Genomic DNA, 56999 nt, shown 5'->3' with positions numbered 1-56999 from the left:
CCCCCGTTGCTACGGGGGCGAAAACGATTAGCGGGGAACGCGCAGACCGTGTTCAACACCGCGGGAAAATACCACCTGCCATAGCTGAATATCTCGAGCACGAAACGCCCCGGCGCAGGCGTTCAGATAATAGCTGAACATCCGTTTGAAACGTTCGGTATAGTTATCGGCGATTTCAGGCCAGGAGCTCATGAAACGCTCGTGCCATGCCATCAGCGTCGTGTCGTAATCCGCGCCAAAATTATGCCAGTCCTCCATCACAAAATGCGGTTCGCTGGCGTTGGCAATCTGGCGAACTGACGGCAAACACCCGTTTGGGAAGATATACTTATTGATCCACGGATCAACGTTATTGTCGGTTTTTTTGGAGCCGATGCTGTGCAGTAAAAAGAGACCATCCGGTTTTAAATTACGATCGACCACCTCAAAATAGGTGGCGTAGTTCTTCGGTCCAACATGTTCAAACATGCCGACGGAGACAATGCGGTCGAATTTGTCGTTCAGGTCGCGATAATCCTGCAGCAAAATGGTGACATCCAGCCCAGCGCAACGTTCCTGTGCCATTTTCTGCTGTTCTGCCGAAATGGTCACACCCACCACGCTCACGCCATATTGCGATGCCATAAACTGGGATAAACCACCCCAGCCACAGCCAATATCAAGCACCCGCATTCCTGGCTTCAGTTGCAATTTTTCAGCAATCATTTTGAGCTTCGCCTGCTGGGCAGATTCCAGAGTGTTGGCATCTTTCCAGTAGGCGCAGGAATACTGCATATAAGGGTCAAGCATGCGGGTAAAGAGATCGTTGCCCAAATCGTAATGTTCTTTGCCGACCATCCACGCACGTTTTTTGGTCTGTAAATTGAACAGGCGAGCCGTGGCGATACGTAGCGTATCTTTAAAGTGGCGGGGGAGTTGGTTTTCAAGACCGGCGCGCAAGACTTTACTAAAAAACATGTCCAGCCGGTCGCATTCCCACCAGCCATCCATATAACTTTCACCCAACCCTAACGATCCTTCCTGCAATACGCGTTTGAAAAAATCGGGGTTCTTTACTCGAATATCAGCCGGTGCATTGCCATTAATGGCAATGCCTGCACGGCTCAATAATTCATTGGTAATGCGGTACCAGTCATCATCCGGTACGCTGACGTCTTCTATACATGATGAACTCATAGCTTCTCCATCACTGGTCGGTGATCAGAACCTTAAAACAGCGTAGACGCTTTTTTGGGCTTTGTGAGAAATCTCACGGAATTAATCCGCGAATCTATAATCCGACGTAGAACAGAGGAAGGGAGAAACCCTTGCCGAAAAGGCCATCCGTGGTAAAACGGGAACGTTCTTGTCCCCGTTAACGCATTAAAATTATCGTTTTTTTAACAACTGAAAATCAGTATATGCCTGAATTTTTGACGATTCAACTAATAATTGTTAGCGGGCTAACTAAATGCCCGCAACCATTATTAGTGCGACTCTCCGTGGGCAACTTGCGCACGATCATCTGTTTGCGGGGCGTCAGTTTTCTGCGACTGCATTTTGTAACCCACAGCAGCCAGCAATACTGTTGTCAGCATAACGCTGGTGGTGGTGAGCAGTGGGGTGGCAATCAACCAGGAAACGACAAGGCTTGCCAGGAAGCATAAACCCAGTTGCAGCGTATTCTGCAATGCGGCTGCGCGTCCCGTGGCCTGTGGGAAAGGGCGTAATGCCTGCGCGACAACGATAGGGTAGATTGCGCCGTTCGCAATCGCCATAACGCAGAATGGGATCAGGATTTCAGCCAATGCAACATGATGAATAAAGCCGGTCGCCCAGGTGCCTACAACGCTGAAGGCATACAGAATGAGTAACCAGGGCAGCAGCTGACGACCCTGCCATTTTTGCAGCGCTGCACGACAGCCGTAACCACCAATTAAGAAGGCGATAGTTTGCGGAACATAGCTCAGACCAATTACCGCTGGGCTATAACCCATTTCGCTGAGGATGAACGGGGAACCTGTCAGCCATGCGAAAAAGCTCGCGGAACAGGCGGCATAAATCAGCACGTTTCCACGGTAAGTTTTCGAGCGCAGCAAGGTAGCGAAAGTCAGTTTATCCTGGCTGTCATCGCGCGCTTTAGCCGTTGGCTTGAGACGCAGAGCCGGAAGCATCAGAATCAGAGTAATGGCAAACAGAGTGGCAAAAATGGCCTGCCAGGAAAAATGTACCAGGATCCAACTGCCTAATAGCGGGGCGAGTGCAGGAGATAACCCGACCAGCGGCATAATAGTGGCAAAGATGCGGTTTACTTTTTGTGAAGGATAATAATCGGTAACCAGCGCTTGCCAGATAACCGATGCCGCACAGACGCCAACGGCCTGAACAAATCGCAGTACCAGCAGACCAGTGGCGTTTTCAACCCATAGCATGCCCAGACTACCCAGTGCGAAGATAGATAAACCCAGCAGCAAAATAGGCTTGCGACCATAGTGGTCAGAAAGCGGCCCCCACAGCAGTTGCGCGACGGCAAACCCCGCTAAGAACAAGCTCAGGCTGGCGCTGACGGCAGATGCAGGTGTTTGCAGATCGGACTGAATAGCAGCAAAGGCAGGTAGATACATATCCGTTGCCAGAAAACCGAGCACGCTAAGACCTGCCAGCCAGACTAAAAACCCTTTCCCAGGTTGCATCATCATTTCTCTTTTTTAGCAGTAGAACAATGCCGCTGAGTGTAGTGAGTGTAATTCTCGCTGTGAAACGCTAATATTTGCTTACTGATTTCAAATTTTTTGCAGGCAGAATATGTGGTCGGAATATTCACTTGAAGTGGTTGATGCGGTTGCGCGTAACGGCAGTTTTAGTTCGGCCGCGCAGGAGCTGCACCGTGTACCTTCGGCGATAAGCTACACCGTACGCCAGCTGGAAGAATGGCTAGCGGTGCCACTTTTTGAGCGACGCCATCGGGATGTGGAATTAACGCCTGCCGGGGCATGGTTTTTAAAAGAAGGCCGCTCTGTTATCAAAAAAATGCAGATCACGCGCCAGCAATGTCAGCAAATTGCCAACGGCTGGCGCGGACAGCTGGCGATCGCCGTCGATAACATTGTCCGCCCGGATCGTACCCGACAGATGATCGTGGATTTCTACCGTCACTTTGATGATGTGGAGTTGTTAGTTTTTCAGGAAGTGTTTAACGGCGTGTGGGACGCACTGTCTGATGGGCGTGTGGAGCTGGCCATCGGGGCCACACAGGCCATTCCGGTCGGGGGGCGCTATACCTTCCGCGATATGGGAATGCTGAGCTGGAGCTGCGTGGTAGCCAGTCATCACCCACTGGCGTCAATGCCCGGACCGTTAAGTGATGACACGTTGCGCAACTGGCCGTCACTGGTGCGCGAAGATACCTCCCGAACATTGCCGAAGCGTATTACCTGGCTGCTGGACAACCAAAAGCGCGTCGTCGTGCCGGATTGGGAATCCTCTGCGACCTGTTTGTCCGCGGGATTGTGTGTGGGCATGGTACCGACGCATTTTGCCAAGCCGTGGATCGATAGTGGTAAATGGGTTGCACTGCAACTGGAGAACCCCTTTCCTGATGCCGCATGTTGTCTGACATGGCAGCAGAACGATACGTCACCAGCATTGAGTTGGCTGCTGGACTATTTAGGGGATAGTGAAACGTTGAACAAGGAATGGCTGCGGGAGCCAGATGAGACTCCCGCACAACAGGCTTAACGGCGGTAATCGCGGAACGGACCGTCGGCAACGGAGCGACGCTCAACCAGGCGCGGATGCACCTCGATAGACTGTGACTCTTCACGTTTATTCACGATACGGTCTAACAGCATGTTGAAGGCCGTTTCACCCAGTGAATCCTTCGGCTGGTGAATGGTCGTCAAGGCCGGCGTGAAGAAGCGGGCGTTGCGCACGTTGTCGTAGCCGATGAGTGAGACATCCTGCGGTACGCGCAGCCCCATTTCGTCAGCGGCGCACAGCGCACCCATTGCCATAATATCGCCACCGCAGAAGACAGCGGTCGGACGATGTGACTGCGACAGAATTTGCTGCATGGCACGATAGCCGGATTCAGGCTCAAAATCGCCCTGGACAATCCAGTTTTCAGGCACTTTAATCAGCGCTTCTTCCATCGCTTTCATAAAGCCAGCCAGACGCCCAGCCCCGGTGTTACGTTCCATTGGGCCAGGGATCACGCCAATCTCACGATGACCGCGCTCTACCAGATACCGGCCCGCCATGTAACCGCCCTCGAAGGCGTTATCAATGACCGTATCAGTAAAGTCGGCTTTTGCTTCGCCCCAGTCCATGACGACCATCGGGATATGGCGATACTCTTCGAGCATAGAAAGCAGCGACTCCGGATACTCAGAACACATCACCAGCAGACCATCAACGCGCTTTTGCGCCATCATCGACAGATAAGCCTGCTGTTTTTCGAGACTGTTCCATGCGTTACCCAGGATCAGGGTATAGCCTTTCTGGAAACAGTTTTTCTCAACGGCTTCGATAATTTCGGCGAAATAGGCCGCTTCGCTGCTGGTCGCCAGCAAGCCGATAGACTTGGTGTGATTTACCTTCAGGCTACGGGCAACTGCGCTCGGAGAATAGTGCAGTTCTTTGATTGCTGCCCAGACAGCATTACGTGTTTCTTCCGCGACAAAGCGCGTCTTGTTAATTACGTGTGATACGGTTGTAGTGGAAACGTTTGCTCGCTTCGCTACATCTTTAATTGTTGCCATTACATCTCACTCCAGACCATATCCTAAGCTCCTGAGAATACTCCAGGTAAACGTTTGCCTTTACACACCCTTATCGCAACGTAAGGGTTGCGGCACGCCGGGAAAACGACACGGAACGTCAGGAAGGGGTCAATGGCCGGTACGCTAATCAAGTAAGCGTGGAATTTTGTCTGATCTTAACGAAAAGGGGAAGAGTTAAAAGCAGTTATCAATATAAATCGTGAGAGATTTTTGCTTTCAAGTGTGTAAAAATGCGCAATATCACTTTTTGTGTGGGAATAAAAAGGAGAAAACTTGATGAGCACCGATCTGAAATTTTCGTTAGTGACTACCATTATTGTTCTGGGATTGATCGTCGCGGGTGGTCTGACCGCAGCGCTGCATTGATTTCCCCGAGGGAGTTAGCTCTCCCTCATCCCTTCGACTCGTTTTTCCCCTCTATTGTTTGCGAATAAGCAAAAGTCTTTTGCAGTTTTGTTAACTTTATTAATTTTGCGATCAATGTCATGCTTTTGACTCTTATTTATGTCGTGCCGCGGCTCGACGATACGGAGTCGAAATATGAAAATCAATTACCCTTTACTGGCGCTGGCAATCGGGGCGTTTGGTATTGGCACCACCGAGTTTTCGCCAATGGGGTTATTGCCCGTCATTGCCAAAGGTGTGGACGTCTCGATTCCGGCGGCTGGCATGCTGATCAGCGCTTATGCGGTAGGTGTGATGGTAGGTGCACCGCTGATGACATTGCTGCTGTCTCATCGTGCGCGACGTAATGCTTTGATATTCCTGATGGCGATTTTCACGCTGGGTAATGTGCTTTCGGCTATCTCGCCGGATTACACCACGCTGATGCTATCGCGTATTTTGACCAGTCTTAACCATGGAGCCTTTTTTGGTCTCGGTTCTGTGGTTGCAGCCAGTGTGGTACCCAAACATAAGCAGGCTAGCGCCGTGGCAACGATGTTTATGGGGTTAACCATCGCCAATATTGGCGGCGTTCCGGCGGCGACCTGGCTTGGTGAAACCATCGGCTGGCGCATGTCGTTTATGGCCACTGCAGGGCTGGGTGTCATTGCGATGGTCAGCCTGTTCTTCTCATTACCCAAGGGTGGAGCAGGAGAGCGCCCGGATGTCCGCAGCGAACTGGCGGTGTTGATGCGCCCACAGGTGCTGTCGGCGTTACTGACTACCGTACTGGGTGCTGGGGCGATGTTCACGCTGTATACCTACATCTCGCCGGTTCTGCATACTATCACTCATGCTACACCGGCATTTGTTACCGGGATGCTGGTGTTGATAGGCGTTGGCTTCTCGATCGGTAACTATTTTGGCGGCAAACTGGCTGACCGTTCAGTCAACGGTACGCTGAAAGGCTTTTTACTGCTGCTGATGGTTATTATGCTGGCCATTCCTTTCCTTGCGCGTAATGAGCTGGGAGCGGCGGCCAGTATGGTGGTCTGGGGCGCGGCGACGTTTGCGGTCGTTCCACCGTTGCAGATGCGTGTGATGCGCGTTGCCAGCGAAGCGCCTGGATTGTCATCGTCAGTCAATATTGGCGCGTTTAACCTGGGGAATGCGTTAGGTGCGGCAGCCGGTGGGGCGGTGATATCTGGCGGCCTGGGCTACAGTTTTGTACCGGTGATGGGGGCGATTGTGGCGGGTCTTGCGCTGCTACTGGTGTTCATTTCCGCAAGAAGACAGCCTGAAGAGGCTTTCACTACCGCGAATTAATGCAAAAACGCAGAAGGAAGTCCTTCTGCGTTATCTTTTTTATGCTGCGAAGTTCTTCGCAACAAATTCCCAGTTCACCAGCGCCCAGAAATGTTCCAGGTAGCCAGGACGGGCATTGCGATAATCGATGTAGTAGGCGTGTTCCCATACGTCAACGGTCATCAGCGGCGTCGCGTCGGTAGTCAGCGGAGTACCTGCGTTGGAGGTGGAGACGATAGCCAGTTTGCCATCCGTTCCTTTTACCAGCCAGGTCCAGCCAGAACCGAAGTTTTTGATAGCGGCATCGGTGAACTGCGCTTTGAAATCTGCAAAGCTGCCAAAGGAGGCGGCAATTGCATCAGCCAGTTTACCGGTCGGTTCACCACCTGCGTTTGGTGCCAGGCAGTTCCAGTAGAACGTGTGGTTCCATACTTGTGCTGCGTTATTGAATACACCGCCTTCAGAGCTACGAACGATCTCTTCCAGTGATTTGCCTTCAAACGCCGTGCCTTTAATCAGATTGTTCAGATTGGTCACGTAGGTTTGATGGTGTTTGCCATAGTGATATTCCAGCGTTTCGGCAGAAATGTGCGGTGCCAGAGCATCTTTGGCATACGGTAATGCAGGTAATTCAAACGACATTGCTTCTCTCCTTATTATTTATATTGAGTACACACAATAGCCTCATTGTGAGTAAGGATAGGGTAGCAAATTGAAAGGTTATGCAAAAGAAGAACTTACCCTACAGCATGTTCTGTAGGGTAAGTTTTTAGCGAATTGTTTTTGGCGTCATTACCCGACGAGCGCCCACATAGTGGCGCTGCCAGTAATCTTCGCTCAGAGAGGTGATTTGAATTTCCTGCCCGCTGCGCGGTGACTGAATAAACTTACCGTTGCCGACGTAGACGCCGACGTGATCGGCTGTTCCGCGACCCTGGGTACGAAAGAATACCAGATCACCATTTTTCAGCTCGCCACGTTCAATTGGTGCGGCATCACGCAGATGGTACATTTCATTCGCGGTACGCGGAATGCGGAACTTCACCAGATCTTTATAGGCGTAATAAACCAGACCGCTGCAGTCAAACCCGGTTCTTGGCGAGGAGCCGCCCCAACGATAAGGTTTACCGATTTGGTTCATCAAGGTGGACATAGCGGTTTTAGTCGCTTTCTGCACTTTCACTTTATGTGCGTCAGCAAGCGTAGTCGGTGCAGTGGTTTTCACCTTCACGCAGCGTGGTTTATGACCTTTGCGGGGTGTGCATTTTTCCGTCCAGGTAACGGCTGCGGTTTGTGCTGCGGCAGTTTTACCACGGCGATTTGCAGTTTTAGTCGACTTTGCCGGAGTGGCAGTGCGTTTTTTAGAAGAGGAAGCGGTTTTGGTGCTGGTTTTGCTGGTGGTTTTTGTCGCCGTTTTCTTACTGGTCTTTGTTGTTTTTTGGCTGGTTGTTGCGCTTTTCTTTTTATCTACCGTTTTGATGGTGTGAGAATTGGTAGGTGTCGTCCTGGCCTGCTTGGAAGCATGAGCCATAGGCGTAAAGGGCAGTGTAGTAAAAAGTAAAGCACAGAGCGTGATCGAGATTCGGTTTATCCGCGCCACTGAGCACTCCTCTGGTAAGGCAGGTCTATCGTGCCTGCGAGTGATTTTCAAAACTTGACGATTCTAATCTATAGAAAGAGGGAAAGTTAATAGCTTTTTTAGTTTAAAACTGCGTTTCGTAACCGACCGCAAAAAAAAACAGCAAATAGAGATAGAATTGGTGAACAGATAATCAAATCCACATGTTTGAAGGGGATAAGTGAGATTGTGAATGCAACTTTTAGCGTCAGGGGATAAAATAATAACGCGTAATGAAAATGTTATTTTCCGTTGCCTGTCTGACCCGTTACAATGTCAGACTACTGCCGTAAAAGAAGTTTAAGGAAGCAAGATAATGAGCACCACTATCGAAAAAATCCAGCGCCAGATCGCTGAAAACCCGATTCTCCTGTACATGAAAGGTTCCCCTAAACTGCCAAGCTGCGGTTTCTCCGCACAGGCTGTGCAGGCGCTGTCAGCCTGTGGTGAACGCTTTGCTTATGTTGATATTCTGCAGAACCCGGATATTCGCGCCGAACTGCCGAAATACGCAAACTGGCCAACTTTCCCACAGCTGTGGGTTGATGGTGAGCTGGTTGGCGGTTGTGACATTCTGATCGAAATGTACCAGCGCGGTGAGTTGCAGCAGCTGATTAAAGAAACAGCAGCGAAATACAAAACCGAAGAGCCGGACGCTGAGTAATACCAGCAGAAGTAAAAAAGCGACCTGAAATGGTCGCTTTTTTTATGTTGCCGTTACGCTTCTTCAGGCACGGGAAGAGGCCAACCGCCGAGACGTTTCCAGCGGTTAACGATTTCGCAAAACAGCACGGCCGTGCGTTCGGTGTCATACAGCGCCGAGTGCGCCTGATTCCCGTCAAACTCCATTCCCGCCGCCAGGCACGCTTTTGACAACACCGTCTGCCCCAGAGACAGACCGCTTAATGCCGCCGTATCAAAGGTTACAAATGGGTGGAACGGATTACGTTTGAGCGAGGCGCGTTCTGCTGCAGCCATCATGAAACTGTGGTCGAACGTAGCGTTATGCGCCACCATGATTGCCCGATTGCAGCCGCTGTCTTTAATGCCTTTACGCACCATTTTGAAGATGGCATGCAGAGCATCATATTCGCTGACCGCACCGCGTAGCGGATTGTTAGGGTCAATACCGTTAAAGGCGAGCGCTTCCGGTTGCAAATTGGCACCTTCAAACGGCTCTACGTGGAAATGTAACGTTGTGTCCGGCATCAGCCAGCCTTGTTCATCCATTTTCAGTGTGATGGCGGCAATCTCAAGCAGCGCATCGGTTTTGGCATTGAACCCTGCGGTTTCGACATCAATGACGACAGGATAAAAACCACGAAAACGGTCACACAGACCGGAAAGTTGAGCGTTATCGGACATCTGGGTCTCTTAATACGGGAAAATTGCAGCGCGTATTATGGCAAAATGATGAGTATAAAACTATGGGCACAGACGATCTGCGCCCGAGGGGGAGATTAATCGCCCAGGCCGCGCCCGGCGTCTTTCTCTTCGATCAGCTCAATTTTGTAGCCGTCCGGATCTTCAACGAACGCAATCACTGTGGTGCCGCCTTTTACTGGACCTGCTTCACGCGTTACGTTACCGCCATTCTGGCGAATACGTTCACAGGCTTCAGCCGCGTTGTCTACGCTCAGGGCGATATGGCCATAGGCAGTACCCAGATCATACTTGTCGACACCCCAGTTATAGGTCAGTTCGATTACTGCTTCACTGGTTTCAGGACCGTAGCCGACAAAAGCCAGAGAGTACTTGTATTCAGGGTTTTCGCTGGTACGCAACAGCTTCATGCCCAGCACGTTGGTATAAAACTCGATGGAACGCTGCAGGTCACCCACGCGCAGCATGGTATGGAGTAAACGCATCTTTTTCCCCTTCGAAAATGGCTAATACATTCAAAATGTTGTTTTAGTATAGCGGCGTTGTTACGCCGCTATCAATGGCAGAACGGAGATTGTGACGTTAGAGGGTAGGATAGTCGGTGTAACCTTCCGCGCCGCCGCCGTAGAAACTCTCGGCACGTTGCGGATTCAGTTCTGCTTTGCGTTGCAGACGCGCCACCAGATCCGGGTTAGCAATATAGGCGCGACCAAAAGCAACGGCGTCGATCAGACCTTTCTCGATCAGCGCTTCTGCTTTTTCTGGGGTGTAAGCACCAGCACCAATGATAGGGCCGTGGAAGCGCGCGCGAACTTTTTCGCGGAACGCATCGGAATACGGCTCGCCACCGGCCCAGTCCGGCTCAGACATGTGCAGGTAAGCGATTCCGCGCTTGCCCAATTGTTCAATCAGATACAGCGCATCGGCTTCTTCGTTTGGACCATTGTCTACGTTCTGGAAAGTGCCAATCGGGGAGACGCGAATACCAATGCGATCGGCACCCCATTCTTTAATACCGGCGTCAACCACTTCCAGCACCAGACGCGCACGATTTTCGACGCTGCCACCGTATTGATCGGTACGCTGGTTAGACGTTGGCGACAGGAACTGGTGCAGCAGGTAGCCGTGGGCAGAGTGCAGTTCAACCATATCGAAACCCGCTTCGCGCGCATTGGCTATCGCCTGACGGAAGTCATTAACGATGCCCGGAATCTCTTCAGTTTCCAGCGCACGTGGCATTGAGGTATCGGCACGCGTTGCCAGGCCGTTTTCATCGCGCAGCGAGGTGCGGGTTCCAGCGCTAATCGCGGAAGGTGCAACTGGAGCTTGACCGTTTGGCTGCAGACTGGCGTGAGAGATGCGTCCGGTGTGCCACAACTGGACAGCAATATGACCTTGCTCAGCGTGTACGGCAGCAGTGATTTTCTTCCATGCGGCAATTTGCGCTTCGCTATGTAAGCCGGGTGCTCCGGCATAGCCTTTCGCCTGGGCGGAAATCTGCGTCGCTTCGCTGATGATAAGACCCGCGCTGGCGCGTTGACGGTAATACTCGGCCATCAACGGAGTAGGGATGTCGCCAGGCTCAATACTGCGCAGACGCGTCAGTGGCGCCATAAATACGCGGTTTGCTGCCGTAATGGCACCCACTTTCAGTGGGGAAAACAGTTTTTCAGATGACATGTGGCACTCCTGAATAGACCGGTCGTCTAGTAATAAAGAAAATAAAAACGCCTGTTAAACGACAGGCGTTGTGATGATGTTTTTAACGTGCGTCAGCGCATTTTCCAGCGGAGTGGCGCTACGAGAAATCTTGGCCTGCAGATTTGCGCCAAGCCACAGCGCATACAGTACCTGCGCCTGCTGTAACGGCTCGCCAACAAAAGACAGACAATGGCTGGTCTGACCTTTCTCCAGCGCCTGCGCTAACAGCACAATAATGTGCCGCGCGCCTTTATCCATCGCTGTGCGCATATCTTCTGACAGATCGCACACTTCGGCAGACAGTTTTACAGTTAAACAGCCGCTAATAATGCCGTGCTGGCTAAACTGGTTCAGGGTTTCCTGATAGTAGGCCAGAATGCGATCGCGGTAGTTTCCCGCTCCCGTATCAAAGTGCGTAGCCAGTCGCCGATGATAGGCCGCATAGTGGCGTTCCAGCATCGCGACACCGAACGCTTCTTTAGAGCGAAAGTAATGATAAAACGAACCTTTGGGTACTTCAGCGGTTTTCAGTAGTTCGCTTAACCCCATGCCGGTGAAGCCGCGCTGCATACACAGCAGTTCGCCAGTCGCCAGCAGATGTTCGCGTGTATCGTGTTCAGTGATTTTGTTCATGGGAAGGAGTGTAATAGACCAGTCGGTCTAATGCAATAGCGCTTGCGAGAAATTCAGTTAACGTCTTCAATAGGTATATCAATCTTATTAAAGGAGGGGATGTGGCCGAACAGCTGGAGTTTTTCCCCGTCCAGAGCCCATGCCGTGGAATATGTCAGTCTGACGAACGCGGCTTTTGCCGTGGCTGTTTTCGCAGTCGGGATGAGCGTTTTAACTGGCAAAAGATGAGCGATACCCAAAAGCAGGAAGTGCTGCGGCTTTGTCGTCAGCGCCTGATGCGTAAATTACGTGCAAACAAAGCCAACCCTTCGGAAGAACCGCAACAACCTTCACTCTTTTAAAAGCGTAATTGCGTATACTCGAGGCACATTCACTTATAAGGAAGCTGCTATGGTTCAGCGTATTACTATTGCGCCGCAAGGCCCGGAATTTTCTCGCTTTGTGATGGGGTACTGGCGCCTGATGGACTGGAATATGTCCGCGCGCCAGCTAGTCAGCTTTATTGAAGAGCATCTGGATCTTGGCGTGACCACCGTCGATCACGCCGATATTTACGGTGGATACCAGTGTGAAGCGGCGTTTGGTGAGGCAATGAAACTGGCCCCGCATTTGCGTGAAAAAATGCAGATTGTGACCAAATGCGGGATCGCGACGACGGCGCGCACGGAAAATGCGCTGGGGCACTACATCACCGACAGTGCACATATTATTGCCAGTGCGGAAGAGTCGCTGAAGCTGCTGGCGACCGATCATATTGATCTGCTGCTGATCCACCGTCCCGATCCGCTTATGGATGCTGACGATGTCGCCGATGCTTTTAAAAAATTGCACCATAGTGGCAAAGTGCGTCACTTTGGCGTCTCCAACTTCACCCCGGCACAGTTCTCATTGCTGCAATCGCGTCTGCCGTTTACTCTGGCGACCAACCAGGTAGAAATTTCACCAGTACATCAGCCGCTCCTGTTGGATGGTACTTTAGATCAACTGCAACAGCTGCGCATTCGCCCGATGGCCTGGTCCTGTCTCGGCGGTGGTCGCCTGTTTAATGATGATGCTTTCCAGCCTTTACGTAATGAGCTTGCCGTGATCGCAGAAGAGTTGAATGCGCAATCTATTGAGCAGGTGGTATACGCCTGGATTTTACGTCTGCCGTCTCAGCCGCTGCCGATTATTGGCTCAGGAAAAATAGAGCGTGTACGTGCTGCCATTGAGTCTGAGTCGCTGAACATGTCTCGCCAGCAATGGTTCCGCATTCGTAAAGCGGCGCTGGGTTACGACGTACCCTAATCGCGTTTTTGGCGCATCTCCGTTCAAAATTGTGTCACTGGTTTACACTTAACAATCAGACACCTTTTGGACGGAGGTCTTATGAAGCGTTTGAGTTTGGCCATCATCACTCTACTCGCCTGTGCAGGTGCGCAGGCTGCCAGTGAAGAAAAAGTGACGATGAATCTGGTCACGTCGCAAGGCGTCGGCCAGGCGATTGGTACGGTCACTATTGCTGAAACCGCAAAGGGGCTGAAGTTTACGCCCGATTTGAAAGCGTTGCCGCCAGGTGAACATGGCTTCCATGTGCATATGAACGGCAGTTGCCAACCCGCGATTAAAGAAGGGAAAGCCTCAGCCGCAGAATCGGCTGGTGGCCATTACGATCCGCATCAAACCGGTAAACATGAAGGCCCGGAAGGTGCAGGTCATATGGGCGACCTGCCGCTATTGGTGGTGAATAACGACGGTAACGCCACAACGTCGGTCGTTGCACCGCGGCTGAAAACGATCGATGAGGTCAAAGGCAAAGCGCTGATGATCCATGTGGGCGGCGATAATATGTCCGATCAACCGAAACCGCTTGGCGGTGGCGGAGCGCGCTACGCCTGTGGTGTTATCAAATAATCAACGACTGAGAGTGCCCGGCGGCGGCGCCTGTTCGAGTTGTGAAAGCGAGCAGTGTAGCCGCCAGACCAGTGCCGACAGTTCCTGCGCAGCGGGTTGATGATGGTGGGCAAGCGTATCGCAGATGCGCTGTAGCTCATTCAGCGTGGCATTAAGTGGTCGTTGCTGGACGCCACGTTCGCTCATTACATCGCGTAGCAGCGAGATACACACGTCCCTGACGCGAGCCAGCGGATCGGAACGCGCCTCCCAGGTGCGCAGTTGCCACACCACATGCGAGCAGTTCAGTAAAACGACCCCCCAACGTAATAACCAGCGTCGCGCCAGCGCATCCTGACTGTTGCTGAGCTGGCTGACGTGATGATAGGTCAGCGATTCAAATTCGTTTTCACTCAGTGATGGATGTCGGCTGAGCTGATCGACAAAATCCCGGCGCAGGGCGCGAATATGGCGGCGACTTTTCCGTGCATCCGATCCGGGGCGCAGAATGGCGAAGGCCAGCCATGACAGCGCCACGCCGGTGATTTTCGCCATATTGTCATTCAGGAAATCAGCAAAATCATATACCGGCGGATTGGTCACCGCGATAAACGAACCCATAAATACAATCAGTTGCCCCCAAAGACCTGCCAGGGCAGGCATTTGTAGCTTCAACAGTTGCATGGTGGCGAGTAGTGGGAAGAGAAAGAGAATAAACTGCCAGAGGTCGGAAATTTGCACCATCAGGCCAAACTTAACCACAAAGCTAAATAGCGACAGTAGAACCAGCGTACGCATCAGCAAAGAAAGCGACTTGAACGGTGTGGCAACGGCGGAATACAGCACACTGCTGATCGCGGCGAGCGTGAGTGCGCCAGAGCCTGATTCCCATTGTGCACCAATGCTCCATGCGCCGATAAGCATCAAAGTGCAGAACGTACGCAACCCGCTCCAGATAGCTTCCGCATTATCGGTATGACGGGCAAGTCCCGGCGTGCGGGCGATATTAATACGCTCGGCGGTAACACCATTTTCCAGTAAATGCAGATAATGACTGCTGCGCAGGTAGAGCCGACAAAAATAACGCAGTCGTTGCCAGAAGGCGACGTGTCGATAGTCGCGGGCATCGACGGGCCGCAGTGGGGCAATTATACGTGCGACGGTGTAGCTATTCGCATTGGATTTTATTAGTTCGCTGAGCAACTGCTCGATGATTTCCCGTGTGTTGGACGGCGGATTAGGCCAGTTCAGCAGCATCCTGCGCAGACTGGAAATCACGCTGGTCATCCGTAACTGCTGGTGCAACAGCGAATTGAGCAAAGCATTCTGGCGACGAAAGCGGTAATGACTCCAGAAAGCCTGAATACGCAGCAGGTTCATGGTCAGAATCTGCCCGATAACACCTTCATGGGCTGTGCGAATGGCATCCGTGGTTTCTGGTTGCCAGAGTAGGCTGGCATGTTCCAGTAAACGTGAATGCATGTTTTTCAATGCAGCCAGTAACGTGGTGCCATCGGAGGTGCTGGGCAGGATCATCATCATCACGCCGCCACACAGGATACCGACGATGACTTCACACACGCGTGCCTGCGCGATATCCCATAACTGCGTAATTTCCACGGTATTGACCATGGGAAAAGCAATGATCGCCGCCGTATAACCCGCCAGTTGAAAGGCGTAGGCAACGTTATTGGTGAAGTGCGCGCATGCCCAGGTACAAAAACCGATCCACACTGACATGCTCAGCAAAAACAGCCACGGCTCATTGAGAGTATGACCGGCAATAATCAGTGCGGCGGTGGCTCCCAGTAGGCTACCCGCCACGCGACCCAGACTTTTGCTGATAACCCCTCCAACGGTGGGAAAACTAACCACCGCCGCAGAGGTCATCGCCCAGTAGGGCTCATCCAGATTCAGATAATAAGCAAAAGTTAACGCCAGGCACATCGCAATGGTGTTACGCAGCGCATAACGCCACTGTGCCGCCGTGGCTTTAAACCACGGCAAATTGCCTGGTGTCAGGCGGGGCAGTTTCATTTACGCTGGCCGATGGATACGCTGCAGGTTGTACCTGACACCAGCGTGACATCCCGCGGCAGGGCGTCGAATTCGATGCGTACCGGGACACGCTGCGCCAGACGCACCCACGGCACGTTGGGTTTGATGTCGGGAATCAGGCCGGAATCACTTTCCACACTTTGATCGTAGATGGCACGGCCAATACTGGAAACGTGACCCTGTAACTTTACATTGCCGCTGTAGAGTGTAATCGTCGCAGGTGCGCCTTCTCGAATATGGCGCAATTTGGTTTCTTCAAAATATCCCATCACATAAAAAGAGTGACTGTCGACAAGGGCAAACAGGGGCTTACCGGTTGAGGCGTAATCACCGGTACGGGTAGACAGGTTTGTGACCCAACCCGCCACGGGGGCTTTGACCACCGTTTGCGTCAGTTGCCACTGGGCCTGGCGCAAACTGGCCTCAGCCGCTTCAACGCTTGCCTGCATGGCTTTCACGTTGAGATTTGCGGTATCCAGATCCTCGGCTGAGATGTAATTTTGCGATAAATGACGGCGGCGGTTGGCTTCGTTATTGGCTTTCGCCAGGTCAGACTGCGCTTTTGCCAGTTGCGCTTGCGCATTCAGTTCAGCAATGTGAAATGGCGTCTTGTCGATAATAAAAAGGACATCGCCTTTATTCACAAACTGGTTATCTTTTATATAGAGTTCGCTAATGCTACCTGACACCTGCGGCGTGATGCTGACCTGCTCAGCACGTACTTTGCCATCACGTGTCCAGGGCGATTGCATATAGTAATTCCACATCCACCATCCGGCGAAAACTGCGATTGCAGCGACTATAATAGTTGAGAAGTATTTAATGGTTTTAAGCGACATAATCACCACGCTATCAGCATAACAAAGGCCAGACATACGCAAAGCGTAAAGAGTGACAGATCCATTAGCAGGGGATGCCAGATTTCGCCGGAGTAAATCCAGTCGCGCAGCAGGCGATGAACAACCAGCCAGAGAATAAATCCTGCTACAATCGCCTTGAAAACAGGAGGGAAGTAGACAGATGCGCCGATCATTAAATCTTGTAGGGGCAATCCTGTTGCATTAAACATAAACTTCACGGGCAAAATCCTTGACGGAAGAGAGCATTGCTATAGGTTTAGCAAAAAAGAGACAATGAGTCTCCGTAACGCATAATGTCTGAAAAAATGTCAGCCGGTAAGCAAATTTGGCAATACATTTGTTTTGGGAATACAAATGCTGCACACTATTCTAAAATCAGCACAATAACTTAGCAAGCTAATTATAAGGAGATGAAATTGGAATCGCCATTAGGTTCTGATCTGGCACGGTTGGTGCGCATTTGGCGTGCTCTGATTGACCATCGCCTGAAACCTCTGGAGTTGACGCAGACGCATTGGGTTACGCTGCACAACATTCATCAGTTGCCGCCGGATCAATCGCAGATTCAGTTGGCTAAAGCGATTGGCATCGAGCAGCCTTCGTTGGTACGTACGCTTGACCAGTTGGAAGAAAAGGGACTCATTTCACGACAGACTTGCGCCAGCGATCGTCGAGCTAAGAGAATTAAACTGACAGAGAAGGCTGAGCCGCTGATCGCTGATATGGAAGCGGTGATCAACAAAACACGTGGAGAAATTCTGGAAGGGATTTCAGCTGAGGAAATTGATCTGCTGATTAAGCTGGTTGCCAAACTCGAACACAATATTATTGAACTGCAGTCACAAGGTTGAAACGATAAGTTACGTGTGGCCAGAGCCTGACCACACGTGAATTCGATTAGCGTGGAGACACGGTAACCTGGCTGCCGTTGTTAGCCATAACAACGCGCTGGCCGGCTGAAAACTTGGTCGCACCCTGTTTCTGAACCACCATGATGGTATTACCATCATCCTTACGGATTTCCAGTTCCACACCCTGGGTTTTATTCATCGCACCTTGTACGCCTTGACCCGCTACGCCACCGGCAACTGCACCTGCCGCTGTGGCTAATGAACGACCCGTACCGCCGCCGACGGTGTTACCAAGGAACCCGCCGAGTACCGCACCACCAATAGCACCAATCACGTTTGCGTCATCGCCACCCTGGATTTGCACCGGACGAACATGAACAATCGTACCGTAGGTAACGTTCTGAACTTGTTTCGCTTCGGATGCGGTATATACGTCGCCTGAAAGGCTGTCATTGTTAACGCAACCCGCTAAAGATACGCCCATTAATGAAACAATCAGCACACGTTTAATCATTTACAAATCTCCTTTGTCACCACGAAACGCTAATAAAGCACCCTTCATGGCTAAATTATATGGCATTTGTGAGCCTAAGGTCACATGTTCTACTGGAACAATATGAAAATCTTAACCGAAATCGGATCAACCGAGTATAAACGAATCATTCATGTAATTGATGTAATTAAACGATCATTGTAATGATTAGCCACCAAAAATCATTAAGGAAGCATGGCATTAGTCGACACTTTATGGTTGAGTGTCAAGGCTAATTTGCTTAAAAGGATGACCTATGAAATCGGGCCGTTTTATCGGTGTAATGTCTGGAACCAGCCTTGATGGCGTCGATGTTGTGCTGGCGACAATAGATGAAACGATGGTTGCGCAGCAGGCGAGTCTGACCTGGCCCATCCCCATCCATGTTAAACAAGCGATTCTGGATATCTGCCAGGGGCAGCAGCTTACACTTTCTCAGTTTGGTCAGTTAGATGCACAGCTCGGTTATCTATTTGCTGAGGCGGTGAATGCGCTGTTGGCGCAAGAAAAATTGAAACCGCAGGATATCATTGCGATTGGTTGCCACGGGCAAACCGTGTGGCATGAACCGAACGGTGCTGCGCCGCACACGCTGCAAATTGGTGATAACAACCAGATTGTCGCGCGTACCGAGATAACCGTAGTCGGCGATTTTCGTCGACGTGATATCGCCCTCGGCGGGCAGGGTGCACCGCTCGTTCCCGCGTTTCACCAGGCACTTCTGGCACATCCAACGGAACGGCGAATGGTGTTAAACATCGGCGGGATTGCCAATCTGTCTCTGCTTATTCCGCAACAACCCGTTCGCGGATACGACACCGGGCCGGGCAATATGCTGATGGATGCATGGATCTGGCGGCAATGTGGCCAGCCCTACGACAAAGATGCGCAGTGGGCCATTTCAGGAACGGTGATCCTGCCGTTGCTGCAGAATATGCTTAACGACCCTTATTTTTCCGCGCCTGCGCCGAAAAGCACCGGTCGTGAGTATTTTAATTACGGCTGGATAGAGCGTCATCTGGCGCAGTTTCCGGGGATTAGCCCACGAGATGTGCAGGCGACGCTTGCCGAACTGACGGCAGTAACCATTTCAGAGCAGGTCTTATTAAGCGGCGGCTGTGATCGACTCATGGTATGTGGTGGTGGCAGTCGTAATCCACTGCTGATGATGCGTCTGGCGGCATTATTACCGGGTACAGAGGTTACCTCTACCGATGAAGCCGGGATCAGCGGTGATGATATGGAAGCGTTAGCCTTTGCCTGGCTGGCGTGGCGAACGCTGGCCGGATTACCGGGAAATTTACCTTCTGTGACGGGGGCGTCAGAGCCGAGTGTTTTAGGGGCAATTTATCCTGCCAATCCGCGAACTCAGAGTTAACTGAAATTATTCAGCGCGGTGTGCCGGTAAACTAAGGATATTAGGGAGGGTGCCATTACCCTCCAGGACCAGGAAAGTCTTCAGGATATGGCTATGAAAAAACTGTTGTTAGTGTGTCTGCCCGTACTGCTTAGCGGTTGTAGTGTGTACAACCAATTTGTCGAGCGTATGCAAACGGATACGCTTGAATACCGCTGCGACGAAAAACCGCTGACCGTGAAGCTGAACAATACCCGCCAGACGGCAAGCTTTGTTTATGATAATCAGCTATTGAACCTCAAACAGGGCGTGTCGGCATCAGGTGCACGTTATACCGATGGTATCTACGTATTTTGGTCTAAAGGCGACGAGGCAACGGTCTATAAACGAGACAGAATTGTGCTAAATAACTGTCAGTTACAGAACCCGAAGCGTTGAGATTTTCACCTGGGCGGCGCACAATAGCGTCACCCACTGACAATCCGTAGCCCAACATCATGTCTGATAACGACGAATTGCAGCAAATCGCGCATCTGCGCCGTGAATACACGAAAGGCGGTCTTCGCCGCCGCGATCTTCCCGCCGAACCCCTTGCGCTGTTTGAGCGCTGGCTGGGGCAAGCCTGTGATGCCAAACTGGCCGATCCCACCGCAATGGTCGTTGCGACCGTCGATGAAAATGGTCAGCCGTATCAGCGCATCGTGTTACTCAAGCATTATGATGACAAAGGGCTGGTGTTCTATACCAACCTTGGTAGCCGTAAGGCGCATCAGATCGAGAAAAATCCACGCATCAGCCTTTTATTTCCCTGGCATACGCTGGAACGGCAGGTGATGGTGATCGGCAAGGCAGAGCGTCTTTCCACACTCGAAGTGGTGAAATACTTCCACAGTCGCCCGCGCGACAGTCAGATTGGCGCCTGGGTCTCAAAACAATCCAGTCGAATCTCCGCGCGCGGTATTCTCGAAAGCAAATTCCTCGAACTGAAGCAGAAGTTTCAGCAAGGGGAAGTTCCTCTGCCCAGTTTCTGGGGCGGCTTTCGCGTGAGTATTGAACAAATGGAGTTCTGGCAGGGCGGTGAAAACCGTCTGCACGATCGTTTTTTATACCAACGCGAAGATAACGCGTGGAAAATTGATCGTCTGGCCCCCTAAAGATGCAAATTTCTTGTTTTAAGCGCTGGTGCTGAACAATCCGGCGCTTTATTCTATGTTTCTTTCGCATCAGGCGAAAAGTCGTGTACCGGCAAAGGTGCAGTCGTTTTATACATGGAGATTTTGATGGCAAGCAGTAACTTGATTAAACAATTGCAAGAGCGGGGGCTGGTGGCCCAGGTGACGGACGAGGAAGCGTTAGCAGAGCGACTGGCGCAAGGCCCGATCGCGCTCTATTGCGGCTTCGATCCTACCGCTGACAGCTTGCATTTGGGGCATCTGGTTCCATTGTTATGCCTGAAACGCTTCCAGCAGGCAGGCCATAAGCCTGTTGCACTGGTAGGTGGCGCAACCGGTCTGATTGGTGACCCGAGCTTTAAAGCCGCCGAGCGTAAACTGAATACCGAAGACACCGTGCAGGAGTGGGTGGATAAAATCCGCAAACAGGTTGCACCGTTCCTCGATTTCGACTGTGGCGACAACTCGGCGATTGCTGCGAACAACTACGACTGGTTTGGCGGTATGAACGTACTGACTTTCCTGCGTGATATCGGCAAACACTTCTCCGTTAACCAGATGATCAACAAAGAAGCGGTTAAGCAGCGTCTGAACCGTGACGATCAGGGGATCTCCTTTACCGAGTTTTCTTACAACCTGCTGCAGGGTTATGACTTTGCCTGCCTGAACAAACTGCACGGCGTGGCACTGCAGATTGGTGGTTCTGACCAGTGGGGTAACATTACTTCTGGTATCGATTTAACCCGTCGTTTGCACCAGAATCAGGTGTTTGGTCTGACCGTTCCGCTGATCACTAAAGCTGATGGCACCAAATTCGGTAAGACGGAAGGCGGCGCAGTGTGGCTGGATCCGAAGAAAACCAGTCCGTACAAATTCTACCAGTTCTGGATCAACACCGCCGATGCGGACGTTTATCGCTTCCTGAAATTCTTCACTTTCATGGACATTGAAGAAATCAATGCGCTGGAAGAAGAAGATAAAAACAGCGGTAAAGCGCCGCGTGCCCAGTATGTTCTGGCCGAACAGGTTACGCGTCTGGTTCACGGTGAAGAAGGTCTGGTCGCGGCAAAACGCATTACCGAAAGCTTGTTCAACGGCAATCTCAGCGATTTGAGTGAAGCAGATTTCGAACAGCTGGCGCAGGATGGTGTGCCGATGATCGAGATGGACAAAGGTGCCGATTTGATGCAGGCGCTGGTGGACTCCGAGCTGCAACCTTCTCGCGGTCAGGCACGTAAGACCATTGCGTCAAACGCGGTAACCATCAACGGTGAGAAGCAGTCCGATCCGGAATATTTCTTCCAGGATAGTGATATCCTGTTCGGGCGCTATACCTTACTGCGCCGTGGCAAGAAGAACTATTGTCTGATTTGCTGGAAGTAAGATTGAGTTAGCAGGGGCGTGGGAAACTACGCCCCTTTATTTTTTCAGGGTTGTGGTAAGTAAAATGAAGAATATCCTCGCCATCCAGTCCCACGTTGTTTTTGGTCATGCGGGCAACAGTGCAGCAGAATTTCCGATGCGTCGTCTTGGCGCAAATGTCTGGCCGCTGAATACCGTTCAGTTTTCAAACCACACGCAGTATGGCAAATGGACCGGTTGCGTTATGCCGCCGAGCCACCTGACTGAAATTGTTCAGGGCATTGCTGATATTGATAAACTCCAGACCTGTGACGCAGTACTGAGCGGCTATCTTGGTTCAGCAGAACAGGGCGAGCATATTCTGGGTATTGTTCGCAAGGTAAAAGCGGCAAACCCGCAGGCAAAATACTTTTGCGATCCGGTGATGGGACACCCTGAAAAGGGGTGTATTGTTGCACCCGGAGTGGCGGAATTTCATGTACGCCATGCGCTTCCGGCCAGTGACATTATTGCCCCAAATCTGGTTGAGCTCGAAATTCTGTGCGAGCATGCGGTGAACAATGTCGACGAGGCCGTTGCAGCAGCGCGAGAACTGATCGCTCAGGGACCTGAAATTGTACTGGTGAAGCATCTGGCACGCGCAGGTATCAGCACCGACCGTTTCGAAATGCTGCTGGTCACCGCTGAACAGGCGTGGCATATCAGTCGCCCATTAGTCGATTTTGGCGCACGTCAACCGGTTGGTGTGGGTGATGTGACGAGTGGCTTGTTGCTGGTGAAACTGCTGCAGGGCGCGTCTTTACAGCAGGCGCTTGAGCATGTGACTGCGGCGGTGTACGAAGTGATGATCACTACCAAAGAGATGCACGAGTATGAGCTACAGGTCGTGGCCGCGCAGGACCGTATCGCCATGCCTGAACACTACTTTAGCGCAACGCAGCTGTAATCGATGCCCGATGGCGCTCACGCTTATCGGGCATATTTTTAGCTGTAGGCCGGGTATGTGCAAGTGCCACCCGGCAACAACAATTAATTTAACCCTTCTGCTTTCAGCGCAGCGGCAACCGCCGGGCGTTCAGCCATTCGCGCCATATAGGCATCAATATTACTTAATCCTGCCATATTCAGCTTAACCGCATAGGCCCAACGCAGTACGGTAAACAGATAGGCATCGGCGATGCTGAAGCGCGGGCCGCAGATCCATTGGTTATCTTTCAGCGAGTCGTTCACATACTGCATTTTTTTCTCCAGCAGCGCACGAACGGTTGGCTTAAAGTCTTCCGGCGTATCGGGACGGAACAGTGGCGTAAAGCCTTTATGCAGTTCAGTCGCAATGTAGTTAAGCCATTCGATGGTTTTGTAACGGGAGAGGCTGCTGGTAGGGGCAAGGAGCTGGCGGTCTGGCACGCTGTCCGCCAGGTATTGCATGATGGCGACACCTTCGGTAAGTAGCGTACCGTCATCCAGCAGCAGTGCAGGAACTTGCCCTTTTGGGTTTACCGCGAAAAAATCATCGCCATTTTCCAGACGTTTCTTCATCAGATCAACACCATCCAGCGTGAAATCTTTACCGCTCTCACGAAGTGTGATGTGGGAAGCGAGAGAACAAGCGCCCGGTTTGTAGAACAGTTTCATCGGTAACTCCTTTTGGCTGAGGTATATCGTATGGTAGTGCTACCTCAGGCAAAAAAAAAGCCGCTAACAACAGTTAGCGGCCTGAAAATGAGTTTCCCTGAGAATTACGCTGTCGCGGCCTTAGAGGCTTTCTCATTGACGTCATCGTCCTGAGTCATACGGTTCAGTTTCGGAGCCGTCAGCAGCATCAGAACAGCGATAACAGCCGTTGCGACACCAATCTGCAGGAACACACGACCGTAGACTTCAAGGGACATCAGCGGGTCAGTCACGTTCTCTGGTACAGCCATCATGTTAGCGACGTAGCCACCGATGATGTTTGCACCGGCAGTGGTCAGGAACCAGCTACCCATGATGAAGCCCATCAGGCGTTGTGGAACTAACTGTGCCACCATTGCCAGACCCAGACCGGAGATCATCAGCTCACCGATACTTTGCAGACCGTAGCAGATAATCAGCCAGTTAACGGAAACGATGCCCGCATCGGTAGCGAATTTCGCGCCCAGTGGCAGGATCAGGAACGCACCGGAACACAGCACCATACCAATCGCAAACTTGGTCGGCATTGGCAGGGTATCGCCCATCTTGTTATAGATAGCAGCGAGGATTGGGCTACCAATGATGATCCAGAACGGGTTCAGTGCCTGGTACTGTTCAGGTTCGAAAGCAATGCCAAGAATAGAGTGCTCAACGTTACGAATCGCAAAGAAGTTCAGTGAGGTCGGCATCTGGCTGTACAGCACGAAGAAGATAATCGCTTCCAGCATCAGGATGAAGGCGACGATCATTTTGCGACGCGCAGCACCGTGCATGGTGAAGGCTTCTTTACCGAAGATGAAGACGATACCCAGCGCAATGACACCCAGAACCATACGTGCGATCTGCTGGTTGTGCAGCAACCAGGTTGCAATCGCGATCAGTACCACAACGCCAGCAATGGTCAGCAGCAGGTTACGGAAGTTGATCGGTTCAAAGTCAGGTTTAGAACCGTACTGTTTAACCCAGCGCTGACAGAATGCGAAGTTAACAACGGTAATCAGCATACCCACGACGCTCAGAGCGAACGCGGTGCTCCAGCCGTAGCGCGCAGCCAACCACGGTGTTGCCAGCATAGAGAAGAATGAACCGATGTTGACGGACATGTAGTACATGGTAAATGCACCATCAAGACGCGGGTCATCTTTGGCATAGCAGGTAGAGAGCAGGGAGGATGGGTTTGCTTTAAACAGGCCGTTACCGACCGCGATGGCCGCCATGCCCATATAAACGATACCCGCATCGTGACCGGACCATGCTACCAACGCATAACCGATGGCCAGCACAACGGCACCCAGCATAATGACACGTTTTGTTCCCAGAACTTTGTCACCTAACCAGCCGCCAATGGCAACCAGACCGTACACCAGGGCGCTAAAGGACGAGAAAAGGGTGATGGAATCCGCTTCTGACATACCCAGCTGTTTAACCAGGTAGACGGCCATAATCCCTTGCAGGCCGTAATAACCAAAACGTTCCCACAGCTCAATAGAGAAAATGAGATAGAACGCTTTTGGTTGTTTGAAGGCGTTTAAACTTACGCTTTCTGTTGGTTTATTGTTTGCAGTAGACACTTTTACCTCTTTTTTTACATCCCATATCAACGGGGGTGTTCAGGTACGTGATGAGTCAAGTTCATCCGTCCGATTGTTATAGTGGGAGGGGAAACGGCAAGTAATGTTCACTATCTTGACCATTCAGACAAGTGGTTTGTAATAATCTGTTACATATATCATGACTGGTGAAATCGTCGGGGCTGTGAAATGTTATCTAGCGTTAAATTTCTTCATTTCTAAAATGGCAGATTTTTACACTGTTTAATCACCGCCATAACCGCAATGTGGCGATATGTTCTGCTATTTAAGGTTGAATCCAGTGATATAGGCCATTATCTGAAAAATAGGCAGTGTAATGTTTTGTTTAGAAACTGTGCAGTTAGGTCATCTAATTGTCACCTTAACTAAAAAATAAAAATTTATTAACATTGTGTTAGCTGGATGATCTGGATCACGTATAGATAGAAATTTCTTTTGCTAAAAAAACGATTAACCTGCTCAGGTGTTAATTAACAAGAATATTGCATTAGATATGAGCAATTGAATGGCATCATTGTCGGGAAAATAAACGCAGGGGAGTGCATAACTAATCGTTATGTATGTAAGGGGCTAGGAGGATGCCCCGGCAGCATTAGATATCGACTTTCTCTTTGAATTCGCAGAGATCTTCAATAATACAGGAACCACAGCGCGGCTTTCTGGCGATGCAGGTGTAGCGGCCATGAAGAATTAACCAGTGATGGCAATCGACTTTAAATTCACTGGGTACGACTTTCAGCAGCTTCTCTTCAACCTGCTCGACGTTTTTACCCGGGGCGAATTGCGTGCGATTACAGACACGAAAAATGTGGGTATCTACAGCGATAGTGGGCCAACCAAAGGCGGTATTTAACACCACATTAGCCGTCTTCCGCCCAACTCCGGGGAGAGCTTCTAACGCAGCACGGTCTTCTGGCACTTCACCATTATGTTGTTCCAGCAGAATGCGGCAGGTTTTAATTACGTTTTCCGCTTTGCTGTTAAACAAACCGATTGTCTTGATGTAGGACTTAACACCTTCAACGCCGAGCTCCAGCATCGCAGCAGGCGTATTGGCGACGGGGTATAGCTTAGCCGTCGCTTTATTGACGCTGACATCGGTCGCTTGTGCGGAGAGCAAGACCGAAATCAACAGTTCAAACGGCGATGTAAAATTGAGCTCGGTTGTCGGATGCGGGTTGTTATCCCGCAGACGCGTCAGGATTTCCAGACGTTTTGCTTTGTTCATTACGCATTCCCTGTTTCACCCGCGGGACTGTCCACGACAGCCGCCTCGGCACGACGTTTCTTCATTTTCTCATCAATCAGATACTTCACTGCCAGCATCAGACCCAGGCCAATAAACGCGCCCGGTGGCAGCATGGCCAGCAGAAACGGCGTATCAGTATGGAAGATCTCAACGCGCAAGACTTTGGCCCAGCTACCCAATAAACCGTCTGCACCATCAAACAGTGTACCGTTACCAATTATTTCACGCAGCGAGCCCAGAACAAACATGGCACCTGTTGCGCCCATGCCGATGGAGAAACCATCAAGTGCGGATAGCGCAGGGCCCTTTTTGGCGGCGAATGCCTCTGCACGACCAACAACAATACAGTTGGTCACAATCAGCGGGATGAAGATGCCCAGAGACTGATACAGGCCGAAGGCGTAGGCATTGATCAACATCTGTACTGCACTCACCACGGAGGCGATGATCATGACATAAATCGGAATACGAATTTCTGGCGGTGTCCAGCGGCGAAGGGCTGAAATTGTCAGGTTGGTCAGCGTTAGGACGAGCGTAGTCGCAAGTCCAAGCCCCAGCGCGTTCGTGGCGGTAGAGGTGACGGCCAACAGCGGACACATCCCGAGTAGTTGCACAAGCGCGGAGTTATTTTTCCATAACCCCTGGACAATCACGTCTTTAATTTCGCTCATGGTTATTCTCCACAGGCGCTAAGTTGAGGGAGTTGCGCAGGCAGCGTCTGCGCATACAGGCCGGCACGTTTAACCGCGTTAACCACCGCACGAGGTGTAATGGTTGCGCCAGTAAACTGGTCAAAGTCGCCGCCATCTTTTTTCACTGCCCAGTGAGAGGTGTTATCCGCAGAAATTGTTTTACCGCTAAAATGGGTGATCCAGTCGGACAGTCGCAGTTCGATTTTATCGCCCAGCCCAGGCGTTTCATGGTGTTCGGTAACACGCGTACCCAACACGGTACCCGTGAAATCGACACCCACCAGCAGTTGAATCGCCCCGGAATAACCATCTGGCGCCGTAGCTTCAAGAATCGCAGCAACAGGACGATCGTCCTGGCGGGCAATATATACACGGTGCGTACCTTTGCCTAACGCCGGCGCATTGACCAGATAACAACTTTCAGACAAGTTATTATTGTAGCGATTGCCAGGCAGAACCTGATCGAACAGCGTTTTTTGCTGTATCGCGGCCTGTTCATCAATGGTTGACTTGGTTAATTGATTGATTGCTGCGGTTAACCCCGTTGAGCCCGCAGCAAACAGCGCCAGTGTAATACCGTGTTTACGAATCGTTTTCAGCATATCTAGTCCTTAGCGATGTCCGTACACGCGAGGGCGGGTGTAATAATCAATCAGGGGAACCGTGATATTTGCCAGCAACACGGCAAAAGCCACGCCATCAGGATAACCACCAAAACTGCGTATCAACCACACTAACAGGCCCGCAAGCGCGCCAAAAATCAGACGACCACGGTTGGTTGTTGATGCTGTAACGGGATCGGTAAGAATAAAGAACGCACCTAACATCGTCGCACCGGAAAGCAAGTGCAACTGAGGTGATGCCAGTGAATCTGGCGAAAAAATCCAACCTAAAGTGGCGCAAACAACGAGCGACAGCAGGAAGCTAACCGGGATATGCCAGCGAATCGCTTTTTGCCATAACAGCACAATACCACCAACAAGCCAGGCAAGGTTCACCCACTGCCAGCCAGCGCCTGCCAGCATGCCGCTGTAGATCGGGTATTGCATCACCTGCTCAACGGTACGTCCGGCATGCAGGGATGTCTTAAAGGTATCAAGAGGTGTTGCCTGACTGATCCCATCGATACCCATACGCAGCGAATTCATATCCCCGCCGCTGGCGGTATGCCCGCTAAAGATAACGTTAAGGGCGTCAAAGAAACCAGGCACCGTGGCCGCAATTTCATGCGGCGGCAGCCAACTGGTCATCTGTACCGGAAATGAGATGAGCAGCACGACATAGCCAATCATGGCAGGGTTAAACGGGTTCTGCCCGAGCCCGCCATACAGCTGTTTCGCAATGATAACCGCAAATACGGTGCCTAATACCACCATCCACCAGGGGGCGAGGGGCGGAATACTGACGGCCAAAAGCAACCCGGTAAGTAACGCCGAGTTGTCTTTTAAAATTGCCACAATGGGTTGTTTACGCAGTTTAAGCACACCCGCTTCGGCAGCAATAGCGCTGATGGCAGCGAGAACGATCTGGAACAACGTGCCCCAGCCGAAGAACCACAGCTGAGCGGCGATCCCCGGCAATGCAGCAAGTAACACCAGCATCATGATACGCGATGTCTGGCGCTGGTTATGGGTATAAGGGGAGCTTGCTATTCTGAATACCATTTATTCCTCGTTTACAACCTGCTGCTGTGCGGCTTTCTTTGCCTGAGCGTGTGCGATGGCGGCCGCGACGGCGGCTTTACGTGGAGCAACCGGCTCGGCTGTTTCGGCTACCGCCTGCTGCTCTAGCTTGCGGGCTTTGGCGCGGGCGATTGCCGCTTCCACGGCAGCTTTACGCGGATCAACCGGTTCGGTTGTTTCTGTTACCGCCTGCTGCTCGAGCTTGCGGGCTTTGGCGCGGGCGATTGCCGCTTCCACGGCAGCTTTGCGCGGATCAACTGGTTCGGCCGTTTCCGTTACCGCTTCTTGCTCAAGCTTGCGGGCCTTGGCGCGGGCGATTGCCGCTTCCACGGCAGCTTTACGCGGATCAACCGGTTCGGCCGTTTCCGTTACCGCTTCTTGCTCAAGCTTGCGGGCTTTGGCGCGGGCAATTGCCGCTTCCACGGCAGCTTTACGCGGGTCTGTACCCGTGCTGCTGCCTTCACTTTGCGGCGGATTTTCCTTACGGGAAGCACGAGCTTGCGCCTTACGCGCCTCGCGTGCGGCAATCACGGCGCTATTGTCAGGTTTTTCACCTGCCTGAATGACCACCGGTTGCAGCGCCTGAGCCTGCTTTTCTTTTACGCGAGCCAGTGCGGCGGCAATGGCATCATGATCTTTGGCCGCCGGCTGAGCAGCGGCGCTCTTATGGCGTTCAAGACGTGCTGCTTTTTCACGTTCAAGGCGCGCTTGTCGGGCTTCAAACCGAGCTTTTGCTTCTGCGGCGCGCTTTTCTTCCTGACTAATGGCGTAAATCTCGGCTTTTTCCTGACGGAAATACTGTACCAGTGGAATATTGCTTGGGCATACCCAGGCGCAGGCACCGCATTCAATACAGTCGGCGATATTGTGGGCCGTCGCTTTGTCGTGCTGTTGCCCTTTACTGAACCAGTAAAGCTGTTGTGGCAGGAGATCGGCCGGACAGGCATCGGCGCATGCGCTACAGCGAATGCAGCCTTTCTCTTCTGGCGTTTCACCCATTTCACTGGCAGAGGGGGCCAGAAGACAGTTGGTTATCTTCACCACCGGGACATCCAGCCACGGCAGCGTAAAGCCCATAAGCGGCCCGCCCATAATCACCATCTGGTCGGCGGAAGGGCAGAAACCCGCGTCGTTGAGCAGATGACGAACAGGCGTACCTAAACGCGCCCAAACGTTGCCCGGACGACTGACTGCTTCACCGGTTAGCGTCACGACACGCTCGGTGATCGGCTCTCCGTCGATTACTGCACGTTTAATTGCATAGGCGGTTCCGACGTTTTGCATCAATACGCCGATATCAGAGGAGCGTCCGCCGTGGGGAACCTGCTTGCCGGTCAGGATTTGTGTTAACTGCTTGGCCCCGCCGGATGGGTACTTGGTGGGGATCACGCGTAGGCTAATGTCGTGTGAATCAGCCAGCACCGCGCGCAGCATAGATATTGCCTGCGGTTTGTTATCTTCGATACCCAGGAGGATCTCGCGTGGCTGAAGAATGTGCGCCAGGATGCGGATACCTTCGACGACCTGAGCGGCACAGTCCTGCATCAGGCGGTCATCTGCCGTAATGTACGGCTCGCATTCGGCGGCGTTAATGATCAGCGTTTCAATTTTATCTCCGCCGCCCTGCAGTTTAACGCCGGTGGGAAAACCTGCGCCACCCAGCCCGGCGACGCCGTACTGATGAATACGCGCAATCAGCTCTTCCCGGCTGTGGGAGCGATAATCGGTCCAGCCGTCTCGCTCAATCCAGCGATCTTCGCCATCGGCGTCTATGATGACGCTCAACTCAGCCAGTGCCGAAGGATGCGCGGTGGAGTGCGGGGCAATGGCAACAACGGTGCCTGATGTTGGCGCATGGACTGGAAGCATTTTGCCACGTCCGCGGGTTAAGGGCTGACCACGCAGCACGGTGTCACCCACGTTTACGCACAGTTCACCCTCCGCACCAATATGTTGTTTCAGCGGAATAACGAAACGCGGCGCCAGCGGAACCTGTCGCAACGGCGTTCCGTTTGACTGGGTTTTCATTTCTGGTGGATGAATGCCGCCATCAAAGTCCCAGATTTTATTTTTTCTGAATGCAGAGAATAACTTAAACATGTTGTTCCACGGGAATGATGCGCACAGGGATGGTGTTTAAATCCCATTTCCAGCTATCGGGTGTCTCGGCTACCGGGCGTAATTCAATACATTGCGTCGGGCATGGGTCAACGCACAGGTTGCACCCGGTGCAGAGATCGCTCATTACCGTGTGCATGGCGCGGGTCGCGCCCACGATGGCATCGACCGGGCAGGCCTGAATACACTTAGTGCACCCAATACAGTTATTTTCATCAATGACCGCCAGCATTCGCACCGGCGTAACGTCTTGTTCATCGCCATCAATAGGCTGCGGATCGACATTCAGCAGGGCGGCAATTTTTAACATCACCGCTTCGCCGCCGGGGGCGCAACGGTTAATTTTTTCACCCTGAGACCCGATCGCTTCAGCATAAGGATGACAGCCCGGATAGCCGCACTGGCCACACTGGCTTTGCGGGAGAATTTCATCAATTTTCTCCACGACCGGATCATCTTCAACGGCAAAACGTCGTGAGGCGTACCCCAAAATAGCGCCGAACGCCAGACCCAGTAGACTCACTGCGGCAACGGCAATCCAGATAGCATTCATTACAACTTCACCAAACCACTAAAGCCCATAAAGGCTAATGACATTAAACCAGCGGTAATCAGCGCAATCGCATTGCCGCGAAACGGCGCTGGGACGTCCGCCACGGCGAGGCGTTCGCGGATCGCGGCGAACAGTACCATCACCAGCGAGAAGCCGACGGCGGCGGAAAAACCGTATAGCGCCGACTGTAAAAAGTTATGGCCGAGGTTGATGTTCAGTAGCGCCACACCTAACACTGCGCAGTTAGTGGTGATCAGCGGTAGGAAGATCCCCAGCAGGCGGTACAGCGCAGGGCTGGTTTTGCGCACAACCATTTCGGTAAACTGCACGACGACGGCGATAACCAGAATAAAAGCCAGCGTGCGCAGATAGATGAGATTGAGCGGAATTAGGATCCAGGTATCAATCAGCCAAGCGCAGATGGATGCCAGTGTCATGACAAACGTCGTGGCAAGGCCCATACCCATTGCGGTTTCCAGTTTTTTGGAAACGCCCATAAACGGGCAAAGGCCCAGAAACTTCACCAGTACAAAGTTATTGACCAGTACAGTTCCGACAAACAGCAGCAGGTAATCAGTCATTTTTCGGCCTGAAATAAAAAGCCGCCTATTATCTGACAATCTTCAACAGGCGACAACAGGTTAACTGTAGGGTTATTACGGGTTCACAAACGTCGATTTAACGCGCTGCGATCGTTTGAAGTAGGGCACCAACAGTGCTGCAGCCAGTAATGGGAACAGCAGTTGGCGCACGGCAAAAGCGTCTGGGACGGGTGAAAACGCAAACGCTTTAATCGCCAGCAACACGGAGATCAGCAGCCACAGAATATAATGCTTAGGTACACAGGCTCTGCGTTTGAAAAACGCAATCGTCAGCCACAGTGTGTAATACCACATGGCGATCGCGGTAACAAAGGAGACACCCCATAACAGCAAATTTGCCGTACTTTGCTCACCCAGCGTTTTGAAGGTTTGCGGTGTAGCCAGCGCAGTGACATAAAGTAATAACGCCAGCGAAGCGCTCAACAACGCGACTAACAGCCAGGCCAGTGGCCCAAGTAGCCAGCCTCCGATACGTTGTGCCGGTGTCGTAGTCATCTCTTCTCCAGGTTTACGCGCGCAATCAATCATGCCATTCATTTTGGGGCAATTATTATAAAGCTTTTAACGTTGAGCGCTACTTTCTTCTTTATTGCACGTAATGCCAGACTGATTTAGGTACCTGACCAACATCAAACAGACGACCTCCGGAGATAAGCTCCGCACGGCGATGGTCTGCGGCACGGTACATATTGATAATGTCGTTATCATCGGTGAGCGTGTAGTTAAGATGGTCGAACAGTTTTTCCAGACTTTCGAGCGAACTGATTTTGCGGAATTTTAATAAGTAATCCTGAACGGTCATAAATGCAGATCCATATTAATAAAATAATACCAACGGAGTAGAAAATATAAAAATAAACAACGAGCACAGGTAAAAGCGCATTTACGTGCAAATGTAAGAAGAGTGTTCATACCTGTGAAAAATCAGGCGCTATGCGCGTCTTGAGCAAGGGTAACGCGCTTAGCGATCGCTGGCAATATGCAGCGGAGCGGGACGCGGCATAATTCGCTTTTTTTGACAGAAAGCGATCTTTTGCCGGCAGACCCTGCAACTACCAATGTTAATTACCGGGCAATAAAAGGCTGCGGATGCTTATTTCTTCTGCACTGCCGCAACGGGCTCTGGTGGCTGGTAATTGTCAATATGATTGGCAACACCCAGTAGGATCACGGAGACGGCGAGAACAATCCAACCTGTTAATTCAATAAGACGATTCATTACTGATGACATTTGCTTTGATTTATCCATAAACACAGGCTGCAAATGTTACTAATCTCTCATTAATACAGCAAGATGATTGGGAACGATTTCTACCTCTTTTTCGCTGCAAGTTAAGCATAAGTGGCATATGTTTGACTTAAGTTAAAAAACAACCTTTGTAGCGCAAAGGTTATTAAACTATTGAGACGTTGCAAGGTATGGTGTGAAATAGGTCAGTCCTGAATTGAGAGGCAATAACATGAGTGACAACATCCGCGTTGGGCTAATTGGCTATGGTTATGCCAGCAAAACCTTCCATGCCCCACTGATTGTGGGCACGCCGGGTCTGGAACTGGCTGCAGTGTCCAGTAGTGATGAAGCAAAAGTGAAGGCAGACTGGCCTACGGTAACGGTTGTTGCTGAGCCTAAGCATCTTTTTAACGATCCAAATATCGACCTGATTGTGATCCCCACGCCAAACGACACGCACTTCCCGTTAGCGAAAGCAGCGTTGGAAGCGGGCAAACATGTGGTTGTTGATAAGCCCTTTACCGTGACACTGTCACAAGCACGTGAGTTGGATGCGCTGGCACGTAGCCTGGGGCGTGTGTTGTCTGTATTCCATAACCGTCGCTGGGACAGTGATTTTCTGACGCTGAAAGCTCTGCTGGCGGATGGTGTTTTAGGTGAGGTAGCGTATTTCGAATCCCATTTCGATCGTTTCCGCCCACAGGTTCGTGACCGTTGGCGTGAACAGGGCGGTCCGGGAAGCGGTATCTGGTACGATTTAGCACCGCATCTTTTGGATCAGGCGATTAATCTGTTTGGTTTGCCCGTCAGCCTGACGGTAGACCTGGCCCAGCTGCGTCCGGGCGCGCAGGCGACGGATTACTTCCATGCCATCCTGACGTATCCGCAGCGTCGTGTGATCCTGCATGGCACCATGCTTGCTGCCGCAGAATCGGCCCGTTATATTGTGCATGGATCGCGTGGCAGCTATGTGAAGTATGGTCTTGACCCGCAGGAAGAGCGCCTGAAAAATGGCGAGCGCCTGCCTCAGGAAGACTGGGGTTATGATATGCGCGATGGCGTATTGACGCGAGTCGAAGGCGAAGAGCAGGTTGAAGAAACCTGGCTGACCGTACCGGGCAACTATCCGGCGTACTATGCTGGCATTCGGGATGCGCTAAACGGCAACGGTGAAAACCCGGTACCGGCGAGACAGGCTATCCAAATTATGGAGCTGATTGAGCTGGGTATAGAATCTGCGAAACATCGTTCGACGCTGTGCCTTGCCTGATTAGGTAAATGGCGCAAGGCGATACCTTCCTGGCATCGTATCCGGCCTACAATGAAAACCAACGTAGGCCGGATAAGCGTTAGCGCTATCCGGCACTTTACCTGTTACGCTGCGGCGACTTTCTCGCGCAAGGCTCGTTTTTCCTCGTTACTCAGGAATGCCATTTCCAGACCGTTGATTTGCGCCTGGCGGATTTGTTCGCGCGTTAGGCCTGCAGCTGGTGCGGCAATGGTGTACTCGTGAATAATATCCACACCCTGAACAGCCGGGTCGTCCGTATTCAAACTGGCGATAACGCCATGTTCAAGGAACGTTTTCAGCGGATGGTTCGCTAGTGAGGCAACGGTGCTGGTCTGAATGTTTGATGTCAGGCAGGATTCGATGCCGATACGGTGCTCGGCGAGGTAATCCATCAACGCACGATCTTCAACGGCTTTAACGCCGTGACCAATACGCTCAGCGCCTAGCTCTTTAATGGCCTGCCAGATGCTTTCTGGTCCAGCGGCTTCGCCCGCATGTACGGTGATATGCCAGCCGGCGTCGCGTGCCTGGTTGAAGTGAGACAGGAACAGGCTGCCCGGGAACCCCAGTTCGTCACCGGCCAAATCCAGCGCCGTAATATGGTCTCGGTGGGCTAACAGCGCATCCAGTTCCTGCAAGCAGGCGGCTTCGCCAAAAGTACGGCTCATAATGCCAATTAAGCGTGCTTCGACGCCAAAGGTCTTGCAGCCCTCGCGTACGCCTGCGATGACGGCTTCAACCACACCTGCAACCGGGAGCTGATGCGCCATCGCCATGTAGCCTGGGGAAAAACGCAGTTCAACATAGTGCAGGCCGTTACGTGCTGCGTCCTCAATATTTTCAAATGCCACGCGACGACACGCATCCAGCGAGGCCAGTACCTTCACGCCCCAGTCGAGCTTGGATAAAAAACTCACTAAATCTGGCTCAGTTGATGTGACTTGCACATGAGGGATCAGCGTTTCCAACGTTTGTGCCGGAAGCGTTAAGTTGAACTGACGGCCCAGATCCAGGATCGTTTGTGCACGGATGTTACCATCAAGGTGGCGATGGACGTCGGTCAGGGGGAGGGAAGTATCAATCATGGTCGCACTCGTGTATTTAGGTAAAGTGCAGGCCATTATACAACAGAAAAATGTTCCTCTAAAAACTTTAAAAAAAGCAGTGCAGAGTTCGGGGTTATGGGGAAGCAAGCATCGCCAAATTGTTGACCATGCTGTTAGCGTACCAACAGAGTGGTGTTCCGACTCCCTGATCCTTGAGACCATATCACGATGCTTTTGCCTTGCGGTGGTAAGACGGGCGTAAAGTAAGCAATAACGCATTTCCTGCAGCATGTGTGTAATAAAATGATTTTAATTTAAGATTATTTACCTCGTTTTTATTTAATTACTACCTGTCAGTGTTATTTTATTCAGATATTTATTGAATAACATTGCTAATAGCGAAAAATGGACACTTTCCAGTTTATGAATGTGCTGCAAGGTATGTTATAAAAACACAATAACGACTGAGGGTATTAATAAAGTGAAAAGTGTAAAGCTAATTGTCAGTACAATGTTCTGTGGAAGTTTACTGCTGGCAACTGTGCCTGCGCATGCGGCGTATAAAGCGGATGAAACGCATGTAATCCAGTTTAAGAAAGGCACCAGTGGCGCAGATATCAAGGGGACAATTACGGGTGATAAAACAAAAGATTATACGTTTGTCGCCAAAAAAGGGCAGACCATGCAAGCAGTTCTGAAAAGCGCCTGGCCTCATCCTTTCATGAGTATTATTGCACCGGGCGAACAATTCATTTTTGATGGCATGATGAGTGGTGACACTTATAAAAATACGCTGCCTGCCAGCGGTAAGTATACCATCAGAATATATCAAAAAGGCGCGGCGAAGGATGAGGGGAAAACCAACGCATTCCAGCTGCACATGAAAATTACCAACTGATCATGAGGAAAAGATCGCCCTGGTGGTGATCTTTTCCTTTGCTATTAAACTTCTTCGCCAGAATAGGCCACAACGCAATTACGGCCTCGGTTTTTTGCCATATACAGGGCGCGGTCTGCGCAATCAGCAAGTTGTTCGGGGGCTGAACGGTTATCAACCGAGGTTACGATACCCAGGCTGATGGTGATGATGCGTGGAAAATCACCTTTAGTCGTGGCCTGAGTTTGTTGTTCTACGTGTTTTCTGATTCGCTCTGCGATGTTAAATGCTGCATCAGCGTTAGTTTCAGGTAGCAAAATAGCAAACTCTTCTCCGCCAATACGCGCCACGATGTCGTTACGCCGACTCAGTCGCTGCATAATTTCTGACAGTTTAATTATCACTCTGTCACCCTGCAAATGTCCCCAGGTGTCATTGACCGACTTAAAGAAATCAATGTCGCAAAAGACAATGCTCAGGGGTTTATGGGTCGCTGTCATTTTAATCTCATTGCTGAGTGCGTTATAAAAATAGCCACGGTTGAAAAGTCGGGTCATCGGGTCGCGGACTGAATTTTCATAGGATAATTCATAGGCCTGACGTGAGGCTTTGTAGCGCTTGAAAATATCAGACATGAGCACGATCATCACGGCCATTGCGCTAAGGCACTCCAGGCCTCTGGCGAGATACCATCCAGCGGAGTCTATATGCGTGTACTTCAGCATAATGATGACACTTAACAGATTGCTCAGGGCAACCAGTGACATACTTACCCAAAACTGTGTTTTTAGCCGGGTTAATTTTGCCCCTAATAAAACGATACAGGTCCACAAGATAATGAGGACATAAATAAAACTCCCACGCCAGGGTCTAAGCCATTCAAACGTTTCTGTGTCAACCAACTGAAACGATATTGGCGTAATACGGATGGAGTAGAGGATAGCCATTACCAGATGCAACATGCACCATAAATAAGTGGCGTAAATGACTGTTTTACCATGCTTTTCTTTTTTATTTTTAAACGTATATAAATAGTATGTTGCAAAAAACAACCCCGTAATTAACATGTTCCTCATAAAGTATAAAACAGCAATGTCATTGTAGATGACACCAGGAAGGCCGTTTTTATAAAAATAAATATAGAGCGCAAGAAATAAGAAAACCCCCGAGAAATAAAATGCGCAGGCCAGGGGTAAAAGATATTTTTTGCGCCGATAACTCATGTAATTCATCGTCATAAAGCACCCCGTCTGAATGTGCAATACACCAGCAAAGGTTGCAATAACCGGGTAAAAAGAGAGGCTATAACGCTGATTACTAAAAGGGATATACCAAAGAAAAATGGATGTCGTTAGGGACAGGAGTAAAAAAAAAGTTAAATTCTTTCTGTGAATGTTTATTTGTGTTGTATTCATGATTTTTATGTATATAAAGCAGCGCTATATTTCGGCTATCTTCTCAGCTTTGTATTTTGTCTTTTTGATTTTTATTGCTGTTGATTTTGACTGGCAGGAAAAGTCAGGGAGGAATTAGTATTAAAAAAACGATAAAAAACAGATTTGTTTTTTTATATAAGGAGTTGCGCAATGAGTTCTTCATTGCGCAAGACTATTTAACGTATTGTGCGGATGGCGTTAATCAACCCCTGAACGCCTTTTTCAAGTTTGGAACGTGGACATCCGGCATTGAGGCGCACAAAACCGCGTCCTTCTTCTCCGTATGTGTATCCGGGCATGATGGCGACTTTCTGCTGATGGATGAGTGCTTCCTGCAGTGCGTGGTCATCAAGGTTGAGTGGACGCAAGTCAATCCATGCCAGATAGGTGGATTGCGGAACCTGCCAGTTCAGTTCGGGGAATGCGTTATTCAGCTCGTGCGCGATGTAATCCAGGTTACTGGCAAGATAATCCCGCAGCGCATCAAGCCAGCTAGCGCCCTGTTGGTAGGCTGCGATATGTGCGCTAAGCGCGAGCACTGCAGGTGAGGAAAGACCATCCCGACCCTTTAACGCACTGAGGTAATCGTTGCGACTCTGCTCATCCTCAATAATCCCGTAAGCCCCGGTTAATGCCGGAATATTGAAGCTCTTTGAACCGGAGGTGAACAGCGCCCAACTGTCGCGCGCGACGTTACTCCACGGGATGTGCGGCTGGTCTGCCCATACCATATCCATATGGATCTCATCAGAAATGACTTTTACACCGTGGCGCTGACACAGTTCCGCCATGGTTTCCAGTTCATCGCGCGTCCATACCTTACCGGTTGGGTTGTGCGGGCTGCAAAGCAGGAGAATTTTGCTTTCAGGCCGGGACAAAGCTTTTTCTAGTGCAACCATGTCGCAAAACCAACCGTCAGCGCGTTTTTCAAGTCCGACAGCGCATACCTGACGCTGATTACCTTCAATCGCTTTGTAAAACGCGTCGTAAGCCGGCGTATGAATAACCACCGCATCACCCGCAGAAGACCATTGGCGGATCAGCTCCGATACCATATAGATGACCGAGGGGCCATAAACCAGCGACTGAGGATTGATTTGGGTATTATGACGCGATAGAAACCAGTGGCTAATCGCCGCCAGAAATTCATCATTTTTCCAGCGACTGTAACCCAACACGCCATGTGACAGGCGCTGAGTCAGCGCCTCCAGAATGCAGGGGGCGGTGGCAAAATCCATATCGGAGATGGTGAACGGCAGAAGGTCGGCTGAACCAAAACGGTCGGCAACGTAATCCCATTGAGTACACCAGGTACCATGCCTGTTCACAACCTTTGAAAAATCAAACATATTATTGTCCTTAAGCCTGTACGGTGTTCATCAGAACTGCGATCTCATCTTTCACTGACTGGACCTGCGGACCAATAACAACCTGAAGATTATGCTGATTGAGTTGCACTACGCCAATGGCGCGATTGTCCTTCAGTGCCTGTACGTTCACAAGCGACATATCCTTTACTGACAAGCGCAGACGGGTAATGCAGTTATCAAGGCTGACAATGTTTTCCGCACCGCCCAGCGCCGCCAGAATGGCAGGGACGTTGTAACCGGATTTACCCGGTGCTCCCGCCATGACTTTATCGATATTGCTGGCAATTTCGACGTCCCGACCCGGGGTCTTCAGATTGAAGCGTGTGATGGCGAAACGGAAGATCACGTAGTACACCGCGAACCAGATCGCAGCCACGACAGGGACCAAATACCACTTGGTAGAGAGTCCGTGCAGGATGCCGAATACAACAAAGTCAATCAGGTTACCGTCCGTGTTGCCGATGGTGACGCCTAACACCGCCATCACGGTGAAACCAAGACCGGTCAGCAGGGCGTGGATTACATACAAAACAGGGGCAACGAACAGGAATAAGAACTCGAGTGGTTCGGTTGTACCGCCGATCACGCAGGCAATGAGACCAGAAATTAACAGCCCTTTAATTTTATGACGATTTTCAGGGCGAGCACAGTGGTACATAGCGAGCGCTGCCCCCGGCAAACCACCGAGGAACGCCGGCATTTTACCCTGCGACAGGAAGCGGGTTGCGCTTTCAGAGAAACCTTGTGTCGTTGGGCAGCTCAGTTGAGCCTGGAAAATAGTCAGTGCGCCGCTCACGCTGTGACCGCAGACTTCCTGCGTGCCGCCAGCTTCGGTGAAGCGAATGAGCGCCACCAGAATATGATGCAGACCAAACGGCAGCAGTAGACGTTCACCAGTACCAAACAGCATTGGACCAAATTCGCCCGCGCTGTTGATGATGTGGCCGAGCCCGTTAATGCCCATGGCGAAAACCGGCCAAACCAGGGGAATGACCAGGCCGACCAGTCCCATCACCACCGAAGAGATAATTGGTACAAAGCGGGTACCGCCGAAGAAGGCCAGTGCATCCGGCAGGCGAATGTTGTGGAAACGTTCATGCAGCATCCAGACGATGATCCCGGCAATAACAGCGCCGAGGATCCCGGTGTCGATCGACTGGATCCCCAGGATATTCTGTACGTTGTTAGCCTTCAGGATCGTGGCATCCGTGGTAGGCAAGATACCTTTCGCGGTTAACCAGAAGTTGACGGCAAGGTTCATCACCGCATAACCAACAAAACCGGCAAATGCCGCTACGCCTTTGTTCTCGCGGGCCAGGCCGAGAGGTATGGCAATACAGAACATCACCGGTAAGAAGCTAAACGCAAATGAGCCTACTTTGCTCATCCAGGTAAAAATAGCCTGCAGTACCGGATTACCCAATGCCGGAATCAGCGTTAAGACATCATGACTACTTAACGAGCTGCCGATCCCTAACATGATCCCGCAGAATGAGAGCAGAGCCACGGGCAGCATAAAGGTTTTGCCCAACTGCTGGAAAAATTCCCATAACGTAATTTTTGGTGTGGTTCTCGTCGTCATCAAACGACTCCTCGTAAAAGCTAGCTGACTAATGATGGCGAGAAGATAAAACGTTTTACCTAATTTTAGTGCGGTATAAATCACATTATCGAACGATAATAGGGCGTATAAATATATGTGATTGATAAAACGTTTTATCCGTCACGTTATCAGGGAGTTTTCCGTTTTTATGGCTATAGCCAAAAAAATAACCATCCATGATGTTGCGCTGGCCGCGGGCGTTTCGGTTAGTACCGTCTCATTGGTGCTCAGTGGAAAAGGCCGTATTTCATCCGCGACCGGCGAACGGGTGAATGCCGCTATTGAGCAACTGGGGTTTGTGCGTAATCGCCAGGCATCAGCGCTGCGTGGCGGGCAGAGCGGGGTAATTGGTTTGATCGTGCGCGACCTCTCCACCCCGTTTTACGCCGAGTTGACAGCGGGGCTGACGGAAGCATTAGAAGCGCAGGGGCGCATGGTTTTTTTATTACATGGTGGCAGAGATGGCGAACAGCTGGCGCAGCGTTTCGCTATGCTGCTTAATCAAGGGGTTGATGGTGTGGTGATCGCCGGGGCTGCCGGCAGTAGCGACGACCTACAACAACTGGCCGCCGATAAGGGGATTCCGGTAGTGTTTGCGTCTCGGGCCAGCTACCTGGATGACGTCGACACCGTCAGGCCTGACAACATGCAGGCAGCGCAATTGCTGGTTGAACATCTGATACGCCATGGACATCAGCGCATCGCGTGGTTGGGGGGACAGAGTTCTTCATTGACCCGTGCAGAGCGTGTCGGCGGCTATTGTACGACGTTGCTAAAGTATGGTTTACCGTTTCATAGCGACTGGGTGCTGGAGTGCTCATCCAGCCAAAAGCAGGCCGCAGAGGAGGTGACCGCGCTATTACGTCGTAACCCAACGATCAGCGCAGTGGTGTGCTACAACGAAACCATAGCCGTTGGCGCCTGGTTTGGCCTGATGAGAGCAGGGCGTCAGAGTGGTGAAATTGGCGTAGATCGCTACTTCGAACAGCAGGTATCGTTAGCTGGATTTGCCGATGTAGCGGAAAATGCACTGGACGATATCCCCATTATTTGGGCCTGTACGCCCGCGCGTGAAATGGGATATACCCTTGCTGAGCGCATGCTACAGCGCATTGGGCACGATGATGGTCATTCGCGTAACTTAACGCTTTCCGCCCGTCTGGTGGTGGCAAAATAAAAAAGGCCCGATAAACACACGGTTATCGGGCCTGTTGTCACGCGTATTTACTGTTGCGGAATAGCCGGGACATCCGGCTCGCCGAGAGAAGGCATACCGAACATACCAACAAACTCATCCAGCGACATTTTTTGTCCGTTTAACGTAACCTGACCGTTTGCATATTGCAGGCTGGAGCCGATGACGTTGTCCTGCATCGTTGTAATCCGGAACATCTGACCCATTGCCGCCAGGCCATTCACCTGTTGCTTCGCCAGATCGGCCGCTTGTTCCTGTTGATAGCCTTCAATTTTGGCAATCTGCGTCATGAACTCAGTCGCCATATCAACCGGAATCGTCAGCTTAGCATCCAGTGATTTGACCGAACGATCCACTTCCTGAGCCAGCGTTTGTGGTTCCTCAGTATTTGCTGTCGGATCTTTTAGCAGCAGTGACAGATTAAATGCAGTTTCACCTTTTGCATTTTTCCAGCTCAGCGGGGCAATGGTGATAACCGGCTCGCCTTTCATCAGAATCGGCAGCGCATTGAAGAAGGCTTCAGTGACTTTTTGCTGATAAAGCTCAGGATTTTGTACCACATCAATCTGCGCCATCAGCGCCTTGGTTTGGGCGCTATACTGCTGACTGAACTGGTGTAATGCTTCACCGTCAATCTGGCCAACTTTCAGCGTCAGTTTACCGCTACCCATATCCTGACCCTGCAATTTCAGGCTGTTCAGCGTGTAATCCAGCTGGCTGTTGACAGTTTTACCCTCGTTGATCAGATCGGATTTGCCATCAATACCCATGCCTTCCAGTACCGCCAACTCTTTACCTTCGACGGAAATCGACAGTTTATCGAGTGACAATTTTTGGTCGCCGATGCGCTCACCAAAGCTGGCAATACTGCTGGAACCCTCAGTTTTCAGGTTATTGAAAGTCATTTGTACTTTCTGGTCATACTCGTTGACCGCATTGACCACGCCGCTTTGCGCATTGCCTGTCAGCGAGACAGCGTTACCTTCTTTGTCTGCTGTAAACTGGAATTCCCCGCCGCTGAAGGCTACTTTTTCGTCGCCTTTCTCATAGTTCAGTGGTTTGAGGGAGAGATCGGAACGGGTATCGCCGCTGTAGCCGATTCGGGAATTAATGACAAATGGCGACTCACCTTTGGCAATATCAAACAGCGGTTTGGTAACGTCGTTATTGACCAGAGTCGTTTTCACGGAGGCCATAGCCGGGACCAGATTCAGTGATTTCAACTGAGCTAGCGGGAATGGACCGTGATCGACGGTTTCATTCAGGACGATACTTTGCCCCGGTTTTAGCCAGGAATCTGCCTGCCCGGCGATTGGTTTCACCACCAATTGCAGTTGGCTATTGAACACCCCGCGCTGGTAGTTTTGATAACTCAGTTCAATGCCCGCCTCAGGGGATAAACGTTTTAACTGATCGTTTGCCTGTGTCACCATCTCGGCGAGATGCGTTTCAAGTTTCTTACCTGTGTACCAGGCGCCGCCCGTCCAGACGATACCCAGCGCAACTACCACACCCGCAGCTACCAGCGATTTTTTCATTTCGATATCCATAAAATAAAACCAGGCGTTTGAAGACGCCTGGAGGAGTGACATGTCTTTAACACACTACAGCTTAGCAAGAGTTGTTAAAAATATCAGTATCTTGCTATAGCTTGTTATAAACCCGGGCTAAACGACCTGCGCCACTGATGTTAACCGGCGATTCATTCGCGCCAATAAAGGCCGATTCACCCGGTCGCAGAACCAGACGTTGCTCGCCTTTGCTCAGCACGGCTTCACCCTCGATGCAGAACAAAATGGCCGCACTTTGCTGGCTGATATCTGCGCCACTGGTAGTAAGCTCATGCAGGGAGAACGCAAAATCATCAACCGGGATTGGGAAGTCCAGTTCACCATCAGATTCAACCGGCGTGGTCAGTAACTGGTTTGCTGGCTTGGCGACAAACTTCACGTTGGCGACCAGTTCCGGGATATCAATATATTTTGGCGTCAGTCCGGCACGCAGCACGTTGTCCGAGTTAGCCATCACCTCAAGCGCCACACCTTGCAGGTAAGCGTGCGGGGTTTCGGCAAATAAGAACATAGCCTCGCCTGGATTGAGTTTCACCACATTGAGCAGCAGCGGGGAGAAGAGCCCACTGTCGTTCGGGTAGACGTCAGCGATCAGACGGATGGTTTGCCAGGGTTCACCCTGCTGGCTGTTCAGCGCTGATTTCAGGATCGCCAACGCATGGGATTTCTCCTCATCCTGCATATTCAGCAAGCTGGCGAAAAGATAGCTCAGACGTTCCGCACTCGGCTCTTCCAGGAAATGTGCAATAGCCGGATGTGCGGCGGAAACGGGTTGTAACAATGCAACAATGTCAGAGAACTCGCGGAATGCGTTCATCGCCAGGAAAGGCGTCAAAGCAAATACCAGTTCTGGTTTGTGGTTAGGATCTTTGTAGTTGCGCTCGGCGGCATCCATCGGGATCCCCGCGGCGTTTTCTTTGGCAAATCCAATTTCAGAATTGTGCTTGTTAGGATGAACCTGAATCGAAAGTGGTTGAGCAGCGCAGAGTACTTTAAACAGGAAGGGCAGTTCACCAAAACGTTGCGCAACAGCATCGCCTAGCAGTGCGGATTTATCGTGCTCGATAACGTCGCGCAGAGCAACCGTCTGACCGTCAGCGCCCAGAACCTGCGAACTGCTTTTCGGATGCGCGCCCATCCACAACTCAGCCATCGGTTGCTGAGTGGGGTTGGCAATGCCATAGAGTTCCGTTAACGCCGTTTTACTTCCCCAGGCGTAGTTCTGCACTGAGTTGATGAGTTTTTGCATTATCAAGCCCTGTTTCAATGTTGAATTTTCTACGGCTATTAAACCAAGAAACCCTGAGGGAAGTAACCTGCACATGTAAAAAGTCGTACTTGTCTCAGTTTTTGTTAAAAAAATGTGTAGGATATGGTGACTCGCTTTTAATACCCTGAGTAATTCCGGTTGCAGAAAGCTCTTCCTTCTACAACCGGATCTGCGGCAGGGAAGCAGGGCAATGGAACATCTGCCCAGAGAATAACCAGACCGAGCAGTAAGTGAGAGCACAATGTCAAACAAACCCTTTCATTATCAGCATCCTTTCCCCCTCAAAAAGGATGATACCGAATACTATCTGCTGACCAACGACTATGTCTCTGTTGCCGAATTTGAAGGGCAGGAGATTGTTAAAGTTGCACCGCAAGCCTTAACCCTGCTGGCTCGTCAGGCCTTTCATGATGCGTCGTTTATGCTGCGTCCCGCACATCAACAGCAGGTAGCTGATATTCTGCGCGACCCGGAGGCCAGCGAAAACGACAAATATGTGGCCCTGCAATTCCTGCGTAACTCTGACATCGCGGCAAAAGGCATTTTGCCGACCTGTCAGGACACCGGAACTGCGATTATCGTGGGTAAAAAAGGTCAGCGTGTCTGGACCGGTGGGGGTGATGAGGAGGCGCTGGCGCGAGGCGTCTATAACACCTACATCGAAGACAACCTGCGCTATTCACAAAACGCAGCGCTGGATATGTATAAAGAGGTGAACACCGGTACCAACCTGCCAGCACAAATCGATTTGTATACCGTCGACGGAGATGAATACAAATTCCTGTGTATTGCCAAAGGTGGTGGTTCGGCGAACAAAACCTATCTGTACCAGGAAACCAAAGCGCTGTTAACGCCGGGCAAATTAAAAAATTACCTGGTTGAGAAAATGCGTACGTTGGGCACTGCGGCCTGTCCGCCGTATCACATCGCGTTCGTAATCGGTGGAACATCGGCAGAAGCCACGCTGAAAACGGTCAAACTGGCTTCTGCAAAATACTACGACGAATTGCCGACAGAAGGTAACGAACATGGTCAGGCATTCCGCGATGTAGAGCTGGAAAAAGAGCTGCTGATTGAGGCGCAGAATTTGGGGCTTGGCGCGCAGTTTGGCGGGAAGTACTTCGCGCATGATATCCGCGTGATCCGCCTGCCGCGTCACGGCGCGTCGTGTCCGGTTGGAATGGGCGTTTCTTGCTCAGCCGATCGAAATATCAAAGCCAAGATCAACCGTGAAGGTATCTGGATCGAAAAACTGGAACATAATCCTGGCAAATTTATACCGGAAGAGCTGCGCCAGGCGGGAGAGGGCGAAGCGGTGCGCGTTGACCTCAATCGTCCGATGAAAGAGATTCTGGCTCAGCTTTCCCAGTATCCGGTTTCCACGCGTCTGTCGCTCAACGGTACAATTATCGTTGGCCGTGATATTGCGCATGCGAAACTGAAAGAACGTCTGGATAACGGCGAAAGTTTGCCGCAGTATGTTAAAGATCACCCGATCTATTACGCAGGTCCGGCAAAAACGCCGGAAGGCTATGCCTCTGGTTCGCTGGGGCCAACCACTGCCGGACGTATGGACTCGTATGTTGACCAGCTTCAGGCCGCTGGTGGGAGCATGATTATGCTGGCGAAAGGCAATCGCAGCCAGCAGGTGACCGATGCTTGCCATAAACATGGCGGCTTCTATTTGGGCAGTATTGGCGGCCCCGCCGCGGTGCTGGCTCAGGGCAGTATCAAGAGCCTGGAGTGCGTGGAATACCCGGAACTCGGGATGGAAGCCATCTGGAAAATTGAAGTAGAAGATTTCCCGGCATTTATCCTGGTAGATGACAAAGGCAACGATTTCTTCAAGCAAATTCAGACGTCGCAGTGCGCACGCTGCGTTAAGTAACGTCAGCCGCCCTTCGGGGCGGTTTTTTTTACCGCACGAACCACCCAACGACAGCTTTATCCTCGTTAATACTCATAAGACCAATGCAAATGGGCAATGTCGAAACATAACCTAATCAACTGTTAATGTAAGGAGCAGGTAATGGTAACGGTACGCCGCGAGAATGATTCAATGGGGGCGATTGATGTTCCTGCCGATAAGCTTTGGGGCGCGCAAACCCAACGTTCGCTGGAGCATTTTCGTATCTCTACGGAGAAAATGCCGGTCTCGCTGATCCATGCGCTGGCGCTGACGAAACGCGCCGCGGCAAAGGTTAACCAGGATCTGGGGCTGCTGGCGGAGGATAAAGCCAGGGCTATTATGCAGGCTGCAGATGAGGTGTTGGCAGATAAACACCGCGATGAGTTTCCGCTGGCCATCTGGCAAACCGGCTCAGGCACGCAAAGCAATATGAACATGAACGAGGTGCTGGCAAACCGGGCCAGCGAATTGCTGGGCGGCGTGCGGGGGATGGAGCGAAAAGTACACCCCAACGATGATGTCAATAAAAGCCAAAGCTCGAACGATGTCTTCCCGACCGCAATGCACGTTGCCGCACTGCTGGCGCTGCGTAAATCTTTGATCCCACAATTAAATGTGTTGACCAAAACGCTCAGTGATAAGTCCCACGCTTTCGCCGATATCGTTAAAATTGGTCGTACACATCTGCAAGATGCAACTCCACTTACGCTTGGCCAGGAGATTTCCGGCTGGGTAGCAATGCTTGAACATAACCTCAGACACATTGAAAACAGTTTACCGCATGTGGCAGAACTGGCGTTGGGGGGAACCGCGGTAGGTACCGGACTGAACACTCATCCCGAATACGCCCGCCGGGTCGCGGACGAACTGCGGGTCATTACCTGCGCGCCGTTCGTTACCGCTCCGAATAAATTTGAAGCGCTGGCCACCTGCGATGCCCTGGTTCATGCCCACGGAGCGCTAAAAGGGCTGGCAGCGTCGCTGATGAAAATCGCCAACGATGTACGCTGGCTGGCATCTGGCCCGCGCTGTGGTATTGGCGAAATTTCAATTCCGGAAAACGAACCGGGCAGCTCGATCATGCCGGGTAAAGTCAATCCTACCCAGTGTGAAGCGCTGACCATGTTGTGCTGCCAGGTGATGGGTAACGATGTCGCCATCAATATGGGCGGGGCGTCAGGTAACTTTGAGCTCAACGTCTATCGACCGATGGTCATCCACAACTTCCTGCAGTCGGTACGCCTGCTGGCGGACGGTATGGAAAGCTTCAATGAACATTGCGCGACGGGAATCGAGCCCAACCGTGAACGAATAGATCAACTGCTCAATGAGTCGCTGATGCTGGTGACCGCGCTCAACACCCATATCGGTTACGATAAAGCGGCTGAAATTGCCAAAAAAGCGCATAAAGAAGGGCTGACGCTAAAAGCCTCCGCTCTGGCTCTGGGATATCTAACCGAAGCGGAGTTCGACAGCTGGGTACGTCCGGAGCTGATGGTTGGCAGCATGCGGCCAGGCAGTTAATCCGCAACGTACAGGTGCAGCCGGGGAATAATCAATCTCAACGGCTGCGCCTGAGGTTTAAAGCGATGCTGAACGTTATCGGCATCGTAATTCAGTAACTCGCCAATATCCGGTACGGTCATACCGTTGTCGTTATTAAGCAAAGCAATCAGTGGCGTCGGGCAGGCATATTGCACCTGTTTTTGCTCTCCTTTGTACCAGACGCGGGCAATAGGCTGCACTTTTACCGGCCTTTTAATTTTCAGGCGGGCCTGCTGCGGTAAGTCGGCGATATCCTGATATTCGCGTTCAAGCTTCGCCTGCCATTCTTCACGTGTCCAGGGATGTACGCTGCGCGGTGAGGTCAGGCTTTTTTCCAGTTGCTGCAGTACTTCATCGCGTTTCAGGTTTTTAATAATGTGCTTGTTAGCCCAGCCGAATCGCAGGGTGGCAGGATCTCTGACAACGGTGAGTGTGCGATAGGCATTCAGTGTAATCAGCCCCGGCAGGTGGCGATGCACCCATTCGAAACGTGCTGCCGGCGCCAGCCCTGACTCTACTGTAACAATGCGCTCGAAGGTGGTTTTCAGCTGGTTTATACGCTGGATTTGTTCTTCCAGAGCACATTGCCCCGCATTATCAACCTGGTAGCACAATACACCCGGTAGGCGGACGGCCGCTTTGCTGCTGCGTTTTTCGGACTGCTGCTGAATAAACAGGTGACGGTAATGGCGCAGTGCCAGAGCTTCAGCCTCTTTGCCTAAATGCTGCTTAACATCAATGCTCTGCAGAGGGGCATGCTCTGCCTCTTTGACCACTTCCGGTAACGAGAATACGCGGGCAATCAGCAGCGTCTGCTGCAACAGGTTTTCGTTCAGAAGCGCCAGTTCTTGTTCCATCTGGCGAAAGGTGCCGTTCAGGCGGTCAACGAGATCGTAACGGGCCATAGATTTACCGTTTTAGTTACAACATACTTTTTTATAGCACAACATTCACCGCCTGGCCACCGAGCAGAATAGGTCAGGCAGCCGAAATTTCAGGAATGTTATGCCAGACGTGCCAACGGAAAGTAAACCGGGCGCCGCCAAGTTCACTTTCATCACAGACGACCGTCCCTCCCATAGCCAACGCTATTGAGTGGACGATGGCTAACCCAAGCCCACAACCCCCGGTCGCCCGATCACGGCTGGGGTCAAGGCGTACAAACGGTTCAAAAACCTGTTCGCGAGCGTCTGGTGCAATACCGGGGCCGTCGTCTTCCACTACCAGCGTGGCTTGATTGCCGTTCAGCAGCAGACTGGCTTGCACCGTTGACTGGCAATAGCGCAGGGCATTATTCAGCAAATTATCCAGGACCCGCTCCATCAGGCGCATATCCAACGCGCCGTAGTCGCCAGTTTCGAGATGACGTAATTGCACCGCACGGTCAGGATTTACGCTTTGCACATCCTCCAGATGGGTTGTCAACCAAGCAGGCAGGTCCGGTACGCTGAGTTTCAGTTCATTTTGCGGGCGATCCAGGCGGGCGTAGGTCAGTAACTCTTCTATCAACGCTTCCAGTTGGCCGATATCACGATTCAGCGCCTGAGATTCCTGCTCGGTGAGGTTATCACTCATTTCCAGCCGGTAACGTAAACGTACCAACGGGGTACGAAGCTCATGGGCAATACCATCGATGAGCTGTTTTTTACTGGCGATCAGCGCATTGATATTGTCGGCCATTTGGTTAAACGCTACGCCCAGGCGCTCAAAGCTGGAACCGCTGTCAAAATGAAGGCGTTCACTCAGATGTCCTTCACCAAAACGTTGTGCGGCGGATTCGAGTCTGAGCATTTCCTGCCAGTGCGGGCGCATCCAGATCAGTACCGGGAAGGCCAGTGAGATAGCAATAAACGCCATCAGCGCGATGTCCAGCAAGCGCATTTGATGGAGAAAATAGAGGTAGGGAACCGGACCGACGGCCAGCACATAATGGCTGCGAGGAATGCGTTGAATGAAGGTGTATTGATCGTCAAGTGCCACAATATCGCCTTCGCGCAAACGCTGCATGGTTGGGGCATCCAGTGTGTACTTATTCAGCGGTTCAACGCGCAGGTCAAATGAGAGGTTTAAATCCATCTCCTTCAGCGTCTTACCCCAGTCGCGTGGCGGGATTTCGCGTAGTTCACTGCGCATCAGGTACAACGAGCTTTTCATCAAATCGTCGAGCGACTGTCTGCCTGCGCGTTCTGCGGTGAATTTGTATACCAGACCGACTAATAGGGTCATCACCAAAAAGCAGACAAACAGCAGGAGGTAAAACTGTACAAACAGTTTCTTCATAAAAAATCACCGAACGCTCAATAAGTTAGCGAGTGCACGTGTCCCTCAGGGGAAAAGTGGGCACAGCGGTATCCGCCGATGCGTGGGTTCAGAAAGGTTCTCCGATCACCATCCGGCGTGCTTGTCCACGCAGAGTACACTGTATATCTCTTTTCTGCATTCTTATGGCTCCTACGGGCGCGGAATGACCTTTCGCTGGATCACGCATTGCTTTCTACGCTGTAAGTTAATCAAAATCGGGGTGGGGTTGTTCTGGCGTATGTCACGACCGCACCTAAAAGGTTACTTCGTTTCTCAACGTAGATGGTGTTGTTATATTCGTAGTTACCTTCGGGATAGCAAATTCTGATGTTAGTCCCGAGATCCGGATCGTCAACATCAGCCCCCGAACAACTTTTAGAACTTCCTGTAGCATAGACGTATGTGGCGGTATAGGACGAGGGGACACCCGGAATGAACCAGGTTATCGCCATAACCATGATCACTGAAAACAGCACCATGGCAATGCTGATGCCACCAAATAATTTCAGATAGGTTTGGAAGGGACTTTTTTTCATTATCCCATTACCTACCAGAAATAAGGTAATTAACAATGACACTGCCAGAGAAATAAGCATGAGGTATTTGGATGTGAGCGGGTAGAGAAATGTCGCTCTGTATACCGTTACCTTCCACCAGTAAAAGAGAAAAATTGCGCCGAGAGATGAGACGGTAATAAAAAACAAATATGGATATGAGTATTTTCTCATCCTTGTGACTCCAGAACAATTTCTCCATTTGGGTTTAATAAATTATCATTTGTTTTGAATAATGAAAACGACTCTCTTGTTTGAATTGTTAGGTACCCCGCAGACCAGAGAATTTGCGCTATCTTTGGGCATATAGGCATAATAATAAAAGGGATATTCTCACCCGTGGCAGGGATGACTGACCTTGCGTATAATGCGTGCCGATACTTCCTGAAAAGTGCTGTGACTGAAAATATGAATCTCAATCGCTGTTGTTATTCGCTACTCATTTTCGCAGCGGTCGGCTGCATTTTCACCGCTTATCCTCTTGTTATATGGTTTCTACTCGCCAACGTTTTGACGCTGCTGTTATACGGCGTGGACAAAATGGCGGCACGCAAGGACTGGCGCAGAGTGCCGGAATCCACATTGCTGGTGTTTGGCGTTGTGGGCGGGTGGGGCGGCGCGATAGCGGGTCAACAAATCTTTCGCCATAAAACACAAAAGCAGCCTTTCAAAACCTACTTCATTATCAGTGTGATAGTGAGTGTTTCTGTGATGGGCGTGATTTATAAGTTCTATCCATTTTTACCTTCCTGAGCATGGTTGGTGAATAAACTGCCGGTTTATTTGAGGCAGGAAATATATTTTTCACCTGAACGGCGCACAATTTCATCGGCATTTTGCGTAATATCTTTACCTTCAAATGCGCCGTAAAGTTGCTTAAATTTCACTGTTCTCAGGCGTTGGATGATGTCGCTGACGGTGGCGGCTGGCAACGGTAGCATATTGGGGTAGCTCCACATAAATGAGACTGCATGGGCACCTGGTGTAACTTGAACGATGTCGCCAGAAAGCACCACGCCTTCGTCACGCGCCCAGTGCAGGACGCAGCCGCCAGCAAAGTGCCCGCCGAGACGTATCATCGTGACGTCACGGGTTAACTCAATGGTGTCGCCATCCCAGAATCTAATCCACGGGCTGTCACGCATTACCCACCTTCTGTCGCTGGCATGAAGGTAAATCGGCGCGTTAAATTCCGCAGCCCAGTCCTGCATGGTGGTGTAGTAATGAGGATGCGAAATCGCGATAGCCTTAAGGCCGCCAAGGGACGTTATTAGCGTTTTTGTGGCATCGTCGAGCGTGGCAATGCAGTCCCACAGAATATTTCCTTCTGGGGTACGCACAAGAAACGCGCGCTGATCAATTGCAAAATCAGGAACGGTGCGGATGCTGAGGAGGGTACTGTCGTGTTGCTTCCACTTATTTGTATGCGATGCACACAGGGTGTCAAAATCGATCCATTTCTGCCCGCTTGTGGGGACATATTGACGTTCATCCAGGCAGATATCGCAATGTTCCGGATGGGCGCCAGTTACCTCATAGGATGTTCCACAGGTTTTGCATAACGTGATCATCGTGTCCTCCTCATATACCGAACACAGTCAGCATGGCACACAGATACACAAGGATGTGCCTGTTAGTGCTCTACCCGATAAGTCAGTGATGATGGAAGTGGGGGTTGTGGCTCAACCAAAAGAAAACAGGAATAATGCCGACACGGATCCTTTTGATTACCATCTTCCAGAGAAAAATGAGGATATTGTTTGGAAAATCGTCTGTTCAACATCTGGCTCAACCGTTGGGGGCTCACTCCAGATGGTGAACCGTTTGAAACGCACACATCGCAGCTTTTGCCTGTGGTGGTGGTCAAGGACGGGCAGAAAGCCATACTAAAGATCACCGATGATGACAGTGAACGGATCGGCTGTGAACTCATGGTCTGGTGGAACGGAAATGGCGCAGCGAAAGTACTTGCTCATGCAGCAGGGGCGATTCTGCTGGAACGTGCGACAGAGACATGGTCTTTAGCGGACATGTCCTGGACTGGCAACGATGCGCAGGCCTGTCGCATTATTTGCCATGCTGCCAGTAGACTCCATCTCTCCCGAAATGCGTCTACGCCTGCGTTAACACCTCTGCACCATTGGTTTCGCGATCTGGCTCCTGCCGCGAAAAAGCATGGCGGTATCCTGACGCGTTGTGCTGCGGTGGCAAACTTACTGCTATCTTCACCCCATGATGCAGTCGTATTACATGGCGATCTACACCACGGCAATATTCTTGATTTCGGAACGAGAGGATGGCTGGCTATCGATCCCAAAGGGCTGGTGGGCGAGCGTGGCTTTGATTACGCCAATATCTTTACTAACCCCGATCTTGCCGAACCTACCAGACCTGTCGCCATTGAGCCTGAAAGATTCACGCAACGAGTCAACATTGTGTCTGAAATCGCCAGAATTGAACGGCAGCGTTTACTGATGTGGATTGTTGCCTGGTGTGGGTTGTCGTCCGTCTGGTTTCTGCAAGAGGGTGACAGCGCAACGGTACCTCTGCGTATTGCGGAGCTAGCGATGACAGAACTTGCTTCAGGTGGTAATCAATTTTGATCTACGACACTGGGTTAGTAATTCTTAAGAGTTATCATTAGCCTGGTAAACGTTGTATTAATCAATCAATGAACGGCGGTGTGGTGTGTTGTTGAGCGAAAATTTGACAGGCCGGAAACAATGAACGCATTGTTTTCATTATTAAAAAAACGCCCGAATATTCTTTTGTTGATGGTCTTACTCATCGGGGCAAACATCGTAGCGTGGCTGTGGGCTTTCACCGCGTTTAGCAACAATACTTCCTTATTGGCACTGAGTCTGATTGCGTGGTGCTATGGTTTGCGCCATGCCGTTGATGCCGATCATATCGCCGCGATAGACAGCGCGACGCGTAAACTCATGCAGCAGAAAAAACGTGCCCTGACAACGGGGGCCTGGTTTTCTCTGGGACACTCTACCATTGTGGTGCTGGCCAGCATTGGCATTGCGCTAACTACCAGCGTGTTTAAGCAACATATGGCATGGTTTCAGAATGTCGGTGGTCTGATAGGAACTACGGTCTCTGCCGTATTTTTGCTGATTCTGGCTACCATCAATCTCATTATTTTCTGCCAGGTCTGGAAGGCATTCCGCCATCTTAAACGCACCGGTACTTACGATGGCACCACGGAAGACATTACAGTTTCAGGCCCTCTGAACTGGCTTTTCCGCTCAGCGTTTCGGCTGGTAGGTAAAGACTGGCATATGTATTTTGTCGGCTTTCTGTTTGGTCTGGGTTTTGATACCGCCACTGAAATTTCTTTGCTGGGAATTTCTGCTTCAAGCGCGTCCAGCGGCATGTCAGTTTGGTCAATTCTCGTATTCCCGGCGCTGTTTACCTGCGGTATGGCGTTAATTGATTGTCTCGACAGTATTCTGATGGTTGAGGCCTACGGATGGGCGTTCAATAAGCCGCAACGTAAGCTCTATTACAATATGACCATTACCGGGACTTCCGTGATTGTTGCGCTATTTATTGGCGGGCTGGAGGCGCTGGGACTTCTCTCTGACGCGTTTTCGCTTCAGGGGGGGGTGTGGGATACCGTCAGCAATTTGAGTGACCATATGGGGAATGTCGGTTTTGCGATTATTGGCGTCTTTATCGGCTGCTGGATTATCTCCGCCGTAAACTATCGTTGGAAAAAATACGACGGACTGACGTTTAGTTAGCTATCAATGTGACAGTGTAACGCCAGATAATTATGAGAGCCGATCAAAGTGATCGGCCCGGTTGGATTACTTATGAGGCTCGTCGTCCCAGGCGTGCGGTGCGAACAGATAACCTTTGTTGCGTACCGTTTTGATTCGATAGGGTTCAGTCGCGTTATCGAGCAGTTTTTTGCGTAAGCGGGAAATCGCGACATCGACGCTGCGATCCATGCCGTCATAACTTACGCCACGCAGGTTTTTTAGCAACGCATCACGGTCCATAATCTGCCCGGCATGGGTTGCCAACTCCCACAGTAATTCAAAATCAGCGGTGGAAAGAGAGATTTGCTCGCCGCCGAGCAGCACGGAGCGGTTGGTGGGATCGATAGTGAGTGTGCCAAAGCGCAGCGTTGTGTGCGGTGTGATGGTTGCCGCTTGAATGCCTTTAGACTGTGCTGAGTGTTCATTCTGGCGCAGGTGCAGGCGCAGGCGAGCCAGCAGCACAGCTGGCGGCGTTGTCTTCAGGATGTAGTCACAGGCGCCCATTTCCAGCGCCAGGATATGGTTCATGTCGCTGTCCAGCGAGGTGAGCAGAACAATCGGGCCTTGCCAGCGTCCGCGTAGATCGCGGCAGATAGTCATCCCGTCTTTGCCCGGCAGCATGATATCTAATAACACCAGATCGGGTTGAACGTGCAGGATTTTCTCCTCGGCCAAATCACCACGAGGTTCAAGGATAACCTCAATATCATGCCGGGCCAGATAGGCTGCAATCAGTGAGCCAACTTCGGGATCATCTTCAACAAATACGATGGTGTTCATATCATTCATTTTGAATATAAAACGCCAACATACACCGCCCCGGTTTTTCCTTCCATTAATCTTTTCTAAACAAGAACGCTTCCGTTATGCTAGAGGCTGATGTTATTGATGTGTTAAGGCAGAGTGATGGGACTCGTTATAAAAGCGGCGCTCGGTGCGCTGGTGGTGGTGTTGATAGGTTTGCTGGCGAAAACAAAGAATTACTATATTGCTGGATTAATTCCACTGTTCCCGACGTTTGCGTTGATTGCCCACTACATCGTGGCCAGTGAGCGTGGGATCGAGGCGTTACGTACAACCATTGTATTCAGTATGTGGTCGATTATTCCCTATTTTGTCTACCTTGTTTCACTGTGGTATTTCACTGGGTTTATGCGCTTACCCATCGCGCTCGGCGGTGCAGTAGTGTGCTGGAGCCTGAGCGCGTGGTTGCTGATCTTTTGTTGGATCAAACTGCACTAACGCAGATGACGCCCGCCATCAAGGGCAAAACTACGCCCGGTGACAAAACAACTAGTTAGTAGGTAGTCAATTAAATCAATGACCTCTTTTTCACCAGGCGCGGTTTTCATCAGTGATTTGTTTAGTGCCTGCTGGCGATACTCTGCATCGTCGCCCTCGTTAAACAGGATAAGTGAGGGGGCAATCGCGTTCACTTTCACTTCCGGTGCCAGTTTGCGCGCGAACGAGCGGGTCATATTATCCAGCGCCGCTTTGCTGGCAGCATAAGCAATGTGCTTGTCGCTGCCACGCTCCACAACATAATCCGTGAAATGGATGATGTCGCTGGCTGCGTGCCCATGACCGCGTAGCAATCCTTCCAGCGCGTGGTTGAGCAGATATGGCGTATTGACGTGGATCTGCATCATACGTGACAGTACTTCGCTAAGCGGTGTGCCGGGTTTTTCGGCGACCCAGGCGCTGGCATTGTGCACAATGGCGCGCAAGCCATCCGTCTGCGCTTTGACCTCATCAGCAAAGGCCAGTACGCCTTCATCCGTGGAAAAGTCAGCCGGGATACAAATCGCGCCCGCTTCTCGCAGGCCGTCAATGGCAGGATAGTGAGTTCGGTAGCTGACGATAACTGGCTGTTTTTGGTTCAGAAAGTGCCATGCGACGGCGAGGCCGATACGACGACCACCTCCGGTGATAAGAATTGGCAAAGGGTTTTTTTTACCCATCGTAATCTCCATATGTCGCGAACGATGGGTATAACGTTATCCCATCAGCATCCAGG

General features: G+C 51.1%; 59 protein-coding genes and 1 pseudogene (1 of these 60 running past the window's edge). 22 read left to right on the top strand and 38 right to left on the bottom strand.

Annotated elements, in window-relative coordinates:
- Positions 1-27 precede the first annotated feature (27 nt).
- Both cfa and punC read right to left on the bottom strand, forming a co-directional pair.
- On the bottom strand, positions 28-1176 hold the full coding sequence (cfa, locus tag OGY08_RS16815; protein ID WP_008784662.1) for a cyclopropane fatty acyl phospholipid synthase: 1149 nt from the start codon (positions 1174-1176) through the stop codon (positions 28-30).
- Between the two features lie 290 nt (positions 1177-1466).
- Positions 1467-2672 carry a purine nucleoside transporter PunC gene (gene punC, locus OGY08_RS16810; protein WP_032943314.1) on the bottom strand — a complete coding sequence of 402 codons (1206 nt, stop codon included), beginning with the start codon at positions 2670-2672 and terminating at the stop codon, positions 1467-1469.
- 112 nt (positions 2673-2784) lie between these two features.
- Here punC and punR point away from each other — a divergent pair, with 112 nt between their 5' ends.
- Positions 2785-3717: a DNA-binding transcriptional activator PunR gene (gene punR, locus OGY08_RS16805; RefSeq protein WP_125363534.1), complete on the top strand. Its 933-nt coding sequence runs from the start codon at positions 2785-2787 to the stop codon at positions 3715-3717.
- Here the strand turns inward: punR and purR are convergent.
- Positions 3714-4739, bottom strand: a complete 1026-nt coding sequence (purR, locus tag OGY08_RS16800) for an HTH-type transcriptional repressor PurR (RefSeq protein ID WP_003832757.1) — start codon at positions 4737-4739, stop codon at positions 3714-3716. The genes punR and purR overlap by 4 nt on opposite strands.
- 297 nt (positions 4740-5036) lie before the next feature.
- Here purR and cydH point away from each other — a divergent pair, with 297 nt between their 5' ends.
- On the top strand, positions 5037-5126 hold the full coding sequence (gene cydH, locus OGY08_RS16795) for a cytochrome bd-I accessory subunit CydH (RefSeq protein ID WP_003029209.1): 90 nt from the start codon (positions 5037-5039) through the stop codon (positions 5124-5126).
- A 174-nt stretch (positions 5127-5300) separates the two neighbouring features.
- Complete coding sequence (locus OGY08_RS16790) at positions 5301-6470, top strand: MFS transporter (protein ID WP_125363533.1); 1170 nt, start codon at positions 5301-5303, stop codon at positions 6468-6470.
- A 39-nt stretch (positions 6471-6509) separates the two neighbouring features.
- On the opposite strand, the gene sodB is transcribed toward OGY08_RS16790, so the two are convergent.
- Both sodB and OGY08_RS16780 read right to left on the bottom strand, forming a co-directional pair.
- Complete coding sequence (gene sodB / locus OGY08_RS16785) at positions 6510-7091, bottom strand: superoxide dismutase [Fe] (protein WP_003029205.1); 582 nt, start codon at positions 7089-7091, stop codon at positions 6510-6512.
- A gap of 127 nt (positions 7092-7218) precedes the next feature.
- On the bottom strand, positions 7219-8049 hold the full coding sequence (locus tag OGY08_RS16780; protein ID WP_003832759.1) for a C40 family peptidase: 831 nt from the start codon (positions 8047-8049) through the stop codon (positions 7219-7221).
- 334 nt (positions 8050-8383) lie between these two features.
- Between OGY08_RS16780 and grxD the strand changes: the two genes are divergently transcribed.
- Complete coding sequence (gene grxD / locus OGY08_RS16775) at positions 8384-8731, top strand: monothiol glutaredoxin 4 (RefSeq protein ID WP_003832760.1); 348 nt, start codon at positions 8384-8386, stop codon at positions 8729-8731.
- Positions 8732-8784: 53 nt separating this feature from the next.
- Here the strand turns inward: grxD and rnt are convergent, their stop codons facing one another.
- The 4 genes from rnt to OGY08_RS16755 all read right to left on the bottom strand — a co-directional run bounded on the left by rnt (position 8785) and on the right by OGY08_RS16755 (position 11784).
- Positions 8785-9432, bottom strand: coding sequence for a ribonuclease T (gene rnt, locus OGY08_RS16770; RefSeq protein ID WP_003029200.1), 648 nt, complete (start codon positions 9430-9432; stop codon positions 8785-8787).
- A gap of 95 nt (positions 9433-9527) precedes the next feature.
- Positions 9528-9935, bottom strand: coding sequence for a lactoylglutathione lyase (gloA, locus tag OGY08_RS16765; RefSeq protein ID WP_003832762.1), 408 nt, complete (start codon positions 9933-9935; stop codon positions 9528-9530).
- A 97-nt stretch (positions 9936-10032) separates the two neighbouring features.
- Positions 10033-11130: an alkene reductase gene (locus OGY08_RS16760; protein ID WP_032943320.1), complete on the bottom strand. Its 1098-nt coding sequence runs from the start codon at positions 11128-11130 to the stop codon at positions 10033-10035.
- Between the two features lie 54 nt (positions 11131-11184).
- Positions 11185-11784 carry a TetR/AcrR family transcriptional regulator gene (locus OGY08_RS16755; protein WP_125363532.1) on the bottom strand — a complete coding sequence of 200 codons (600 nt, stop codon included), beginning with the start codon at positions 11782-11784 and terminating at the stop codon, positions 11185-11187.
- A gap of 101 nt (positions 11785-11885) precedes the next feature.
- On the opposite strand from OGY08_RS16755, the gene OGY08_RS16750 reads away from it, so the two are divergent.
- The 3 genes from OGY08_RS16750 to sodC all read left to right on the top strand — a co-directional run bounded on the left by OGY08_RS16750 (position 11886) and on the right by sodC (position 13677).
- The gene (locus OGY08_RS16750; protein ID WP_003832768.1) at positions 11886-12125 is read left to right on the top strand and encodes a DUF1289 domain-containing protein; all 240 of its coding nucleotides are present in this window, start codon (positions 11886-11888) and stop codon (positions 12123-12125) included.
- 49 nt (positions 12126-12174) lie between these two features.
- Positions 12175-13071 (top strand): aldo/keto reductase, encoded by an 897-nt coding sequence (locus tag OGY08_RS16745; protein ID WP_125363531.1) that lies wholly within the window; start codon positions 12175-12177, stop codon positions 13069-13071.
- An 81-nt stretch (positions 13072-13152) separates the two neighbouring features.
- The gene (gene sodC / locus OGY08_RS16740) at positions 13153-13677 is read left to right on the top strand and encodes a superoxide dismutase [Cu-Zn] SodC (protein ID WP_125363530.1); all 525 of its coding nucleotides are present in this window, start codon (positions 13153-13155) and stop codon (positions 13675-13677) included.
- On the opposite strand, the pseudogene OGY08_RS16735 reads toward sodC, so the two are convergent.
- From OGY08_RS16735 to OGY08_RS16725, 3 genes and pseudogenes are all read right to left on the bottom strand, one after another.
- Positions 13653-15693: pseudogene (locus OGY08_RS16735) on the bottom strand (FUSC family protein). The gene sodC and the pseudogene OGY08_RS16735 sit on opposite strands and share 25 nt — an antisense overlap.
- Positions 15690-16553: an efflux RND transporter periplasmic adaptor subunit gene (locus OGY08_RS16730; RefSeq protein ID WP_219013526.1), complete on the bottom strand. Its 864-nt coding sequence runs from the start codon at positions 16551-16553 to the stop codon at positions 15690-15692. Before OGY08_RS16730 ends, OGY08_RS16735 begins: the two are co-directional and overlap by 4 nt.
- Before the next feature lie 2 nt (positions 16554-16555).
- Complete coding sequence (locus OGY08_RS16725; protein WP_003029180.1) at positions 16556-16792, bottom strand: DUF1656 domain-containing protein; 237 nt, start codon at positions 16790-16792, stop codon at positions 16556-16558.
- Positions 16793-16984: 192 nt separating this feature from the next.
- Here OGY08_RS16725 and slyA point away from each other — a divergent pair, with 192 nt between their 5' ends.
- Entirely contained in the window at positions 16985-17425 is a 441-nt protein-coding gene (gene slyA, locus OGY08_RS16720) for a transcriptional regulator SlyA (protein ID WP_008784672.1), read from the top strand.
- Positions 17426-17471: 46 nt separating this feature from the next.
- Here the strand turns inward: slyA and slyB are convergent, their stop codons facing one another.
- Positions 17472-17939: an outer membrane lipoprotein SlyB gene (gene slyB, locus OGY08_RS16715; protein ID WP_003029175.1), complete on the bottom strand. Its 468-nt coding sequence runs from the start codon at positions 17937-17939 to the stop codon at positions 17472-17474.
- Positions 17940-18213: 274 nt separating this feature from the next.
- Here slyB and anmK point away from each other — a divergent pair, with 274 nt between their 5' ends.
- From anmK to pdxY, 5 genes are all read left to right on the top strand, one after another.
- The gene (gene anmK, locus OGY08_RS16710) at positions 18214-19335 is read left to right on the top strand and encodes an anhydro-N-acetylmuramic acid kinase (protein ID WP_125363527.1); all 1122 of its coding nucleotides are present in this window, start codon (positions 18214-18216) and stop codon (positions 19333-19335) included.
- Positions 19336-19422: 87 nt separating this feature from the next.
- The gene (mliC, locus tag OGY08_RS16705) at positions 19423-19752 is read left to right on the top strand and encodes a C-type lysozyme inhibitor (RefSeq protein ID WP_003029170.1); all 330 of its coding nucleotides are present in this window, start codon (positions 19423-19425) and stop codon (positions 19750-19752) included.
- Positions 19753-19811: 59 nt separating this feature from the next.
- Positions 19812-20468 carry a pyridoxamine 5'-phosphate oxidase gene (gene pdxH / locus OGY08_RS16700; protein ID WP_003029169.1) on the top strand — a complete coding sequence of 219 codons (657 nt, stop codon included), beginning with the start codon at positions 19812-19814 and terminating at the stop codon, positions 20466-20468.
- Positions 20469-20594: 126 nt separating this feature from the next.
- Positions 20595-21869: a tyrosine--tRNA ligase gene (gene tyrS / locus OGY08_RS16695; protein ID WP_020996426.1), complete on the top strand. Its 1275-nt coding sequence runs from the start codon at positions 20595-20597 to the stop codon at positions 21867-21869.
- 64 nt (positions 21870-21933) lie between these two features.
- Positions 21934-22794: a pyridoxal kinase PdxY gene (pdxY, locus tag OGY08_RS16690; protein WP_079933982.1), complete on the top strand. Its 861-nt coding sequence runs from the start codon at positions 21934-21936 to the stop codon at positions 22792-22794.
- An 83-nt stretch (positions 22795-22877) separates the two neighbouring features.
- Here pdxY and gstA read toward each other — a convergent pair whose 3' ends face one another.
- The 12 genes from gstA to blr form a co-directional block, all read right to left on the bottom strand.
- On the bottom strand, positions 22878-23483 hold the full coding sequence (gstA, locus tag OGY08_RS16685; RefSeq protein WP_003832787.1) for a glutathione transferase GstA: 606 nt from the start codon (positions 23481-23483) through the stop codon (positions 22878-22880).
- Positions 23484-23587: 104 nt separating this feature from the next.
- Positions 23588-25093, bottom strand: coding sequence for a dipeptide/tripeptide permease DtpA (gene dtpA / locus OGY08_RS16680; RefSeq protein ID WP_020996425.1), 1506 nt, complete (start codon positions 25091-25093; stop codon positions 23588-23590).
- A gap of 613 nt (positions 25094-25706) precedes the next feature.
- On the bottom strand, positions 25707-26342 hold the full coding sequence (nth, locus tag OGY08_RS16675; protein WP_003029161.1) for an endonuclease III: 636 nt from the start codon (positions 26340-26342) through the stop codon (positions 25707-25709).
- Positions 26342-27034, bottom strand: a complete 693-nt coding sequence (locus OGY08_RS16670; protein WP_008784678.1) for an electron transport complex subunit E — start codon at positions 27032-27034, stop codon at positions 26342-26344. Before OGY08_RS16670 ends, nth begins: the two co-directional genes overlap by 1 nt.
- A 2-nt stretch (positions 27035-27036) precedes the next feature.
- Entirely contained in the window at positions 27037-27657 is a 621-nt protein-coding gene (rsxG, locus tag OGY08_RS16665; protein WP_008784679.1) for an electron transport complex subunit RsxG, read from the bottom strand.
- Positions 27658-27666: 9 nt separating this feature from the next.
- The gene (gene rsxD, locus OGY08_RS16660; protein ID WP_125363526.1) at positions 27667-28719 is read right to left on the bottom strand and encodes an electron transport complex subunit RsxD; all 1053 of its coding nucleotides are present in this window, start codon (positions 28717-28719) and stop codon (positions 27667-27669) included.
- Positions 28720-30837: an electron transport complex subunit RsxC gene (gene rsxC, locus OGY08_RS16655; RefSeq protein ID WP_219013527.1), complete on the bottom strand. Its 2118-nt coding sequence runs from the start codon at positions 30835-30837 to the stop codon at positions 28720-28722.
- Positions 30830-31408: an electron transport complex subunit RsxB gene (rsxB, locus tag OGY08_RS16650; protein ID WP_032943340.1), complete on the bottom strand. Its 579-nt coding sequence runs from the start codon at positions 31406-31408 to the stop codon at positions 30830-30832. The genes rsxC and rsxB overlap by 8 nt, the downstream gene beginning before the upstream one ends.
- Positions 31408-31989 (bottom strand): electron transport complex subunit RsxA, encoded by a 582-nt coding sequence (rsxA, locus tag OGY08_RS16645; protein ID WP_003029144.1) that lies wholly within the window; start codon positions 31987-31989, stop codon positions 31408-31410. Before rsxA ends, rsxB begins: the two co-directional genes overlap by 1 nt.
- A 75-nt stretch (positions 31990-32064) precedes the next feature.
- Positions 32065-32505: a DUF2569 domain-containing protein gene (locus OGY08_RS16640; RefSeq protein ID WP_003832803.1), complete on the bottom strand. Its 441-nt coding sequence runs from the start codon at positions 32503-32505 to the stop codon at positions 32065-32067.
- 91 nt (positions 32506-32596) lie between these two features.
- Positions 32597-32812, bottom strand: coding sequence for a transcription modulator YdgT (ydgT, locus tag OGY08_RS16635; RefSeq protein ID WP_008784684.1), 216 nt, complete (start codon positions 32810-32812; stop codon positions 32597-32599).
- 291 nt (positions 32813-33103) lie between these two features.
- Positions 33104-33229, bottom strand: a complete 126-nt coding sequence (blr, locus tag OGY08_RS16630; protein ID WP_003029134.1) for a division septum protein Blr — start codon at positions 33227-33229, stop codon at positions 33104-33106.
- A gap of 241 nt (positions 33230-33470) precedes the next feature.
- Here blr and OGY08_RS16625 point away from each other — a divergent pair, with 241 nt between their 5' ends.
- Positions 33471-34511 (top strand): oxidoreductase, encoded by a 1041-nt coding sequence (locus OGY08_RS16625; protein ID WP_060682249.1) that lies wholly within the window; start codon positions 33471-33473, stop codon positions 34509-34511.
- A 104-nt stretch (positions 34512-34615) separates the two neighbouring features.
- Here the strand turns inward: OGY08_RS16625 and add are convergent, their stop codons facing one another.
- Positions 34616-35617 carry an adenosine deaminase gene (gene add / locus OGY08_RS16620; protein WP_003029130.1) on the bottom strand — a complete coding sequence of 334 codons (1002 nt, stop codon included), beginning with the start codon at positions 35615-35617 and terminating at the stop codon, positions 34616-34618.
- A gap of 442 nt (positions 35618-36059) precedes the next feature.
- Here add and OGY08_RS16615 point away from each other — a divergent pair, with 442 nt between their 5' ends.
- On the top strand, positions 36060-36476 hold the full coding sequence (locus OGY08_RS16615; protein WP_048235434.1) for a hypothetical protein: 417 nt from the start codon (positions 36060-36062) through the stop codon (positions 36474-36476).
- 44 nt (positions 36477-36520) lie between these two features.
- Here OGY08_RS16615 and OGY08_RS16610 read toward each other — a convergent pair whose 3' ends face one another.
- The 3 genes from OGY08_RS16610 to malX form a co-directional block, all read right to left on the bottom strand.
- Positions 36521-37870 carry a sensor domain-containing diguanylate cyclase gene (locus OGY08_RS16610; protein ID WP_103014913.1) on the bottom strand — a complete coding sequence of 450 codons (1350 nt, stop codon included), beginning with the start codon at positions 37868-37870 and terminating at the stop codon, positions 36521-36523.
- 197 nt (positions 37871-38067) lie between these two features.
- Positions 38068-39240, bottom strand: a complete 1173-nt coding sequence (locus tag OGY08_RS16605) for a MalY/PatB family protein (RefSeq protein ID WP_125363524.1) — start codon at positions 39238-39240, stop codon at positions 38068-38070.
- 10 nt (positions 39241-39250) lie between these two features.
- Positions 39251-40843: a maltose/glucose-specific PTS transporter subunit IIBC gene (gene malX / locus OGY08_RS16600; RefSeq protein ID WP_032943348.1), complete on the bottom strand. Its 1593-nt coding sequence runs from the start codon at positions 40841-40843 to the stop codon at positions 39251-39253.
- A gap of 169 nt (positions 40844-41012) precedes the next feature.
- Here malX and OGY08_RS16595 point away from each other — a divergent pair, with 169 nt between their 5' ends.
- Positions 41013-42041 carry a Mal regulon transcriptional regulator MalI gene (locus OGY08_RS16595; protein WP_125363523.1) on the top strand — a complete coding sequence of 343 codons (1029 nt, stop codon included), beginning with the start codon at positions 41013-41015 and terminating at the stop codon, positions 42039-42041.
- A 47-nt stretch (positions 42042-42088) separates the two neighbouring features.
- On the opposite strand, the gene OGY08_RS16590 is transcribed toward OGY08_RS16595, so the two are convergent.
- A complete protein-coding gene (locus OGY08_RS16590; protein WP_125363522.1) occupies positions 42089-43597 on the bottom strand; it encodes a YdgA family protein in 1509 nt (502 codons plus the stop codon).
- Positions 43598-43703: 106 nt separating this feature from the next.
- Positions 43704-44879, bottom strand: coding sequence for a mannose-6-phosphate isomerase (manA, locus tag OGY08_RS16585; protein ID WP_103285159.1), 1176 nt, complete (start codon positions 44877-44879; stop codon positions 43704-43706).
- 262 nt (positions 44880-45141) lie between these two features.
- Between manA and fumB the strand changes: the two genes are divergently transcribed.
- On the top strand, positions 45142-46788 hold the full coding sequence (gene fumB, locus OGY08_RS16580; protein ID WP_286566113.1) for a class I fumarate hydratase: 1647 nt from the start codon (positions 45142-45144) through the stop codon (positions 46786-46788).
- A gap of 141 nt (positions 46789-46929) precedes the next feature.
- On the top strand, positions 46930-48333 hold the full coding sequence (gene fumC / locus OGY08_RS16575) for a class II fumarate hydratase (RefSeq protein WP_003028966.1): 1404 nt from the start codon (positions 46930-46932) through the stop codon (positions 48331-48333).
- Here fumC and tus read toward each other — a convergent pair.
- The 3 genes from tus to OGY08_RS25230 all read right to left on the bottom strand — a co-directional run bounded on the left by tus (position 48330) and on the right by OGY08_RS25230 (position 51383).
- Complete coding sequence (gene tus, locus OGY08_RS16570; RefSeq protein ID WP_125363520.1) at positions 48330-49259, bottom strand: DNA replication terminus site-binding protein; 930 nt, start codon at positions 49257-49259, stop codon at positions 48330-48332. The two genes, fumC and tus, sit on opposite strands and share 4 nt — an antisense overlap.
- 73 nt (positions 49260-49332) lie before the next feature.
- Entirely contained in the window at positions 49333-50634 is a 1302-nt protein-coding gene (gene rstB, locus OGY08_RS16565) for a two-component system sensor histidine kinase RstB (protein ID WP_008784698.1), read from the bottom strand.
- Positions 50635-50864: 230 nt separating this feature from the next.
- Complete coding sequence (locus OGY08_RS25230) at positions 50865-51383, bottom strand: hypothetical protein (protein WP_032943361.1); 519 nt, start codon at positions 51381-51383, stop codon at positions 50865-50867.
- Between the two features lie 234 nt (positions 51384-51617).
- On the opposite strand from OGY08_RS25230, the gene OGY08_RS16555 reads away from it, so the two are divergent.
- Entirely contained in the window at positions 51618-51962 is a 345-nt protein-coding gene (locus tag OGY08_RS16555) for a DUF1294 domain-containing protein (RefSeq protein ID WP_032944411.1), read from the top strand.
- Positions 51963-51988: 26 nt separating this feature from the next.
- Here OGY08_RS16555 and OGY08_RS16550 read toward each other — a convergent pair whose 3' ends face one another.
- Positions 51989-52780, bottom strand: a complete 792-nt coding sequence (locus OGY08_RS16550; protein WP_032943363.1) for an MBL fold metallo-hydrolase — start codon at positions 52778-52780, stop codon at positions 51989-51991.
- A gap of 189 nt (positions 52781-52969) precedes the next feature.
- On the opposite strand from OGY08_RS16550, the gene OGY08_RS16545 reads away from it, so the two are divergent.
- Entirely contained in the window at positions 52970-53812 is an 843-nt protein-coding gene (locus tag OGY08_RS16545) for an aminoglycoside phosphotransferase family protein (RefSeq protein WP_125363470.1), read from the top strand.
- A gap of 120 nt (positions 53813-53932) precedes the next feature.
- Entirely contained in the window at positions 53933-54961 is a 1029-nt protein-coding gene (locus OGY08_RS16540; RefSeq protein WP_125363469.1) for a HoxN/HupN/NixA family nickel/cobalt transporter, read from the top strand.
- 66 nt (positions 54962-55027) lie between these two features.
- Here OGY08_RS16540 and rstA read toward each other — a convergent pair whose 3' ends face one another.
- A complete protein-coding gene (gene rstA / locus OGY08_RS16535; protein WP_057095100.1) occupies positions 55028-55771 on the bottom strand; it encodes a two-component system response regulator RstA in 744 nt (247 codons plus the stop codon).
- Positions 55772-55888: 117 nt separating this feature from the next.
- Here rstA and OGY08_RS16530 point away from each other — a divergent pair, with 117 nt between their 5' ends.
- Positions 55889-56224 carry a GlpM family protein gene (locus OGY08_RS16530; protein ID WP_008784705.1) on the top strand — a complete coding sequence of 112 codons (336 nt, stop codon included), beginning with the start codon at positions 55889-55891 and terminating at the stop codon, positions 56222-56224.
- Here OGY08_RS16530 and folM read toward each other — a convergent pair.
- Complete coding sequence (gene folM / locus OGY08_RS16525; RefSeq protein ID WP_020996413.1) at positions 56221-56943, bottom strand: dihydromonapterin reductase; 723 nt, start codon at positions 56941-56943, stop codon at positions 56221-56223. The two genes, OGY08_RS16530 and folM, sit on opposite strands and share 4 nt — an antisense overlap.
- Before the next feature lie 36 nt (positions 56944-56979).
- On the bottom strand, positions 56980-56999 hold the 3' end of the coding sequence (locus tag OGY08_RS16520) for an amino acid permease (RefSeq protein WP_008784707.1). Its footprint extends 1363 nt past the window's final position; the window shows 20 of its 1383 coding nt (coding positions 1364-1383); its start codon lies beyond the right edge, outside the window — the gene reads right to left on this strand; its stop codon occupies positions 56980-56982.

The sequence above is a fragment of the Citrobacter sp. Cpo069 genome (assembly GCF_030332785.1).
Taxonomy (GTDB): domain Bacteria; phylum Pseudomonadota; class Gammaproteobacteria; order Enterobacterales; family Enterobacteriaceae; genus Citrobacter; species Citrobacter portucalensis.
The sequence above is the reverse complement of the archived record's forward strand: the minus strand, read 5'-3'. Positions and strand labels throughout refer to the sequence as shown.

Coding starts and splice junctions, on each gene's coding strand:
- rstA (WP_057095100.1), bottom strand. CDS start 55,771: ATGAATGATATGAACACCATCGTATTTGTTGAAGATGATCCCGAAGTT.
- OGY08_RS25230 (WP_032943361.1), bottom strand. CDS start 51,383: ATGAGAAAATACTCATATCCATATTTGTTTTTTATTACCGTCTCATCT.
- pdxH (WP_003029169.1), top strand. CDS start 19,812: ATGTCTGATAACGACGAATTGCAGCAAATCGCGCATCTGCGCCGTGAA.
- OGY08_RS16625 (WP_060682249.1), top strand. CDS start 33,471: ATGAGTGACAACATCCGCGTTGGGCTAATTGGCTATGGTTATGCCAGC.
- nth (WP_003029161.1), bottom strand. CDS start 26,342: ATGAACAAAGCAAAACGTCTGGAAATCCTGACGCGTCTGCGGGATAAC.
- gloA (WP_003832762.1), bottom strand. CDS start 9,935: ATGCGTTTACTCCATACCATGCTGCGCGTGGGTGACCTGCAGCGTTCC.
- cfa (WP_008784662.1), bottom strand. CDS start 1,176: ATGAGTTCATCATGTATAGAAGACGTCAGCGTACCGGATGATGACTGG.
- purR (WP_003832757.1), bottom strand. CDS start 4,739: ATGGCAACAATTAAAGATGTAGCGAAGCGAGCAAACGTTTCCACTACA.
- OGY08_RS16610 (WP_103014913.1), bottom strand. CDS start 37,870: ATGAATACAACACAAATAAACATTCACAGAAAGAATTTAACTTTTTTT.
- punR (WP_125363534.1), top strand. CDS start 2,785: ATGTGGTCGGAATATTCACTTGAAGTGGTTGATGCGGTTGCGCGTAAC.
- tyrS (WP_020996426.1), top strand. CDS start 20,595: ATGGCAAGCAGTAACTTGATTAAACAATTGCAAGAGCGGGGGCTGGTG.
- pdxY (WP_079933982.1), top strand. CDS start 21,934: ATGAAGAATATCCTCGCCATCCAGTCCCACGTTGTTTTTGGTCATGCG.
- OGY08_RS16745 (WP_125363531.1), top strand. CDS start 12,175: ATGGTTCAGCGTATTACTATTGCGCCGCAAGGCCCGGAATTTTCTCGC.
- rsxB (WP_032943340.1), bottom strand. CDS start 31,408: ATGAATGCTATCTGGATTGCCGTTGCCGCAGTGAGTCTACTGGGTCTG.
- OGY08_RS16530 (WP_008784705.1), top strand. CDS start 55,889: ATGGGACTCGTTATAAAAGCGGCGCTCGGTGCGCTGGTGGTGGTGTTG.
- sodB (WP_003029205.1), bottom strand. CDS start 7,091: ATGTCGTTTGAATTACCTGCATTACCGTATGCCAAAGATGCTCTGGCA.
- fumB (WP_286566113.1), top strand. CDS start 45,142: ATGTCAAACAAACCCTTTCATTATCAGCATCCTTTCCCCCTCAAAAAG.
- rsxA (WP_003029144.1), bottom strand. CDS start 31,989: ATGACTGATTACCTGCTGCTGTTTGTCGGAACTGTACTGGTCAATAAC.
- OGY08_RS16605 (WP_125363524.1), bottom strand. CDS start 39,240: ATGTTTGATTTTTCAAAGGTTGTGAACAGGCATGGTACCTGGTGTACT.
- fumC (WP_003028966.1), top strand. CDS start 46,930: ATGGTAACGGTACGCCGCGAGAATGATTCAATGGGGGCGATTGATGTT.
- grxD (WP_003832760.1), top strand. CDS start 8,384: ATGAGCACCACTATCGAAAAAATCCAGCGCCAGATCGCTGAAAACCCG.
- blr (WP_003029134.1), bottom strand. CDS start 33,229: ATGAATCGTCTTATTGAATTAACAGGTTGGATTGTTCTCGCCGTCTCC.
- slyA (WP_008784672.1), top strand. CDS start 16,985: ATGAAATTGGAATCGCCATTAGGTTCTGATCTGGCACGGTTGGTGCGC.
- punC (WP_032943314.1), bottom strand. CDS start 2,672: ATGCAACCTGGGAAAGGGTTTTTAGTCTGGCTGGCAGGTCTTAGCGTG.
- ydgT (WP_008784684.1), bottom strand. CDS start 32,812: ATGACCGTTCAGGATTACTTATTAAAATTCCGCAAAATCAGTTCGCTC.
- OGY08_RS16670 (WP_008784678.1), bottom strand. CDS start 27,034: ATGAGCGAAATTAAAGACGTGATTGTCCAGGGGTTATGGAAAAATAAC.
- OGY08_RS16590 (WP_125363522.1), bottom strand. CDS start 43,597: ATGAAAAAATCGCTGGTAGCTGCGGGTGTGGTAGTTGCGCTGGGTATC.
- folM (WP_020996413.1), bottom strand. CDS start 56,943: ATGGGTAAAAAAAACCCTTTGCCAATTCTTATCACCGGAGGTGGTCGT.
- OGY08_RS16540 (WP_125363469.1), top strand. CDS start 53,933: ATGAACGCATTGTTTTCATTATTAAAAAAACGCCCGAATATTCTTTTG.
- OGY08_RS16550 (WP_032943363.1), bottom strand. CDS start 52,780: ATGATCACGTTATGCAAAACCTGTGGAACATCCTATGAGGTAACTGGC.
- OGY08_RS16730 (WP_219013526.1), bottom strand. CDS start 16,553: ATGTCGCTTAAAACCATTAAATACTTCTCAACTATTATAGTCGCTGCA.
- manA (WP_103285159.1), bottom strand. CDS start 44,879: ATGCAAAAACTCATCAACTCAGTGCAGAACTACGCCTGGGGAAGTAAA.
- rsxC (WP_219013527.1), bottom strand. CDS start 30,837: ATGTTTAAGTTATTCTCTGCATTCAGAAAAAATAAAATCTGGGACTTT.
- OGY08_RS16755 (WP_125363532.1), bottom strand. CDS start 11,784: ATGAACAAAATCACTGAACACGATACACGCGAACATCTGCTGGCGACT.
- rstB (WP_008784698.1), bottom strand. CDS start 50,634: ATGAAGAAACTGTTTGTACAGTTTTACCTCCTGCTGTTTGTCTGCTTT.
- rsxG (WP_008784679.1), bottom strand. CDS start 27,657: ATGCTGAAAACGATTCGTAAACACGGTATTACACTGGCGCTGTTTGCT.
- rsxD (WP_125363526.1), bottom strand. CDS start 28,719: ATGGTATTCAGAATAGCAAGCTCCCCTTATACCCATAACCAGCGCCAG.
- OGY08_RS16640 (WP_003832803.1), bottom strand. CDS start 32,505: ATGACTACGACACCGGCACAACGTATCGGAGGCTGGCTACTTGGGCCA.
- anmK (WP_125363527.1), top strand. CDS start 18,214: ATGAAATCGGGCCGTTTTATCGGTGTAATGTCTGGAACCAGCCTTGAT.
- malX (WP_032943348.1), bottom strand. CDS start 40,843: ATGACGACGAGAACCACACCAAAAATTACGTTATGGGAATTTTTCCAG.
- slyB (WP_003029175.1), bottom strand. CDS start 17,939: ATGATTAAACGTGTGCTGATTGTTTCATTAATGGGCGTATCTTTAGCG.
- OGY08_RS16760 (WP_032943320.1), bottom strand. CDS start 11,130: ATGTCATCTGAAAAACTGTTTTCCCCACTGAAAGTGGGTGCCATTACG.
- cydH (WP_003029209.1), top strand. CDS start 5,037: ATGAGCACCGATCTGAAATTTTCGTTAGTGACTACCATTATTGTTCTG.
- gstA (WP_003832787.1), bottom strand. CDS start 23,483: ATGAAACTGTTCTACAAACCGGGCGCTTGTTCTCTCGCTTCCCACATC.
- OGY08_RS16790 (WP_125363533.1), top strand. CDS start 5,301: ATGAAAATCAATTACCCTTTACTGGCGCTGGCAATCGGGGCGTTTGGT.
- tus (WP_125363520.1), bottom strand. CDS start 49,259: ATGGCCCGTTACGATCTCGTTGACCGCCTGAACGGCACCTTTCGCCAG.
- mliC (WP_003029170.1), top strand. CDS start 19,423: ATGGCTATGAAAAAACTGTTGTTAGTGTGTCTGCCCGTACTGCTTAGC.
- OGY08_RS16555 (WP_032944411.1), top strand. CDS start 51,618: ATGAATCTCAATCGCTGTTGTTATTCGCTACTCATTTTCGCAGCGGTC.
- sodC (WP_125363530.1), top strand. CDS start 13,153: ATGAAGCGTTTGAGTTTGGCCATCATCACTCTACTCGCCTGTGCAGGT.
- OGY08_RS16595 (WP_125363523.1), top strand. CDS start 41,013: ATGGCTATAGCCAAAAAAATAACCATCCATGATGTTGCGCTGGCCGCG.
- add (WP_003029130.1), bottom strand. CDS start 35,617: ATGATTGATACTTCCCTCCCCCTGACCGACGTCCATCGCCACCTTGAT.
- rnt (WP_003029200.1), bottom strand. CDS start 9,432: ATGTCCGATAACGCTCAACTTTCCGGTCTGTGTGACCGTTTTCGTGGT.